The 43,203-nt window shown below is 61.7% G+C and carries 45 protein-coding genes and 1 riboswitch; of the genes, 21 read left to right on the forward strand and 24 right to left on the reverse strand.

Translation table 11 applies throughout. The annotated features are described in order from the left end of the window. The 3 genes from ACZ7GB_RS19330 to ACZ7GB_RS19340 all read right to left on the reverse strand — a co-directional run. The coding region (locus tag ACZ7GB_RS19330) for an aldehyde dehydrogenase family protein (protein WP_472160051.1) at positions 1-389 on the reverse strand (389 nt) is incomplete at its 3' end. Between the two features lie 3 nt (positions 390-392). Then, positions 393-1,310 carry a dihydrodipicolinate synthase family protein gene (locus ACZ7GB_RS19335; protein ID WP_472160052.1) on the reverse strand — a complete coding sequence of 306 codons (918 nt, stop codon included), beginning with the start codon at positions 1,308-1,310 and terminating at the stop codon, positions 393-395. Between the two features lie 7 nt (positions 1,311-1,317). Further along, positions 1,318-2,040: a GntR family transcriptional regulator gene (locus ACZ7GB_RS19340; RefSeq protein WP_472160053.1), complete on the reverse strand. Its 723-nt coding sequence runs from the start codon at positions 2,038-2,040 to the stop codon at positions 1,318-1,320. Positions 2,041-2,155: 115 nt separating this feature from the next. On the opposite strand from ACZ7GB_RS19340, the gene ACZ7GB_RS19345 reads away from it, so the two are divergent. Continuing rightward, a complete protein-coding gene (locus tag ACZ7GB_RS19345; protein WP_472160054.1) occupies positions 2,156-3,106 on the forward strand; it encodes a GlxA family transcriptional regulator in 951 nt (316 codons plus the stop codon). Positions 3,107-3,211: 105 nt separating this feature from the next. Here ACZ7GB_RS19345 and ACZ7GB_RS19350 read toward each other — a convergent pair whose 3' ends face one another. The 6 genes from ACZ7GB_RS19350 to ACZ7GB_RS19375 all read right to left on the reverse strand — a co-directional run bounded on the left by ACZ7GB_RS19350 (position 3,212) and on the right by ACZ7GB_RS19375 (position 11,713). Then, the gene (locus ACZ7GB_RS19350) at positions 3,212-4,303 is read right to left on the reverse strand and encodes an AAA family ATPase (protein WP_472160055.1); all 1,092 of its coding nucleotides are present in this window, start codon (positions 4,301-4,303) and stop codon (positions 3,212-3,214) included. A gap of 512 nt (positions 4,304-4,815) precedes the next feature. After that, complete coding sequence (locus ACZ7GB_RS19355; protein ID WP_472160099.1) at positions 4,816-6,669, reverse strand: TniQ family protein; 1,854 nt, start codon at positions 6,667-6,669, stop codon at positions 4,816-4,818. Positions 6,670-6,674: 5 nt separating this feature from the next. Beyond that, positions 6,675-7,631: a TniB family NTP-binding protein gene (locus ACZ7GB_RS19360; RefSeq protein WP_472160057.1), complete on the reverse strand. Its 957-nt coding sequence runs from the start codon at positions 7,629-7,631 to the stop codon at positions 6,675-6,677. A gap of 12 nt (positions 7,632-7,643) precedes the next feature. Further along, entirely contained in the window at positions 7,644-9,782 is a 2,139-nt protein-coding gene (locus tag ACZ7GB_RS19365) for a transposase (RefSeq protein ID WP_472160058.1), read from the reverse strand. Beyond that, positions 9,779-10,489: a PDDEXK family nuclease gene (locus ACZ7GB_RS19370; RefSeq protein ID WP_472160059.1), complete on the reverse strand. Its 711-nt coding sequence runs from the start codon at positions 10,487-10,489 to the stop codon at positions 9,779-9,781. The genes ACZ7GB_RS19365 and ACZ7GB_RS19370 overlap by 4 nt, the downstream gene beginning before the upstream one ends. 591 nt (positions 10,490-11,080) lie before the next feature. Next, positions 11,081-11,713 carry a hypothetical protein gene (locus ACZ7GB_RS19375; protein WP_472160060.1) on the reverse strand — a complete coding sequence of 211 codons (633 nt, stop codon included), beginning with the start codon at positions 11,711-11,713 and terminating at the stop codon, positions 11,081-11,083. 214 nt (positions 11,714-11,927) lie between these two features. Here ACZ7GB_RS19375 and ACZ7GB_RS19380 point away from each other — a divergent pair, with 214 nt between their 5' ends. Further along, entirely contained in the window at positions 11,928-12,056 is a 129-nt protein-coding gene (locus ACZ7GB_RS19380; protein ID WP_472160061.1) for a hypothetical protein, read from the forward strand. A 5-nt stretch (positions 12,057-12,061) separates the two neighbouring features. On the opposite strand, the gene ACZ7GB_RS19385 is transcribed toward ACZ7GB_RS19380, so the two are convergent. The 3 genes from ACZ7GB_RS19385 to ACZ7GB_RS19395 form a co-directional block, all read right to left on the reverse strand. Next, positions 12,062-12,394, reverse strand: a complete 333-nt coding sequence (locus tag ACZ7GB_RS19385; RefSeq protein ID WP_472160062.1) for a peptidoglycan-binding domain-containing protein — start codon at positions 12,392-12,394, stop codon at positions 12,062-12,064. A 120-nt stretch (positions 12,395-12,514) separates the two neighbouring features. After that, a complete protein-coding gene (locus ACZ7GB_RS19390) occupies positions 12,515-12,781 on the reverse strand; it encodes a hypothetical protein (protein WP_472160063.1) in 267 nt (88 codons plus the stop codon). A gap of 289 nt (positions 12,782-13,070) precedes the next feature. Further along, positions 13,071-14,516 (reverse strand): trypsin-like peptidase domain-containing protein, encoded by a 1,446-nt coding sequence (locus ACZ7GB_RS19395; protein WP_472160064.1) that lies wholly within the window; start codon positions 14,514-14,516, stop codon positions 13,071-13,073. 323 nt (positions 14,517-14,839) lie between these two features. Here ACZ7GB_RS19395 and ACZ7GB_RS19400 point away from each other — a divergent pair, with 323 nt between their 5' ends. Both ACZ7GB_RS19400 and ACZ7GB_RS19405 read left to right on the forward strand, forming a co-directional pair. Then, the gene (locus ACZ7GB_RS19400; protein ID WP_078547948.1) at positions 14,840-15,184 is read left to right on the forward strand and encodes a hypothetical protein; all 345 of its coding nucleotides are present in this window, start codon (positions 14,840-14,842) and stop codon (positions 15,182-15,184) included. Positions 15,185-15,605: 421 nt separating this feature from the next. After that, positions 15,606-17,021, forward strand: a complete 1,416-nt coding sequence (locus ACZ7GB_RS19405; protein ID WP_472160065.1) for a tyrosine-type recombinase/integrase — start codon at positions 15,606-15,608, stop codon at positions 17,019-17,021. 21 nt (positions 17,022-17,042) lie between these two features. Here the strand turns inward: ACZ7GB_RS19405 and ACZ7GB_RS19410 are convergent, their stop codons facing one another. The 3 genes from ACZ7GB_RS19410 to ACZ7GB_RS19420 all read right to left on the reverse strand — a co-directional run bounded on the left by ACZ7GB_RS19410 (position 17,043) and on the right by ACZ7GB_RS19420 (position 19,172). Beyond that, entirely contained in the window at positions 17,043-17,516 is a 474-nt protein-coding gene (locus tag ACZ7GB_RS19410) for a thermonuclease family protein (RefSeq protein ID WP_472160066.1), read from the reverse strand. Next, entirely contained in the window at positions 17,507-18,031 is a 525-nt protein-coding gene (locus ACZ7GB_RS19415) for a hypothetical protein (RefSeq protein WP_472160067.1), read from the reverse strand. Before ACZ7GB_RS19415 ends, ACZ7GB_RS19410 begins: the two co-directional genes overlap by 10 nt. Before the next feature lie 283 nt (positions 18,032-18,314). Further along, positions 18,315-19,172 (reverse strand): MurR/RpiR family transcriptional regulator, encoded by an 858-nt coding sequence (locus ACZ7GB_RS19420; protein ID WP_472160069.1) that lies wholly within the window; start codon positions 19,170-19,172, stop codon positions 18,315-18,317. A 101-nt stretch (positions 19,173-19,273) separates the two neighbouring features. On the opposite strand from ACZ7GB_RS19420, the gene ACZ7GB_RS19425 reads away from it, so the two are divergent. After that, on the forward strand, positions 19,274-20,026 hold the full coding sequence (locus tag ACZ7GB_RS19425; RefSeq protein ID WP_472160070.1) for a COG4280 domain-containing protein: 753 nt from the start codon (positions 19,274-19,276) through the stop codon (positions 20,024-20,026). Then, positions 20,023-20,235, forward strand: coding sequence for a hypothetical protein (locus tag ACZ7GB_RS19430; RefSeq protein WP_472160071.1), 213 nt, complete (start codon positions 20,023-20,025; stop codon positions 20,233-20,235). Before ACZ7GB_RS19425 ends, ACZ7GB_RS19430 begins: the two co-directional genes overlap by 4 nt. A gap of 116 nt (positions 20,236-20,351) precedes the next feature. Here the strand turns inward: ACZ7GB_RS19430 and ACZ7GB_RS19435 are convergent, their stop codons facing one another. Then, entirely contained in the window at positions 20,352-21,245 is an 894-nt protein-coding gene (locus ACZ7GB_RS19435) for a LysR family transcriptional regulator (RefSeq protein WP_078539257.1), read from the reverse strand. Positions 21,246-21,358: 113 nt separating this feature from the next. Here ACZ7GB_RS19435 and ACZ7GB_RS19440 point away from each other — a divergent pair, with 113 nt between their 5' ends. The 4 genes from ACZ7GB_RS19440 (at position 21,359) to ACZ7GB_RS19455 (ending at position 25,489) form a co-directional block, all read left to right on the forward strand. After that, on the forward strand, positions 21,359-22,279 hold the full coding sequence (locus ACZ7GB_RS19440; protein WP_472160072.1) for an alpha/beta hydrolase: 921 nt from the start codon (positions 21,359-21,361) through the stop codon (positions 22,277-22,279). A gap of 97 nt (positions 22,280-22,376) precedes the next feature. Continuing rightward, positions 22,377-23,531: a low temperature requirement protein A gene (locus ACZ7GB_RS19445; protein ID WP_472160073.1), complete on the forward strand. Its 1,155-nt coding sequence runs from the start codon at positions 22,377-22,379 to the stop codon at positions 23,529-23,531. 108 nt (positions 23,532-23,639) lie between these two features. Further along, positions 23,640-24,281, forward strand: coding sequence for a glutathione S-transferase family protein (locus ACZ7GB_RS19450; RefSeq protein ID WP_472160074.1), 642 nt, complete (start codon positions 23,640-23,642; stop codon positions 24,279-24,281). A gap of 209 nt (positions 24,282-24,490) precedes the next feature. After that, positions 24,491-25,489 (forward strand): GFA family protein, encoded by a 999-nt coding sequence (locus ACZ7GB_RS19455; protein WP_472160075.1) that lies wholly within the window; start codon positions 24,491-24,493, stop codon positions 25,487-25,489. A gap of 136 nt (positions 25,490-25,625) precedes the next feature. On the opposite strand, the gene ACZ7GB_RS19460 is transcribed toward ACZ7GB_RS19455, so the two are convergent. Beyond that, a complete protein-coding gene (locus tag ACZ7GB_RS19460; RefSeq protein ID WP_472160076.1) occupies positions 25,626-26,258 on the reverse strand; it encodes a tyrosine-type recombinase/integrase in 633 nt (210 codons plus the stop codon). A gap of 278 nt (positions 26,259-26,536) precedes the next feature. Between ACZ7GB_RS19460 and ACZ7GB_RS19465 the strand changes: the two genes are divergently transcribed. The 8 genes from ACZ7GB_RS19465 (at position 26,537) to ACZ7GB_RS19500 (ending at position 33,756) form a co-directional block, all read left to right on the forward strand. Further along, on the forward strand, positions 26,537-27,361 hold the full coding sequence (locus tag ACZ7GB_RS19465; protein WP_472160077.1) for a sulfurtransferase: 825 nt from the start codon (positions 26,537-26,539) through the stop codon (positions 27,359-27,361). 475 nt (positions 27,362-27,836) lie between these two features. After that, a complete protein-coding gene (gene bioB, locus ACZ7GB_RS19470; RefSeq protein ID WP_472160078.1) occupies positions 27,837-28,784 on the forward strand; it encodes a biotin synthase BioB in 948 nt (315 codons plus the stop codon). Continuing rightward, a complete protein-coding gene (locus ACZ7GB_RS19475) occupies positions 28,781-29,914 on the forward strand; it encodes an 8-amino-7-oxononanoate synthase (RefSeq protein ID WP_472160080.1) in 1,134 nt (377 codons plus the stop codon). The genes bioB and ACZ7GB_RS19475 overlap by 4 nt, the downstream gene beginning before the upstream one ends. Further along, entirely contained in the window at positions 29,911-30,528 is a 618-nt protein-coding gene (gene bioD / locus ACZ7GB_RS19480; RefSeq protein WP_472160081.1) for a dethiobiotin synthase, read from the forward strand. Before ACZ7GB_RS19475 ends, bioD begins: the two co-directional genes overlap by 4 nt. After that, entirely contained in the window at positions 30,528-31,796 is a 1,269-nt protein-coding gene (bioA, locus tag ACZ7GB_RS19485; protein WP_472160083.1) for an adenosylmethionine--8-amino-7-oxononanoate transaminase, read from the forward strand. Before bioD ends, bioA begins: the two co-directional genes overlap by 1 nt. After that, positions 31,796-32,392, forward strand: coding sequence for an alpha/beta fold hydrolase (locus ACZ7GB_RS19490; protein WP_472160084.1), 597 nt, complete (start codon positions 31,796-31,798; stop codon positions 32,390-32,392). The genes bioA and ACZ7GB_RS19490 overlap by 1 nt, the downstream gene beginning before the upstream one ends. Then, positions 32,389-33,117: a methyltransferase domain-containing protein gene (locus ACZ7GB_RS19495; protein WP_472160085.1), complete on the forward strand. Its 729-nt coding sequence runs from the start codon at positions 32,389-32,391 to the stop codon at positions 33,115-33,117. The genes ACZ7GB_RS19490 and ACZ7GB_RS19495 overlap by 4 nt, the downstream gene beginning before the upstream one ends. Before the next feature lie 75 nt (positions 33,118-33,192). Further along, positions 33,193-33,756 (forward strand): GntR family transcriptional regulator, encoded by a 564-nt coding sequence (locus ACZ7GB_RS19500; protein ID WP_472160100.1) that lies wholly within the window; start codon positions 33,193-33,195, stop codon positions 33,754-33,756. 157 nt (positions 33,757-33,913) lie between these two features. On the opposite strand, the gene ACZ7GB_RS19505 is transcribed toward ACZ7GB_RS19500, so the two are convergent. The 7 genes from ACZ7GB_RS19505 to ACZ7GB_RS19535 all read right to left on the reverse strand — a co-directional run bounded on the left by ACZ7GB_RS19505 (position 33,914) and on the right by ACZ7GB_RS19535 (position 41,048). Next, entirely contained in the window at positions 33,914-34,885 is a 972-nt protein-coding gene (locus ACZ7GB_RS19505; protein ID WP_472160087.1) for a ThiF family adenylyltransferase, read from the reverse strand. Continuing rightward, positions 34,882-35,475 carry a thiamine phosphate synthase gene (locus tag ACZ7GB_RS19510; RefSeq protein WP_472160088.1) on the reverse strand — a complete coding sequence of 198 codons (594 nt, stop codon included), beginning with the start codon at positions 35,473-35,475 and terminating at the stop codon, positions 34,882-34,884. The genes ACZ7GB_RS19505 and ACZ7GB_RS19510 overlap by 4 nt, the downstream gene beginning before the upstream one ends. Next, positions 35,475-36,242 carry a thiazole synthase gene (locus ACZ7GB_RS19515; protein WP_472160089.1) on the reverse strand — a complete coding sequence of 256 codons (768 nt, stop codon included), beginning with the start codon at positions 36,240-36,242 and terminating at the stop codon, positions 35,475-35,477. The genes ACZ7GB_RS19510 and ACZ7GB_RS19515 overlap by 1 nt, the downstream gene beginning before the upstream one ends. 1 nt (position 36,243) lies before the next feature. Further along, entirely contained in the window at positions 36,244-36,441 is a 198-nt protein-coding gene (gene thiS, locus ACZ7GB_RS19520; RefSeq protein ID WP_472160091.1) for a sulfur carrier protein ThiS, read from the reverse strand. Beyond that, on the reverse strand, positions 36,410-37,378 hold the full coding sequence (locus ACZ7GB_RS19525) for an FAD-dependent oxidoreductase (protein ID WP_472160092.1): 969 nt from the start codon (positions 37,376-37,378) through the stop codon (positions 36,410-36,412). The genes thiS and ACZ7GB_RS19525 overlap by 32 nt, the downstream gene beginning before the upstream one ends. Next, a complete protein-coding gene (gene thiC, locus ACZ7GB_RS19530) occupies positions 37,375-39,171 on the reverse strand; it encodes a phosphomethylpyrimidine synthase ThiC (RefSeq protein ID WP_472160093.1) in 1,797 nt (598 codons plus the stop codon). The genes ACZ7GB_RS19525 and thiC overlap by 4 nt, the downstream gene beginning before the upstream one ends. 114 nt (positions 39,172-39,285) lie before the next feature. After that, a riboswitch (TPP riboswitch) is annotated at positions 39,286-39,406 on the reverse strand. A 691-nt stretch (positions 39,407-40,097) separates the two neighbouring features. Then, positions 40,098-41,048: a GlxA family transcriptional regulator gene (locus ACZ7GB_RS19535; RefSeq protein ID WP_472160094.1), complete on the reverse strand. Its 951-nt coding sequence runs from the start codon at positions 41,046-41,048 to the stop codon at positions 40,098-40,100. A 115-nt stretch (positions 41,049-41,163) separates the two neighbouring features. Between ACZ7GB_RS19535 and ACZ7GB_RS19540 the strand changes: the two genes are divergently transcribed. From ACZ7GB_RS19540 to ACZ7GB_RS19550, 3 genes are all read left to right on the forward strand, one after another. Further along, positions 41,164-41,886 carry a GntR family transcriptional regulator gene (locus ACZ7GB_RS19540; RefSeq protein ID WP_472160095.1) on the forward strand — a complete coding sequence of 241 codons (723 nt, stop codon included), beginning with the start codon at positions 41,164-41,166 and terminating at the stop codon, positions 41,884-41,886. A gap of 7 nt (positions 41,887-41,893) precedes the next feature. Next, positions 41,894-42,811: a dihydrodipicolinate synthase family protein gene (locus ACZ7GB_RS19545; protein WP_472160052.1), complete on the forward strand. Its 918-nt coding sequence runs from the start codon at positions 41,894-41,896 to the stop codon at positions 42,809-42,811. A 3-nt stretch (positions 42,812-42,814) separates the two neighbouring features. After that, the coding region (locus ACZ7GB_RS19550; protein ID WP_472160097.1) for an aldehyde dehydrogenase family protein at positions 42,815-43,203 on the forward strand (389 nt) is incomplete at its 3' end.

A 43,203-nucleotide genomic window follows, 5' to 3' on the forward strand; every position in this document is an offset into this window, starting at 1 on the left:
CAGCTCAGACAATGGATCGTCTCGGGCAGATCGACCGTCTCGCAATCGAAGATCGTCTTGCCGCTGTCGAGGCTCTCCATCACCGCCAGCTCGCGCGCATTGCGCTTGATCAGTTTGGCGAGCCGGATCAGCACTTCTTTGCGTTCGCTTGGGTGGAGGCGCGACCAACGTCCGTCCTCGAAGGCATCGCGCGCCTTGCCGACGGCGAAATCCACATCCTCGGGACCGCAGGCGGCGACCTGCGTCAGCACCTTGCCGGTGGCCGGGTTCATCGTGTCGAACGTCTTGCCCGAGATCGCCGGTCGATAGCCGCCGTCGATGAAGGCGTTGCCGGGAAGATCCAGCCCCTCCGCGATGGCGCGGTATTCCTGTTGCGTCAGAAGATCCATGTCTCAGCCCTCCGCCTCGATCGTGGCGATCGCGCGTTTGACCACACGCACCACCTGTTCCAATTCGCGCTTGTCGTCCTTGTTGAGCGGGGTGAGCGGCGGGAGCATGCCGCCCGTCTCGATCCCGTTCATTGTCACACCATGCTTGATCGTCTGGATGAACTTGCCGCCTTGTTCGAGCACGCGCATCAGCGGCAGCATCGCCGACATGATCCGGCGCCCTTTGCTGAAATCGCCCTCGATCACACAGGCGTTGTAGAGCGCGACATGCTCCGCTGGCAGGAAGTTCGAGCCGCCACAAACCCAGAACGGTGCGCCCCAGGCAAAGAATTCGAGCGCCTGATCATCCATCCCGCATCCCATCTGGATATGCGGATAGTCACGCGCCAGCAGATGCACGCGATTGATGTCGCCCGAGCTTTCCTTGATGCCGCAGAAGTTCCGGCTGCGGCCGACGCGGTCCAGGAATTCCTCGCCCATCATCGTGCCGGTCCGGTGCGGGTAGTTATAGAGCATGATCGGCAGGTCGGCCGCCTTGTCGATCGCAAGCGCGTTGAGCGCATTCTCGCGGTCGGTGGGCACCGAGTAAGGCGGCGATGCCAGCAGGATCGCATCGACCCCGATCTCGCGCGCGGCTCTGGCCAGGGCGATGGAGTCGGAGGTAAGCATCGCGCCCGTGCCCAGGACCAGGGGAACCCGACCCGCAATATGCGCATGGGTAAAGCGGGCGATCTCGATCCGCTCCGCGACGGTCTGGGCATAGTTCTCGCCCGTCGAGCCGCCGGTGATCAGACCATGCACGCCCTGTGCGATCACGAAGTCGATCACCTCGGCCAGCCTGTCCCAGGCGACCGAGCCATCGGGCAGCAGCGGCGTGACCAGCGGGGTATAGATCCCCTCGAATTTGAATATCGGTGTCATTGCAACCTCATGCGGAGGGGGTGAGCGGAAGGCGCCCGAGCGGCGCATTCAGCGCGGCGGGCAGCACGTAGCGTTCGATCTCGTGTTTCGAAAGAGCCCAATGCGCGTCGGAGAGGTCGGCCGCGGCCTCCTCGTCGCGGGCCGCGATCGCCGCGATGATCGCATCGTGTTGGGCGCAGGCCTCCGACAGATTGTCGGCCATCGCCTGCGTCGTGGGCTGGTAGAAGGTCATGCCGATCCGGGCGTGATCGATCAGCAGCCGGTGGAACGAGGGCAGCAGGTAGGTATTGCCTGCCATCGCGCCGGTGATCTCGTGAAACCGCGTATTTGCGAGCGCGCGCGCGGCGGCATTGCCCGAATGGATCGCCTCGCGAAAGGTTTCTTGCGCAGCGCGCAATTCGGCCAGTTGGATGTCGTTGGTGTTGCGCGCGGCCAGCCGCAGGATCGCTCCGTAGATCATCGGAGCCGCGAGGAAAAAGTCATGCAGCGTGCGCGTCGACAGATCAGACACCCGCGCCCCGCGATTGTCGCGCCAATTCGCATATCCCAGCCCGTCCAACTCGCGCAGGATCTCGCGAACCGGGGTTCGTGACAGGTCGAACCGTTCACACAACTCCGCCTCGTCCAGATCGGCGCCGGGCGCCAGCTCAAGCGTCAGAATTGCGCGTCTGAGATGGTCGAAAAGCGCTGCCTTGCGTGCTTTCGGCGAGAGGGTCTCTTCGGTGGCCATAGTGACGATCCTCCTGTTCCACGCCCTCTCGATATCAAAAATACAAATTGAATACAAAGTGTATTTCGTGCAATGATCCACAAATCGTCGCGCAACAGGGGGCTTCGAGTCGGTCATGTCCCAGCCCCAACACATCGTCTTCGTTCTTGTCGGAGAATTCTCCCATCTGGCCTTCTCTAACGCGCTTGAGCCGCTGCGCATCGCAAACCGGGAAAGCGGTGAGGCACTCTACCGTTGGTCGTTGATGGCAGAGGGGGGAGCTGTGGCGACATCGTCGAGTGGCATTCGCATGATGGTCGATCACGACCTTGATGCTCTGCCGCGCTGCGACGCGGTTTATCTTGTCACCGGCAACGATATGCGCGCCCATATTTCTCGTCCCTTGCTGGCGCTGCTCAGACGCGCACGGGCCGCAGGAGTCACGCTCGGCACCTTTTGCTCGGGCGCCTACGTCTTCGCGAAAGCAGGGTTCTTGGGCGGGCGTCGCTGTGCTCTTCATTGGGAATTCCATGATGCCTTCCGCGAGGAATTCCCGGATGTGCAACTTGAGACCTGCGTCTTCGTCGAAGACAGTCCCTTCGTCACGGCCTCGGGCGGGCAGGCCGCGGGTGACCTGATGGTCGCACGGATCCGGGCCGATCATGGCGAAGCGCTGGCGATGCGGGTATCCGAGCAGATGGTTTGCGGTGCAATACGCCCCAGCGCGACCGAACAGCGGATCTCCTTTCAGGCGCGCACGGGTCTGCGCAACAGAAAAGTCGCGCAGGCGGTGCGTTTCATGTCCGAGCGGCTTGAGGAGTCATTTTCCTCGCAGGAGATCGCTGACGAATTGGGCGTCTCAGTGCGTCAGCTCGAACGGCTCTTCAATGCGCATCTCCACGTGTCGCCCAAGCGCTACCTGATGCAACTGCGGATCGACCGGGCGCGTCAACTTCTGACGCAAACCGAAATGCCGATGATCGACATTTCGACCGCCTGCGGCTTCTCAAGCCCGACGCAATTCGCCCGCGCCTGGCGCGGGATATTCGGAACGAAGCCCGCGCAGTTTCGAAAGCAGGCGGCCTGAGGTCAGTCCGGCAAGCGAGCAGGAATGCCAGCCTAAAGCTGGCATTCGTTTTCCGTGCAGCGAATGGCAGCTATCCGCCCACTCCGACATTTCACTCTTCCGCTTTCACTGCAATGTTGGTCGGTTCTCGTGCGCCACGAGACCATCGATCAGCTTGATCACCGCGCGCAGGTCCCATCCGCGCCCGACGCCTCGCAGCATGTCCGCCAGCGCGTCGACCGTATCCGCCGGCGGGCCTCGTGCCGTCCCTTCGCGGCGCGCGAAATACGCCAGATGCGCGCCAGAGAGCGGCGGGATTTCGACTACACGACAGCGGCTCAGGAGCGGCGCTGGCACGGCCCGACGGTTGTTCGAGGTCAGGATCCAACTGATCCACCGCATATCGAACCGCACCCGGTAGTAAGGACAGTTCCAGGTCCGGGCGCTGAGAGGTTCGAGCAGCGGCAAGAGTGCATGACTGAGCGCGAAACTGACGCCCTTGTTCGACTGCACATCGCCGACCTTGTCCACCTCGTCGATCACGATGACCGGGTTCCCCACGCGCTTCTTTAGGATGAGCTCCACAGGTCGTCCGGCATGGGCGGTCGACCAGCCTTTCTGACTGCCCGCCACCGCGAAGCCCGCCGGCTCGTTCGCAGCATCGATCAGTTCCGAGGGCATACCAACGAGCTCGGCCAATCGACGCGCCCAGTGGCTCTTACCGATACCAGGAGATCCATCGAGGAGGAGCGGCGGCAGGCGCGCGGCAGGCGCACCCTCACGCACGCTGTCGCGCAAGGCGTGCCACGCGATCTCAGTCGCGCGGGCCATCCAGGGCATCTCTTCGTGCAAAGCAGCGGCGATCTCGTCGGCGCGGTGTTCGCTCGCGAGCCGTTCCATGTGCACACCGTGTTTGAGCCCCGCCAGCGTCTCACGTGCCTCACGGCCCAGATGCGCCATTCCAGACGCGCGCAAACGCAGATCGGCGAGCGCGGAGGCACGTCGCCGGATTCTGTCGCCATCATGCGAGCTGAGGCGGCACGCGCGCATCGTATCGTCCCAGCGATCATCATCACGCGCCGCGTCGAATTCTCCCGGGTCGTGCCCCAGTGCGACCCATCGTAGCTTGCGCAGATATCTGGTGAGCTGGGCCTCGATCTTGGCGGGCGAGGTCTCAAGATCGAAGCGAAGATCGCAGATCGGGAAATGGTTGGACATGGCAGGCTCCTTATGGTCACGCGGCACACGCCGCTGACACCCCCTCGCGAGACGGCTGTTCGCGAAACGTTGATGATGAGGAACCCGGGTTTGGGTGAAGATAGGCCAGCTTCTGCGCAAAGGGTCAAGTCAGGCTCGGCGGCGCTTCAGAAGCCGAAAACCTCAAGACCCACCGAAGCGCTCAAACCGCCGCAAGATCGTAAGCCATTGAAAAATAAAAGCCTCTGGCCAGCGCACTGGCCAGAGGCAAATCTTACCGTTTTAAAGGTGAGTCAATTCACCCCAAAAAGGCTAAACTTTGGGGGTCCGGACACAACATTTGTGTGGAATCTCCCATAAAATGTCCACTCCGTCGAAAACGAACACCGTAAGCCATTGATTTTAAATGCATAAGAACGCGACTCAAAGCTGATCGGCGGCCAAATTGTCCATTTTTCTAGCAATTAGTGTCCATCGAAAGATCATAAAAAAATGCCGCCCGAAGGCGGCATTTGGGTCTCGGATTGAGCGGCTTAGGTTCTGCGCTTGGTGATTTCCGGAGGCAGATCAGAACGATGGTAGATCATCGCTCCAAATTCTCGGGGATTGAACAATGGCTTAACGCCATACGCGTCCAAGAAAGATTTCGCGGCAGCCCTCTTGATCCCGTATTCCAATTTAAGCCGATGTCCGAATACGAAGCGCTTCCGGAACCGATCGAGCGCCTCAGGCGATACCCATTTTTCGCGCCGGCCAGGAAGGTCGACTACATCAAGGAGAGCGCCCCCTTCGCGCTCGCGGAACAACGAGTTTGTGGCAACTTGGTTAAGGCCCAACACCAGCATCACCATCTCAGCGGACATTCCTGGCAAGGGTAAATTGCTAGGGGCAGAAAACTCCTTGGGATCAATGACCACCCCTCTGAAACCCGCGACATTCGCCAGGCGGAAGACCCGGTGAACCCGCCCTGCGAGCAAGCGGCGAAGGACGTATTCGTTCGTCATGCGTGACCGCTCCACACATTTCGCGATTGTAGTCATACCCGGGGGAATGCTTTCAACTTGGCGAGGCACAATGCTTTCAAGCCGTCGAAGCAAGCTGAGCATCTCCCGCTCATCGATTGAACGACTGAGCTTCCCTCTGGCCTCGCCATCCAGCCTCACCTGCGACAGAGCACCGATCTGCAGAAGCGTGGACACCATCGGGCGCGATGCGTTGAGAATGTCTCCCGCGCGCGTGAAAGGCACAGCCGAACGGATCGCATCGCTTGTCGCACGCCCCACCGTCGCATCCACAAGCAGCTCCGAGCAGGTTTGTGACACCGCTCCGCGATCAAGAGCCCCACGTGAAATAAGAACGTCGCGCAACGTCAGAGCATGGACACGATACTGCCTCGCCAACGTCGCTACGCTGCAAAGTTTGGGATTGCGAACCACCTTCCCGAGAACCATCGCGCCCGGCGCAACATCCATCGTATTTACGATGTGACTGCGCAGAATATCACTGATTTCCCCGGGATCCTTGCGAAGCTTGTGCGAAGAAAGCCAATGGTAGAGCATGCCGAAGACCGCCCCTCGGCTGAGGCAATTCCGACCGCTTGCTTTGGCATCAACTTGAAGGTGTTCCAGCGCCTCGCGAATACCGGCCTCTCCCTTGCACACGTATGGCCAGCCGTAATCTGCCGCCCGGACCCAGTCGAGCATCCCAAGATCGACCGGCTTCGCCTCGGGACCAAAGGCAAGGACCGCACCAAGCATTTCAGTTGCACGCACGGCCTGCTCGATCGGTTGCCCATCCAACCATTCCGGCCCCTTGCCTCCCTGAAAACGGGTCACGACGTAGTTCTGAAGCAGCGATTGTGTCGCAGACGGGGTAACATCCGCCATGCGCAAGAGTTGCTCTCGCGTCTCAGGCGCAAGGACCGGCAGCTCGTGGAGGAAGTCATCCCAACCGCCTCTTCTGCGCTCGATGAGAGGGAGAGAATGTTGCGGGCAGACACGCGTAGACTGCAGCAACCAATCAAGCCGGTGCGAGCGAACCGTAGCGCTGCGTCCGCCGCGGGCATCATCTGCCCCCAGACATGCCGGGCAAAAGCGCGTGACGGGCCCAGTCGTGAACTCTGCGCTGAAGGTCTCGCGGCGCAGGCGATACTGGCGGGGCCCGATCCGCGTGATGGCGTTGCGACGAAGGCGGGACACATCCTGGCCGGCCTTGGCAGACAGTCTCAGAAGCGCCTCCTCATCCCCCGCGGAGAGGCGATTGGGCGCAATCCCCAAATCATTGAGAAATGGCACCAGCCGCCCTCCCGTATGGAAGGCGGCAAGGCGTGAAGCCCAGGACAGGACGGTTTCTTCGGCTTTGAACGGAAGAAGGGGTCGAAGCTGCATCACGATCACCCCCTGCCCTTCCGGCGCCGACGCGGGGAAGGTGCTTCTACGGGGTCTCCATCCGGTCGCAGGTGCCACCAGTCCTCGACGAGGAACACATTGCGCTCGGACCCCGCGCCCTCGTGCAGCGCATAGGCTTCCGCAAAGTGATCGATATCCAGCTGATCTGCGCCGCCCATCAGCGCGCATTCGATCGCATTCACGATGGCCTCCACGGTCCGCCCGAAGCGATACCGTGCCGCATGGGTCACGCGCTCTACGAGGTCCTTCTCAGCAGGAGGCGCGAGGCCTGCCCTTTGGCAATAGGTTTCGATGAGCCCGGCGATCTGAACCCCGTCCGCCTTGGGATCGACCGGCGGCAAAATGAGACTGGTGAATCTGCGTTGGACTTGGGGGTCGGACCGCACGACATCCGCGAGCGCGGACGTGCCCGACAGGATCACGATGACAGCGGCCTCCCCCTGCATCAGCGACTTCAGGGCGCGCAGGATCAGGTTTCGGTCGGCACAGAACAGGTCGTGCGCCTCGTCGATCCAGATCGCCACGATCCCGAGCATGGAGATACGCTCGTGCAGAAGCTCCATCATCGACCAGACTTCCCGGCGCTTCGAGACATCGGAATAGCCGCTGTCCTTGAGCAGCTCGCGCGTCATGCTCTTGAGGGTCGCCGGACTGGGCACCGCCGCGTCCAGATAGCGCTTCGACGCTCCCGGCTCAGCCTGAAGGGCCGCGCAGCGATCCAGGCCCCGCTGCACGAGCGTGGATTTGCCGCCACCCGGCTCGTCGACGACCATGATGCCTCGCGTTTCGCCCGTGGAGGTGAACCGCAAAGCGGACGGCAAAGGATTGCCGTCCGCGTCATGCGCCAGAAGTCGGTGGAGTTGGGACGCGAATTCCGCGTCCCTAGGGTTGGTCACGTGCAGCCCACGCAGAGCTTCGAGGATCCGCATCACCTTGCCCATATCACTCATGGCTCAGTCCTCCACGTTCCAGTCGGACGATTTCCCCTTGCGTTTGCGCTTGGGTTTCACGGCCGCCTCTTCCTTCTCCGGGGACGGAATGGACATGCCGGGCTTGCCATCGGCGGCAGGCACCACATCGCTCGGCGTGCGGGTCGACTCCCTGAACCCCATGAAGAGGCGCCTTTCAGCCCGTGCGAGTTTCTCCTCGGTCCACTCGTCGACCAGAAGCCCTGCCAATGCCATTGCCTGGGCGTTGCGGTCTTCGATGGCTTTGAGCGCCGCGAAGATCGTGTCGTGATCGAACTCCTTGCGCCTCGGGTAAACGCTCTTGAGATGGCGGGCCGCCGTCAGCCAGGTTTGCGCCGCCACGCCACTGAAACGCTCGTCGAGCGCAGGCACTTCGACCCACTCGCCACCGAGATAAACAAGGATCGCGCCGATATCGCGCGGATGCCATGCCACCTCGAGATCGACCTCACCATTGCGGTTCATCCATTCCGCCAAAGCCAGTGAATGGTAGCGCAGCCCCTGCACCGTGATCCCGCCCTTGTCGAGCTTACGGGTATGGCGGACACCGAAGATCAGCCGGTATTCCCGGTTCGAAGGCGACGGCGCAACGCCATACTCCTTCATCAGACGGCGCCAGCAGGTGAGCGGGGTTTCCCCGTCGAGACCGCGATGCGGCTGATTGTGGTAGATATCCACGATCCAGCGCACCATCGCGAAAGCAAAGTCGTCGAAAGTGAGTGCTGCGCGGGCTTTCGGATCAGCATCCCCCTTTTCCAGAATGCTGGAGAAGGTGTGGCCAGCCAGGCGCCGCAGAAGCTTCACGGCAATCGTGCGGAACAAACGCTCGATGCGCGCGCGCATCTCAGGAGTTGCAGGCGGCGTGAACTCGTGAGCGACGCCCAGATCCGCGCAGCCAGCCCGGAAGGTCTCCGAAATGAAAGCCGTTCCATTATCCGTGACGATCAGCTCCGGTCGGCCATGCATGTCCCAGGAACCCTGCGCCCCCACCGCATCCGCCCACTTGCCCTTGTCCGAAACGATCATCTGAAGGACCTGTTTCGCGGCCGCCCCACCGGCTTCCCGGCTGATCGACATACCGACGATACAGCGCGTCGTGGCACAGATCGCGACCGTGATGACCCATCGCGCTTTCGATCCGTCGAGGCCAAGCGCTTTGCGCTCATCTTTGCTCAAAAATCCGTCCAAACCGGAGGACGCCATCAGGGTGATCGCATCGACGCGGTATTCGTCGATCTCGACGCGCTCCAGAGGCCGCGTGAGCATCAGCCCGTTTCCGACCGGTGCAAATTTCTTGCGCGCATAATCGAGCCCATCGCGTGCTACCGTGACCTGATAGAGGTCCAGAGACTTGATCGCTTTTCGAACCGTCGACCGGCTGGGAGCGCGGAGCTCGAGCTGTCCCTCGGCGCGGAGTGCCGCGTTTCGCTCGTCAAAAGCACGCATGACGTTTTCGACGATCGTCGCTTCCGTAGGGCGCGTCTCGGACATGTATCCACGGACCTCTTGCATCATGAGCGAGATCTCTGCAGGCGTCATCCGATGACCACGGTTTCCTCGAGCGGCGATCCGGTCGGCAAGCCCGGCGGCGCCCGCCTCACGATATTGCTTGACCCAGCGGCGCAGCGTGCGAGCCGAAGGCGTCTCGAAGATATCGTTCGTTTTCGTCCTAATGGGCAGACTGTGGTTGCGCGACTCCTTGGCGAAGTCTTTCACCAATTTCAGCAGCTCGGCTTCGTGTGCCTCAATGGATGCATCCGTGATCTTCATGCCCTTTTTCTGCAGCTCGAAGAACGCCAGCACCCAAACATCGCGCTTGGCAAACGCGACACGCTGGCGCTTCGGCAGTGCCGAAATCAAAAACTCCGCCTGCTTCAGACGCGCACGCGCTTGATGGGGCAGGAAGTAGCCGCGTTGATGGGTGAGCCTTCCCTGCGCTGCATATTGATTCAGCTCTTGATGGGTGAATTGGCGTGCGCGCCGATCGCCGTCGTCGTCCTCGAGAACCCATCCATCCTCATTACCGTGAATGGGCTTCATCGAGATATTGTCGATCGAAACACGATCGGCGGGCTCGAACGCGAGGCGCTGCGAGGAGATGGCTTGGCCGAATTGAAGCGTCATTGGGTCACCTTTTTCGCTTTGAAGACATTGGAATTCAGGGAGATCTGCTCGTGGCGAACGAGTTTCAGATGGCCGGATTGGATGAGGCGGACGAAGGCACGGAACCCATCGCCAGGTTCGTCGAAATACGCGACCAGCTCACCGAGCTTGCACAGGCCGGACATCGCATCATGGATTTCGTGGGCCAGTCGGTCCGCCGCAGGCTCCGGTCGCCGATAGGCGAAGAAGAGCTTGGCGTTGAACAGATCGATCCGATCGAGGTTCTCGTCGGTCAGCAGCCGGACATCGTCCACGAAGCCGCTCTCCCGCGCCTGCTCCGCGATCCGCGACATCTCGTGCAGAAAGCGCTCGGACACGCGGGCCTGCGGCTTGACCGAATAGGCGATCCGCGAGCCGTCGACTTCGGTGACGAGAAAGTCGAACCAGTGACGACGCATCGTGCCCTGCTCGTCTTCCCACCCGAACCCCACCTGCTCGCGCAGGTCCGCCGTGCTTTCGCGCCCGATCAGCGTCAGGCACCAGCACAGCTCGAGGTGGCTTTCGAGATGCACAATCCGACCTCCACCAGGCCCCACCAGGATCTGGCCCGTGCAATGTTCACGGGAGTGTCGATTGATCTTACGGCCTGCCGTCGAGGGCTCGGGGAGCACAGGCGACGGATCGTTCCAGTTGGACAAACCAACCGGGTTCATCATGTCTTCGGACATAGGTCCTCCGTTCCCGGAAATCCGGGTTCTTTCATTTTGAATGGACCGAAGAACGGAGTTGCGCCTGCCCGTATTCGGGTCTATGAACGCAAGTGAATACGCGGCCGTTCTCGGTCGTTACTTTTAGCGCGCCTCTCGGGGCGCGTTTTTTTCATGCTTTTTGGTTGTGGTTGTTTCTCCTTAGATCCCGCCGAGGCGTGAAGTTTCCAGTTGGATGCGGATCGGCGCGCCATAGTTGGCAAACACTTCCTCACACCAAGAGCGAAAGCCTCAGCCAGCTATTCGCAGGACTTCACAGGCCGGAATCTTCGGCGCCTGTCCAGAAGAAAATTTGCGGAAAAACAAAACGATAAGTCCTTTTTCGCAAGCTTGGAAAACTGCAATACGAAAAAATACAAAAGAAGAATAAAAAGAGAACATAAGGTGACATTTCATTATATAAACTCGCCCCTTCGCCACTTCGTTCGGAAAATTTCTTGTGGACAGTTTTAGCTTATTATTCCGAAAGCGTCTTCTGATCGAACTCGGGCAAGCCTATCTCGCCCATTCACTCCAAGAATCGAATCAAGATAAATCGATTACCTTCACCATTCAAACGCCGGAAAGTATCTCCGCGAACTTTCGGAAGACATCTCCGCGAATAATGGTAACTCGCTCCCAATCTGGCTTCTTCTTGGTGAACTGGCCATGCGCCGCATAGTGCAAACGCAAATCTCGGTCCTGATCTTTGAAGACAAACTCGGCAGTCGGACCGACATGGCTTAGGCGCAACTCCAAGTCTCCGGCCTCTCGCCAAGCGAACACGTCTGCAAACAAGCCATCGATCCAAGCGCTAATGAAGGGGCCGAACGTCGGCGTCACTTTCATGTCCTTCAACGGCTTGTCTGCAAGGTTCATAAGAAAATGAAACGTGCCGTCGCGCCGAACGGAAGGTGCTTCCCACTGCTGCAGTTCATCTGCGAACATGTCTCCTCCGACGAGGCGCATCTCTTCGACGCTTTTCACGAAATCAGGTGCGTCGCGCATGCCGACGCCGCTCGCGACAGTAATTGCAACGTTGAAAATGTCGCGACCCGTCATCGCAGTAGCGCCTCGCCCGCGCCCGCCGGAAGCACGCAACCCGTGCTCCATCAAGGTGCGGCTGACCACTTCTGCGCTAACTTGCGGAACGTCAAAAACCTGCGAAATCGCCTGCGCCATCTGTCTCGAGTTCGTCACGGCCAACCTCACCTCGCCTTGTGCCAAGCTGTTGTAAACTGGAGGTGAACGCAGGTCAATTCATTTCTGAAATTTTTTCGCGAAAAAATTTCTCATTAAGCGTTATGCCTGTATCTTCGGCCATTCGAATTGACTGCCTCGGCCAGCGAGCGAAGCGGCTTGGCCGTGCGCCGATCGGTGTCAATAGGCACGCAATCTTGGCCGAAGCGATAAACCGAAGATGGAGCTGCAGGCACGCTGGAAGGCGCCGTTCTCTCTGGATCTCGGCAACATCCGCTCGGAGCTCAAGCTGCGCATGCGCGCCGCCGAGCGGCGCGCAGAGTTGGATACCAGCTCCTCGGGGCCGTGAGGCGCTTACGGAAAGGCATCCGAGTTTAGGAAGAAGACGGTATCGATCACCTGAGCCTTATGAGCCCAGGTCCAGCGCGAGGCGTTGCGCTTGTAGCGATCCGAGGCCATGAGCTGGCGATAGGCGTCCGCCGTGCCCGGCCCCCAGGCGCCGTCGATCTTGCCGTGGTAATAACCCTCGCCCTTGAGCGCCATCTGGGCTTCACGACGGAAATCGATGTCGCGGCTCTTAAAGACCTCGCGAACCTCGTCGATTGTGACGGTCATGGCTTGCGCCGTGGCTGCGGTCGCGGTGAGCGCCAGCGCTGCGGCCGACAGGAAAAAGCTTCTCCGGTTCATATTGTTCGAGCCTTCTTGATTTCGGTGTTCTGGAAGTCACGATCTTTGGGGAGAACCTCCGCAGCGCAGGGTGAGCCACGGACGATTTCCTTATTCGATCGCGATTGGTTCAGGAGGGCTTCAGGCCGTTTTCGGCTGACCGGACTTCGAAGCGGCAGCTGCGATGACACCCCAGATGATTGCCACCGGCCAAGTGATGAGAATACCGAAGCCGAAGGTGACCGCGCCGATGATGAGCGCGAGGATGATCATGATGATGCCCCCTGCCACAGAAGCGTAAAGCAGGCCAAGCGGGCCGAAAAGCAAGGTCAGAAAGAAGGCGGCGACGACGCTTTTCTCCGGCGTAGCGTTGACGATGATCGTAGTGTTGCTTTGAGTGTCGGACATCAATTGTCTCCGTCTTTATAATACTGAATTTTTTCGGTTTAGTCGCGCTTCTGCAGCGACAATTTAGAAGGTAAAACTTACCATTTTGAAAAAATCGATACGCAACGATTCTTGTGTAGCGCTGGCCAGACCGTCCTTCACTTACTTTTGGACGAAGCCGCGAGAAACTCACCAATCAAATTCTTTATTCCCGGCAGACAATGGCATTTTGATGGCACGACGCACTGATATCCAGTTTAATTGAACCACATATCGAGCTGTAGAATGCGTGGCAGGCCAACCGCCCTCCTCACTCGCAGGTAATAAAGTGAGTAACAGAGGTCAGCATCTTGCCGAGCTGCTCCGGCGCAATTTGCTCGCTTGTATCGCTCGTCTGAGGCGCTACCCCATTCTGGTAGAGAAACAGCTTCGCTATCTCACCCCGGATGGCGAAGTTCACGTTCTGCGGGATGTCCCCGATCGCTTCCTGGACAAGATTCGCGTCGAGCTTTGAGACCACGACGCCAACGACAAGGCCGTGTGCATCGACTACCGGACCACCCGAGTTCCCGGGCTGCACCGGCGCGGAGATCTGCATACGGCTTCCGTCACCGCCAAGCCCTTTGATGCTCGTAACTGAGCCGCGCGTGACATTCAGGCCGCTCAGCAAGCCGGCTAGCGGATATCCTGCGATCGTGACATCTGCGTTCAAGCTCGCAGGTTTGGCTGCGAAGGTGACACTCTTGAGGCCGGTGACATTCTCGACCTGCACCAATGCGAGGTCGAAGTCTTCGTCCCTTCCAATCAGCTTTGCCGGCGCGCCGTCCACAGTGATCTTGCGACAATCCCCTGCGACGTGATTGTTGGTTAGAATCTTTCCGTCGGCAGCGACTGCAAAGCCCGTGCCAGTCCCGCCCTCGTCTTCTCCAGGGGGAGCGGGAGGCTTTTCACCAACAGTGCCCTCGCCAACTCGCGGCTTGGGGCTGATATCCTTGGCCTCATCGAGAAACGCCATAACCCCAGTGTAAAGCTCGCCATACTCCGGAAGATCCAGTTCGGTGCCTTGATGGGGTAGAATTGACGCCGTAACCAACGCCAAACGACCAGCATCGCGATCTTGAGCGGACACAAGGATCGTCGACCATTCTCCAACGCGTATGCGATCAGAGCGCACGTAAAGTGTCTTCCCTCCAGATACACGGGCTGACGTAATCAGCAGATGATCCTTGCGCACCGTGTAGAGGTTAGAAACTGAGGTATCGAGCGCGTAGCGGTGCATAGCAACTGCACGGCCGATATCGCCTGAAGTCAAAGAGATCGACAACGTCGAAGCGCTGTCGTCGAAATCGAGATTGAGACCGTTCGCGCTGACATGCGAAGACATAGTCTTCTGTGGCGACAAGAAGGATAAATCGGCAAAATCGAAGTAGTAGCGTGACCAGCCACCATCCGAGATCGCCTTAATCTCATCGACCACCAAAGCCACCGGCGCGAGGTTGGGCAGTTCGCCTGCGCTAAAGTCGATGCCGCTCTTCCGAGCGTAGGCCTGTAAAGCGCTCGCGCTTCCGGCTCCCCATTTGCCATCGATCATACCCAAGTATGAACCGTCTAGTGCGAGAGCCGCTTGAAGAAACCGGACTTCCTGGGAGGTCAGATCGCTGGCGCGGAAAGGCTCGACGAGTTCGCTTCTTGTCCAAGCACTCGCCGAACAGACCCACAAGAATATCAGAAGACCAGCACTTAAAAGTGCACGCATCGAATAACTCCACCAATCCTGAATAAGAATGGCTCAGCGCCTGTGTTCGGTCAAGAACACCGATCGTCCATGTTTCCAAAGGCGAATATAACGTTTCCTCTTCGGCATTCCCCCGTCGCTCAGCAAGAAAGATGGCTCTTTTGATGCTCTTCACTTCGTGGGCGTGAAGCTTGTATCAAGGTCGCCACAACCCGATTGATGGACCCCGAGCTCAAGTGGGCGAAAATGCCACAAACTCGCCCACAATTTCAACGAGTTGTGACAAGATCCGAGGTCACACGGTAGACATCGACTACGTATTATCACGAATAGGGGACAAAAACGTGAAGTCTATTTTCAATCTTGGGATTCTCGCTGTGGCCGCGGTTGCGATTAGCGCGTGCGCAAAGCAACCTGATGAGATTGCAGCTATTCCCATGGAGTCCAGCATGTATGCTGGCCAAAGCTGCAGCTCACTTAGCCAAACGAAGCTGAAGCTCTCGCAGGACCTCGCGAGCCTTTCAGCACAACAGAAGAGTGCTGCGAGCGGTGACGCGTTCGGCGTCTTTATGCTCGGCCTGCCGTTGTCCAGTATGTCTGGTGGTGACAAAGAGGCTGCGATTTCTGTTACCAAAGGGAAGATCGACGCCATCAATCAAGAGATGGCGCGTAAGCGCTGCCAAATGTAAATTACCTCTCCGCTACACACAGACAAAGCCCCGCATATTGCGGGGCTTTTTTGTTGAAACTTTATATTTTGGCAGGCCAGCTGGCTGACACCCGTCGCAATGCGCTCAAGCGATGCTGATCGTGGATAGATGCGCAGGTTCTGAAAAGAAGATTTTCGAAATTAAATGTGGCTCAATCCAGAACCAATGGCAGCAGACGTGTTGCGATGCTCGATTGTTTGGCGCGACTGATCTCCTTAACCATTTATTTACTTACGACGCTGTAGCCTAGCCTCAAATCGCAGAGAGAAGCAGGAGAACATGAAAGAATTCACCGAAGCCGACACGGCAGAAGCTGTTCTGCTCGACTACGTCGAGCGATATGGCTTAACCGAGAGAGCGCGAAGATACTTCCTCAACCTTGGCCAAGAGGAAGCAACCCATGGATCACGCTCCGAATCTCGACACCCTCAAGACGATAAAAGCTCTACCTGAAAGAGCACATCCCTATTGGAACATTCTTGAGTATTGCCGCCATATCGGCCTCGAGAAGAGACCGGCCAAGCCCCCTCATTGGGTCGCTCGAATCCGCAAGAAGGATGGCCGCTATAAGCAGCGGCGGCTCGGACCCGCAGTTTCGCACAACTCACAAGGCCTTTCCTATGAGGCAGCCATCACGCTCGCGCGTGCCTGGTTTACGGAACAGGAATTGCAGGGCATCGCCTCTGCGAGCTATCCGGTGGGAACCACACAACATCTGCGATATTCGAAGAGTGACGCTGGCTTCACTGTGGGCGATGCCCTGATCGACTACGTGGAATGGAAGCGCATCGCTGCCACGAAGACGACCTTTGAGACGCTTGTCGCGCTGATCAACTTTCATATCATACCGCGCCTCGGATCAGTTCAGCTCGATGTCCTCACCGGAAAGACCATCACCAATTTCTGTCGTGCCGTCCTTGAGACGCCACCCAAGCGCGGGAAACAGGCGCTCAAAGCAAGGGTAAAGATTGAGAGCCTCGACCCCGATGCGTTGCGCCGCAGGAAAGCAACACTGAATACACTGCTGGGGATAGTGCGAATAGCGACTCAGATGGCCTGGGAGAACGGGCATACCAACTCGGAACGGTCTTGGCGCTGCATCCACCGCGTCCCGAATTTGGAAGTGCCTCGCCAGATCTTCCTTACCCGCGCACAGTGTCGCGAGCTGATCGCCGCATGCCGCCCGGATCTCGCGGACTTGGTGCGCGCAGCCCTCTACACGGGCTGTCGCGTGTCCGAGCTTTCAGCGCTTCGCGTGTGCGATGTCGGCAAAGACATCTTTGGTATTTACGTCTCCTCCCCCAAGGGCTGGCGACCACGCTATGTGTATCTGCCCAAGGAAGGGATGCGATTTTTCTTGGCCAAATGCGCAGGGAAAGCAGACGATGACATCGTCTTTCGCACTGGCGCAGGCCAGATCTGGAAAACCCGTCACAAGCATCTCTTCAAAGCAGCTGTCGAGAAGGCCGGGCTGCCGCATGAATTCGTGTTCCACGGATTGCGACACACCTATGCCAGTCAGCTTGTGCAGGCCGGCGCGCCGCTTGCCATCGTCGCGCGTCAACTCGGCCACGCGAACACGGACACGGTGAGCCGGACTTACGGCCATCTGTCTTGCGAAAGCATCGAGCGTGAACTCGCTCTACGATTTGCCGCGTTGGAAGATCAGCCTCGGGAATATGACGAGCGAATGCGCTCGTTACGGAAATCGCTGCAAGCTCCGCCTCCGTCGATCCCCGTCGCGTCTTGGCCGCGGAGCAACTTCGCCTTGTGCCGAGGCGACGAGCTCCAGTTCGTCAGCAGACGCGGCGGATAATTTCAAAATGTCTTCTCCACGCTAATTTTTTCGCCGCCAATCCCACGGCATCAAAAACTCGCTCGCCCAGATCCCTGCGCGCAGTTTTCGCGCGACGTCTTCATCTTGCACGTAGTCACGCCCGTAGCGGCGATACGCGACCGCCCACCCGTTGCGGACGAGCCAACTGTTCAGGTCTTCGCCGTGCTGGCTGCATACCGCGACGTAGCGTCCGTATCGGTCAATCCCGCTAACTTTGCACGCCACCGGGGCACGTCCAATCTTATCAGCAAGTGCGAAGGCTGCATCCTTGCCGCAGTTCCACAGCTTCCCGCTCGGCAGCCTACAACGCTGTCGGCTTTCGATGGCGTCAATGGCCTGAAGTCGGATCCGCTCGCCATGAATATCGATTGTATCGCCATCAATGACCGAAGCCGTGCCACTTATGGTCTGCGCTTGCAGCGGCCCACAGAGAGCCGCCGCAATTATCAGGCTGAGAGCAAATCTCAGTGGCAATGGACCCGGCCCACGCTGTTGTCCATGTGACAACACTGGCCCGGGGGCGAACTTTTCCGGCAACCTCCGCCATGGGCGATTTCTACTTGGCTTAGTCCCGCCGCGGTTGGCATGGCATGCAACGGCATCGATAGCGTGAACACAGCCATCAGAAAACTAAAAAGAACCTTCACTTGAATTCCTCCCATACAAGTCAATGTTTTAAATCCTATTCGGCCTGCAATTAAGAGCAAGATAATAATCGCTTTTTCGTGAGCTTGTAGAAAGGTCTTGGGTGAGCTGCGCAGCGAAGGTGGCCTGTTGGCTTCCCGCTCTTCCAATGCGAGGTAGCGCCCGGACCTTAGCGTCTGTCCGCAGAGAGCGCAGCGGATGAACGATGCGCCGTGGAGGTCGAAAATGGGCGGAGAGCCGACCTTCGCTGCACTCGTCTCGAAAGTCTGGTGTGGTGAAACCGCCAACCGAAACGATGCGAGTTCAACAGAGGTGTCCTGCCCGGCGAAAGCGAGACCGAGCACTACCGCATCCGCTCAGGGCATCGTCTTTTCCAACTTGTCGCGATAACGGGAAATCGCATCCGCGTCGCCCTAAGAGCACGCGGGTCATCGGCCCGAGGCTTGCGTAGTGACTTCGGAAAGCATGTCTCCTGATGTGCCACTTGGGCGTCGGAGAGCCAAAGCAGGTCGTTCATGTCACCGCACCATTTCCCGAGCCATAAATTTCACAGAGCTGCAGTCGCCGATGGCGTCTGACGTTGAGGATCAAGATTGCTTGCCGAAAGAAGCGTCCGAAACGCAGGGCTCACAATCCCATACCTGCCCCCGACAGGGTCTCGCGGGCGGCGTTGAGGTCCTCAAGCGCTGCCTTTGTCCTGTCTGGTTCGGCAGCCGAAAGCGCAACGAGGAGGCCCTCGAGCAGAGCGAGGGTGCCCGCGTGCAGACCAAAACCGTCCGTGCGGCCGCGAGGCACGCGCAGGACGAGGCGCGCGCGCGGGTCGGGCATGCGCGGCCCGTTGGAGGTGATCAGAAAGGTGGGCAGGTTCAGGCGCGTTGCTCGATCAAAGAGTGCCCGCACCTCGGGATAGGGCCGATCATAGGCCAGTGCGATAACGGTATCCTCCGACTCGATTCCGACAAGGTCATCGGCAAACTGCAGGCCCGCGCGTGACAAGGCCCGAGCGTCGAAGCCGAGGCGTTGAAGCTGCACCGCGAAATAGCCGGCGATGAAGCCCGACGGCCCGATGCCGAAGACATGGATGCGGCGTGCCGCGACGATCGAGGTGACAATCTCCGAAACCACCGCGTCTTCCAGCGCCTCGATGACATCAAGCGCGGCGCGCAGGGCCTGGGTCGATGTCTCTAAACCCGGGGCAGCGCCGGACTGCGACAGTTCGCGCGTCATTCGGTCCGCGAGCGTCAGATCGCGGCGCAGGTCTTCGGCCAAGGCGCGGCGCAGCTCTGCCAGCCCCGCGTAGCCGAGCTTGCGTGCCGTGCGGATCACGGTGGCGTCGCTGGTTCCTGCGGCCGCGGCGATCTCTGCGGCTGAGGCGTGAAGCGCGGTCTCGCGATTCCGGGCAAGCCAGTCGAGGAGGCGCTGCTCAACGGAGGACACGGCCGCGTTGTAGCTGGAAATACGATCGGAAAACGTGCTCGTGTTCATATTTGCTACATAGCACGTTGCATTCGCGACATACAAGCTGTAGTAGTTACGACATTAGAGTCGCATCGTCGTCGCAATCGCGCCAAAACCGGAGGATGCCCATGCCACCTGATTTCTGGACCGTGGTATTCCCTGCTGTCACGGCGGCCTTCCTCGCGTCGATCGTCGAGGTGGTCGAGGCCTTCACCATCGTGCTGGCTGTCGGCACCACGCGCGGCTGGCGGCCCGCCATCGCCGGGACTGCCGCGGCACTCGCAGTCCTTGCCCTGATCGTTCTCATTCTCGGCCCGGCGCTGCGCATCATCCCGATCCAGGCCTTGCAACTCGTCGTCGGCATTCTGCTTCTCCTGTTCGGCATGGGCTGGCTCAGAAAGGCCGTCCTTCGCTCGGCTGGCGTGATCGCATTGCATGACGAGACGCTGGCCTATGACGCTGAAACCGCAGAGTTGCGCGCCCAAACCGGCGCGCCACGGACATTGCAGTGGATTGCTGGCATCGCCGCTTTCAAGGCGGTGCTGCTGGAGGGACTCGAGGTCGCCTTCATCGTGGTCGCCATAGGAGCCGGCAAGGGCCTGTTGTGGGAGGCTTCGCTTGGCGCGACGGCGGCCTGCGCTCTCGTGTTGATCGTGGGCGCGGCGATGCACAGGCCGCTTTCGCAGGTGCCTGAGAATACGCTGAAATTCGGCGTCGGCGTGATGCTGTCGGCCTTCGGTGTCTTTTGGACCGGCGAAGGGCTTGGCGCAGAGTGGCCTGGCGCCGATCTCGCGCTGCTTCCGCTGGCGGCGCTGTTTCTGTTGGCTGGCATCGGCCTTGCGCGTGTCGCGCGCATCACGCCTGAGGGGAGCAACGCATGACAATCATTGGCGATGTCTTAAAAGAACTCTTCAAGATGTTCGTGGCCGACTTGCGGCTAACACTGGCGGTGGTCGGCGGTGTAACATTGGTGGCAATATTCATGGGCAAGGGAGGTCTCGGGCCGATTGGCGCGGGCCTTGCGCTTGCCTTCGGCTGCATTCTGATACTCAGTGAAGCGGTCCTGCGTGAGGCGCGCAAACGCAAATAGCGCATTGGAATCGGTTAACTGTCTGACAGCTGAAAAGCCAAATTCGAGGCGCCGTGCTCCACTGGCCGGTGCCGGTTGCGCTAATCGAACACAGAACGTGGGCCCCGATCATATCCCTACGCACGATACCGCAGTGCATCCACGAGCAGGCGAAAAGCCGGCGAAGCGTGGCGACGATTGGGATAGTAAAGGTGATACCCGGGCAACGGTGCCGTCGCATCGCTCAGCACCTGTTCCAGCCGGCCCGCTTGCAGATCTTCCGCAACCATATCTGCGGGAAGCATGGCAAAGCCGAGCCCCTCGCGCGCCGCCTTGTGCATCAGCTCTGCGGTGTTGGAGATAACCGGGCCGGATACGCGCACCTGGGTCTCGCGATCTGCCGCCACGAAACGCCACGAATAGAGCGTCTCAGAACTCGGGAGGCGCAGACAGATGCAGCGATGCTCGACGAGGCTTTCGGGCCGTTCGGGACGTCCATGCGCCGAGATGTGCTCGGGCGTCGCGACAACGGCCATTGGGATGTCGGGCGAGATGCGCACCGCTATCATGTCCTTCTCGACCTGCGCGCCAAGCCTCACGCCGGCGTCAAACCTGTCAGCGACCACATCGACCAGGCCGTAATCGACAATCACTTCGACTGTGATCTCGGGATAGTCAGAGAGCAGGCGCGCCAAAGCAGGGAGCACATACGCGCGCGCTGCATGTTCGACGCTGGTGATACGGATATGGCCGCCGGGCCGGTCCCGGGTCTCGATGAGCTCGGTCAATCCCGTTTCAAGGTCCCGCAACATCGGTGCCATTCGCGCGACGAGACGCTCTCCGGCAGCAGTGGGTGCGACCGAGCGCGTGGTGCGGGCCAACAGGCGCACGTCCAGCCGTTCCTCCAGCCGTCGCACGATCTGGCTCAGGGCGGATTGAGTAATCCCCAATTGTCGGGCGGCTTTGGTAAAGCTGCCAGCCTCGGCCACCATCACGAAGGCAGAGATATCCGCGATATCCTCTCGCCGCATTCATCACCTAATTTATAAGTCCATTAAGATTTTGCCATCTAATCACTTTGGGCGCCAGCCCGCATATTGTCTCCATCGAAAGGGCAAATGGCCCACCCCAAGGAGATTGAGACATGACCAAGATCAGCTTTGCGAACTCCAACAATCCCGACATCGAGATGTCGGCCATCCTCAACCTGCCCGAAGGGTTCGACGAGACCCGGAAGTATCCCGCAATCGTCGTGACCCATCCCGGCGGCGGTGTGAAGGAACAGACCGCGGGCACCTATGCGGCGGAACTCGCTCGTGCGGGCTTCGTCACCATCGCCTATGACGCCTCCTATCAGGGCGAGAGCGGCGGCGCGCTGCGCCAGCTCGAGAACCCCTATATCCGCACCGAGGATGTGAGTGCGGTGATAGATCACCTGACCACGTTGCCCTTCATCGACACCGACCGGATCGGCGCTGCCGGTGTCTGTGCCGGAGCTGGCTACACCGCCAATGCCGCGATCAACGATCGCCGGATCAAGGCGGTCGGCACGGTCAGCGCCGTGAATATCGGCTCCATGCTGCGCAACGGCTGGGAAGGCGAGCAGCCCTCGGAGGCCGCGATGCCCTACATTGAGGCGGGCTCGGCGGCGCGCAGCTCGGACGCAGCTGGTAACCCGGTCGCGCAAATGCCCATGGCGCCGCTGAAAGAAGAAGACGCCCCGAACGAGGAACTGCGTCAGGCCTGGGAATATTACCACACGCAACGTGCGCAATGTCCGACCGCACCAGGCTGGGGCACAGCACGCAGCCTGACCCAGCTGATCACCTATGATGCTTTCAACATGGCGGAGACCTTCCTGACCCAGCCCCTGCAGATCGTGGCTGGCTCCGAGGCGGGCAGCAAATGGATGAGCGACGATCTCTTCGAGCGCGCCGCCAGCAGCGACAAGGCCTTCCACGTCGTCGAGGGAGCGAACCACATGATGCTCTATGATGGTCAGCAATATGTGGCCGAGGCGGTCTCGGTTCTCGCGCCTTTCTTCAAGGAGCATTTGGCAGCGTAACGCAGTCACCGACCCCGTCCGGAAGCCCGGGCGGGGTTTTTCTTTGGCATCAGAGGGATCCGTGCCAACCTGACGACAAAAAGGACAGGAGACGCCGATGCCCACAGGAATTCGCCCCCTCATCGCCCGCGATCCGCGCGAGGGCCACCGCGCGGCCACGCAGCTCGAACTGTTTTTCGATCTGGTCAGTGTGGTCGCCATTGCTTCGGTCACGGTGACGCTACACCACGCGATTTCCGAAGGGCACGGGCCGGAGATGCTGCTCAACTTCATCGCCATCTTCGCGGTGATTTGGTGGGCCTGGATGAACTTCACATGGTTCGCCTCAGCCTTCGACAATGGCGATGCGCTGTTCATCCTGCTGACGATGGTGGTGATGAGTGGAGCCGCGGTCTTTGCCGGCGGGGTCGAGTCCATCACCACCTCTCTTGATTTCAGCTATGCGCTGGTCGGCTGGATCATCATGCGCATCGGCATGATCGCGCTGTGGCTGCGTGCCGCGCGATCGAACCCCGACTATCGGCGCTCGGCGCTGCGCTATGCCATCGGCATCGCGGTGGCTCAGGCGCTCTGGATCGCGCTTTATTTCGCGATGCCGCCCAACCACGCCGCCTTCCTTGCCGTGTTCGCCGCGATCTTTGTGGTGGAGCTGGCTGTTCCGGTCTGGGCCGAGCGCGCCCGCGAGACGCCTTGGCATCGCCACCACCTTATCGAACGTTACGGACTGTTGAACATTATCGTTCTCGGCGAGGTCGTGGTCTCGATCTCGCTGATGTTCGGTCATCTCTATGAGGGCCAAGCCGAGGCGCCGCTGATCCTCGCCGCCGTCTCGGGGCTGGTAATCGTCTTCGCGCTGTGGTGGCTCTATTTCCTTGAAAGCGAAGACCATCTGGAAACGTCGGAATTTCGTCGCGCCATCGTCTGGGGCTACGGCCACGTGATCGTCTTTGCCGCCGGCGCGCTGGTCGCGGCAGGCTTGGGCGCGGTGATGGATGTCGTGACCCATCATTCCGAGATCGACGCATCCGCCGCTTCAGGCTGGGTCGCAGGTCCCGTTGCACTTTATCTGTTCGGATTATGGTTCATCCGGGACAGGTTCCGCGAAGGTCTGCTGCGCCAGCACCTGCTCTTGGCCGGGACCGCTGTGGTCGCGATCCTCGCTTTCGCTGGCGCTCCGGTCTCGGTCACCGCCGTAGCGCTGGTCCTGTTGACCGCGATGCGAGCCGTAGGCACCGCTCGCGCAAACGGGTAAGCTTGCTTTCTATCGCGCATTCCATCGCAGGCAGGAACACATGACGGACAGTCTACGATACATCGCATCATCCACGGCACAACGGCCGCGCTTGGGAGGAACCGGTTGATGATCACCGTCTACGGAGAAGGACGGGGGCTCAGAGTGGTGTGGATGCTTGAAGAAATGGGGCTTCCCCACCGTCTCGTAGATGTCGATCTGCTTTCCGACGATCCTCGCGATCCCGACTTTCTGGCGATCAACCCTTCGGGTTTTATTCCGGCCCTGCGCGATGACGAGGTCACGATGGTCGAATCGATTGCTATCCTGGACTATCTGGCCGCCCGATACGGGCCGACGCCACTCGCCCCGGCGTCCGATGACCCGACCTTCCCGACCTACAGGCAGTTCATGCTTCTTGGCGAGGCGGGCCTCGCAACTGCGGCTTATTACCTGTCGAACCTGCGCCACCTGTCGCAGGATGCGTCCGATGACGCGCCCCAGGTCCGTTTCGCAAGTTACCAGGTCGACAGCCGCCTCGCACTGGTGGCTCGGCAGCTCAACTCGTCACCCTACATGGCGGGGGCGGCCTTTACCGCAGCGGATATTTCGGTCGCCTATGGTCTGAACCTGATCGACTACGGGTGCGGCCTATCCTTCGAGGACACCATCCAAGACTACCTTGTCCGGGTGAGATCGCGGCTCGCCTATCTACGAGCACTCGACACCTGCCATGCGACCAAGCGCTTCTATGAGGGGAGCCGCCGCTGAGCCCCCAGCGCATGCCTCGACCGCACTGGAAGCAGCACTTGAAAAATGGTTTTTGTCGGCCTGTGTGGCTCAGAGTGGACTTTGAAGAGACACCGCGAAAAGAAAGTTGGCCGCTCCGCAGCTACGGCCAACTTGATGAAGGTCCGCAAACAGCCCCAAGCGGCCTCTTAGGTTGATTTGCGTTGGATCGTCCGGCAGGTTTCTAACCCATGAAGGATTTCGAAAACGGTCACACCGGCGGGTGCAAATGTGGGGCGATCCGGTATCGAACAGCGCCGCATACCGGCAATGCCTACATCTGCAACTGTCGCTTTTGCCAACGCATGACCGGGGGTCCGTTTCTTGTGGAGCATTGCTTCACCAAAGACGAGATCGAGGTTCTGAAAGGCGTGCCCTTGGTCTACACCCATGTTTCAGAGGGCAGCGGGAAGGAAGTTTACCTTCATTTCTGTCAGGACTGCGGTTCGCATCTCTTCCTCACGCTTCAGCGCTGGGACGACGCAATGAACGTCTTCACGACCAGTTTCGACACCCCGCAGGACGTCGGATTTGATGCCGAAACCTTGCGCTACCTTTTCTTGGAGGCCGCGCAGTCGGGGACAATCACACCTAAATGTTTCCATGCTTATGAGGGCCATTGTGACCCTGCGGACGGTTCGCCCGCGATTGAACATGTGTTCGACGAGCATGTCTTGAACAGTGAAACGGACCAAGGTGCCGGACCACATACCGGTGGATGCCTTTGCGGCAACATCCGCTATGAAGCGGATGATCAACCCGTTGCGGTGGTTATCTGTCATTGCCGATCCTGTCAGAAGTCGTTGGGCTCGGGCGTGAATTTCGAGTTGCTCTGGGATCCGGACAAGTTCCGGATCACCAACGGCACGCCAGTCGTTCATCGTCACCGTGGCGGCAGCGGAAAGGCACTTGAAAGACGGTTCTGCGGCAACTGTGGGACTGCCTTATGGCTTACCGGCGAGCGATTTGACGAGGTTGGTGTCTTCCGGGGAACCCTCGACCGCCCCAACCGGATCGACGTCTCGCCCAAAACCGCTCTTCAGATATTTCTGAGCGAGGCCCTTCCAAGCGGCACGGTGATGGCCGGCATAGAAGCGTTCGACGCACATCGACGCTCAGCTGACGGCTCGATCAACACGGGCCGAACCTACGATCAACATTGGCGCATCGGTGACGGAAGCGGGTTGTAGGATCAAGACCTCCGATCAAGATCGTGCCAAATGCCTGAGGCCGCATGTCCCCACTGCCGACGTTCGGCGCTCAAAAAATGCTGCGCCGGGTCCCGAATGACCGCTTAGGGCCGCCTTTGAGCGGCGGCCCTAACAATTAGATCTCTACAGCCTCAGAAATCGCAAGCGCGTCCTCGAGTTCAACACCGAGATATCGAACAGTGCTGTCCATCTTGGTGTGGCCGAGCAGAAGTTGGACCGCGCGCAAGTTGCCTGTCTTCCGGTAGATCTGCGCAACTTTTGTCCGACGCATGGAATGCGTGCCGAATGAACTCGGCTCAAGGTCAATGGATATTACCCAGTCGCGCACGAGACGGGCGTATTGGCGCGTCGAAATGTGCAACCGATCGTGGAAACGACCAGGCCAGAGGTATTCAGAGCCAGTCATCGCCGGATCATCGAGCCACACGGAAATTGACTTGCGGGTGCCCTCAGTGATTTCGAAACGCACCGGCTTCTTAGTCTTGCTCTGGGTGATCGATGTTCGCTCCTTTACCTGACCGGCGGCAAAGACGTCCGCGACCTTCAGTTTTACGAGGTCACAGCCGCGGAGCTTGCTGTCGATGGCGAGATTGAACAAGGCAAGGTCACGTAAACGCTCGGAAATTTCCAGCCTCACACGAATTGCCCAAACGTGCTTTGGCAGAAGCGGTCGCTTCTGCCCGACGATGCGCCCCTTGTTCCATGCGGGACGCCGGAGGCGGATGGCGGGTAGATTGGCAGTGGACATGTCAGTTTCTCCGATCCGCCCGCGCCCACCACGTCGCTGACCCGGTGCCAGCGTCTGAGGATAGCATTTTGCGGTCGTGAATTCTCGCTCCGACACCAAATCGGGTGCTCCGAAAGGAGCTCTAAGCCAGCTTCTCTGGCACCGATCGTGCTTTCGCTTGCCGCAAATAGTCGAGGGTGGCACCATTACTGAGGATAACACTCTTGGTTGCCGCTCCCACATGGAGGAGATGAAACGCAGCCAGATGAGTCGCCTGTCTCAGAACGGAGACTACCGCCATGAGCTCTCTCGTCGACACGATTTGGCTGGCCGAGCACCTTTCCGATCCCGACCTTCGCATTGTCGAGGTCGATTGGGACGGGCGCGCAGATTACCAACAAGGCCATCTCCCCGGCGCGGCGGGATGGAACTGGAAAACCGCGCTGTGGGACCCTTTCGAACGCCAGTTCCCCACTGACATTGAGTTCGCCGCGCGACTTGGTGCTGCGGGCATTGCCCGCAATACAACTGTGGTGATCTACGGTGTGCCTGTCCAATTCGGAACCTACGCATGGTGGGTGCTGAAGTTATTTGGGCACCCGGACGTCCGAATTATCGATGGGGGCAAGGAGAAATGGCGCAGGGAAGGACGACCGCTCGAAATAGACGAGCCCGAATTTCCCGTCGCCGAATACGGCACGCCTGAGCGAAAACACAATCTCAGGGCCGGTCGCGCCGATGTTCTGGCCAGCATCGATGACCCGGACACGGTCATCTTGGACCACCGTTCGCACGAAGAATATTCCGGCCAGAGGGTGGGCCTTCCGGGCAAACCGGACGTTGGCGCTGAACGCTACGGGCGCATCCCCAGCGCGGCGCATCTTCCCTTCGATGCCCTCCTCAACGATGATACCACCTTCAAATCGGCGGAGGCTATCCAGGCTATCTTGGCCGAACATGTCGACGGCCCGGACGTGTCGATCATATCTTACTGTCGGCTCGCACACCGCGCGACGCTCGCAAGCTTCGCAATGACTGAACTGCTCGGATACAACGACGTTCGCGTCTATGACGGATCTTGGACGGAATGGGGCAGTATGGTGGGGATGCCGATAGAGCGTTGACCTCTTTTTTTCACGCGAGCTTCGTCAGCATATCGATGTGGCGTTGATCGGAAGGAACAACTGACTTTCCCTGCGCAGGGGCTGAACGGCCGCTTAGGGCCGACCACGACGCTCTAATAGAGAGGGCGGAAAGCGTGTTTCGGTTTCTCCGGGCTCGAACTTGAAGCGCGGGCTCCGTTGACCGCCTGTCCGCGCGGCGAGGGGCCGCTTTTTCCCTGCGAAAGCAAAAGGCGCCGCGCACCAGAGGTCGCGAAGTGGTGCCCCTCCGCGCATCGCCACGCCGCCGTTCAGTTAATATATAATAGTTAAGATCTGCGACTCCTCGCATCCCGACCGCTCAGACGTTTTTCATATTTTTATTTATATTCAGAAACTTGCTAGATACCCTAAGCGCGCCAACAATAGATTTCTTTGCAAATTGCGATATGCCGCGCCGCGTCATCTTCTGACGACCACAGTCAGAGAACGGGTCGGCATGAAAAATCGAGCACATAAAATCTATAATTTACCCCTGATGGATCTACTCTCCCGTGCCCATGGGGTGCACAGGACGAATTTCGATCCGAACAGGATCCAATGCGCCAAGCTGCTTTCCATCAAGACCGGAGGCTGCCCCGAGGATTGCGCCTATTGCGCACAGTCCGCGCGCAACGGCTCCGAGCTCAGCGCATCGAAACTGATGGAAGTGGAGAAAGTGCTTGCTGAAGCGCGCAAGGCCAAGGCGGCAGGCGCGACGCGCTACTGCATGGGGGCGGCGTGGCGCTCGCCCAAGCCCCGCGACATGCCTGCGGTCATCGCCATGGTCGAGGGGGTCAAGGAGATGGGGCTGGAGACCTGCATGACCCTCGGGATGCTTGATGATGAACAGGTGGCGCGGCTCAAGCAAGCGGGGCTCGATTACTACAACCACAACATCGACACGTCTGAGAATTTCTATTCCTCAATCGTGTCGACCCGCAGCTTCGCTGACAGGCTAGAGACGCTAGAGCGCGTGCGACAGGCCGGGATCAATGTCTGCTCGGGCGGCATCCTGGGCATGGGCGAGACTGCGGAAGATCGCATCAGCATGATCCAGGCCCTCACCGATCTGCCGGAGCCGCCGAAATCCATCCCGATCAACCTGCTGATCCCGATGCCCGGCACCCCGATGGCCGACACGCCGCCACTCGACCCGTTCGAGCTCGTGCGGGTCATCGCGACGGCTCGGATACTCGCGCCGACCTCTTATGTTCGCCTCTCCGCAGGGCGTAGCGCGATGTCCGACGAGTTGCAGGCGATGTGCTTCTTCGCGGGGGCGAACTCGATCTTCGTGGGCGACACGTTGCTGACGGCCGACAACCCCGAGGACAGTAAGGATGCCCTGCTCTTTTCCCGTCTCGGACTGGCGCCAGAGGCGCTGCCAGAGACCGCGGATCAGCCATGAGCACCTATCCTCGTCACGCCTCGCGTCTCGAGCAGCTCGCGGCCCGAGGGCGGCTTAGGGAGCTGATCCCCGGCAAAGGGCTCGATTTCGCATCGAATGACTATCTGGGACTGCGCAACTCCGCGGAGTTGGCCCAGAGCATCACGGACGCACTCGCACGCGGTGTCCCGGTGGGCTCGGGCGGCTCGCGCCTGCTGCGGGGCAATGACGCGGAATTCGAGCGGCTCGAAGCCGAGGCCGCCACGTTCTTCGGATCAGAAGCCTGTCTCTACATGGGCGGTGGCTTTCAGGCCAATCAGGCGATCCTCACCTGCCTGCCGATGAGCGGCGATCTGGTGCTGCACGATGCGCTGGTTCACGCCAGCATGCATGAGGGGATGCGGCTCGGGACGGCGGATCTGCGCAGCTTTCGGCACAACGACGCGCAAGACGCCGCCGCCCAGATCCGAAGCTGGCGTGAGCGTGGCGGCAAGGGCCGGGTCTGGCTGGCGCTAGAGACGCTCTATTCGATGGATGGCGACTTCGCGCCGCTGGCGGATTTCGTCGCGATCGCACGGGACCATGACGCCACCCTGATCCTCGACGAAGCCCATGCGACGGGTCTCTACGGCGCCGATGGCCGGGGCCTCGCGCCGAGCGGCTGCGACGTGCCGATGATCGTGATCCATACCTGCGGCAAGGCGCTCGGGGCGAGCGGGGCACTGATCTGCGCCGAAAGCGTGGTCATCCGAACCCTGATCAACCGGGCTTGGCCCTTCATCTATGCCACGGCGCCCTCGCCGCTGATGGCGGCGGCCGTCCGGCACTCGCTGCATCTACTGCAAACCCAGCCGCAATGGCGAAACCATGCCGCAGCGCTCCGCCAGCACGCCCATCATGCGGCGCAAAGCATCGGCCTGCGCCATCACGGCAGCCAGATTTTGCCGCTGATCGTCGGTGAAGATCACGCCGCTGTCCGTCTCGCGCAGAGGCTGCAGGCGGCGGGGCTCGACCTGCGGGCCGTGCGCCCGCCGACAGTGCCCCGAGGCACCGCACGGCTGCGCATCTCGCTGACCGGTGGATTGCGGCGTCGCGACATCGACACCCTGTTCAGCACCCTGTCCACCCATGCTCCGGAGTCTACCCCATGACCTCACCCATTATCGTCACCGGCACCGATACAGGAATCGGCAAGACTGTCTTCAGCGCGGCGCTGACACTGGCGCTTCAGGCAGACTACTGGAAGCCTGTGCAGGCCGGGCTGGACGAGGAAACCGACAGCGAAACCGTCGCGCGCCTGACCGGACGACCCACCCTGCCCGAGGCATGGCGCCTGCGCACCCCGGCCTCCCCCCATCTCGCCGCCCGACTGGACGGGGTCGAGATCGGCCCCTTGCAGCTGCCCGACGTTGACGGCCCTCTCGTCATCGAAGGCGCGGGCGGGGCGCTGGTGCCCCTGAACGGCAACCGCCTCTATGCCGACCAGATGGCGGAATGGGGTGCGCCCGTCATCGTCGTCGCGCGGACCACGCTCGGCACAATCAATCACAGCCTGCTGACGATCGAGGCCCTGCGCGCCCGAGGCGTGCCGCTCGTTGGCATCGCCTTCGTCGGCGACGAGGTGGCCGACAGTCAGGACACCATCTGCCGCATCGCCGACCTGCCGTCGCTGGGCCGCCTGCCCTTCATGTTCGACCTGACGACACAAGGATTGCGCGATGCGGCCCGGCGGCTCGACCTCGATCGCATCCGGGGAGCACTGTGATGAAGGATATGGCTTTTGAACAGGCGCATGTCTGGCACCCCTATACCGAGCGCGCCCTCCCACAGCGCCTGCACAGGGTCGTCGCGGCGGAGGGGATTTGGCTGACCCGGGACGACGGGGGACGGATGATCGACGCCATGTCCTCGTGGTGGGCCGCGGCCTTCGGCCATGCGCCGGCGCCCCTCGTGCAGGCTCTGAAGGATCAGGCGGACGCTCTGCCGCATGTGATGTTTGCAGGCCTCACGCATCAGCCCGTGATCGATCTCACCAGACAGCTCGTCGCGGCGATGCCCGACGGGCTCGATCAGATCTTCTATTCCGACAGCGGGTCGGTCGCGGTCGAAGTGGCGGTGAAAATGGCCGCCCAGTCGCAGGTGAACCGAGGCCATCCCCACCGCACGGATCTCGCCACCGCGCGGGGCGGCTATCATGGCGACACATGGAAGGCGATGAGCCTGAGCGATCCCGAGACCGGGATGCATGCCCAGTTCGGCCGTGCCCTCTCGGCGCAGCACTTCGTATCGCGCCCGCCGATCCCCTTCGACGCGCCATGGACCGAGGACCCCGCGCGCAACGGGCTGGCGGAAGTGGAGACGCTGTTCCGGACCCACGGCGACCGCATCGCGGCCTTCATCATCGAACCCGTCGTGCAGGGGGCTGGCGGCATGCACTTCCATCACCCCGGATACCTGCGCGGCTTGCGCGCCCTGTGCGACCATTTCGCCATCCACCTGATCTTCGACGAGATCGCCACTGGGTTCAGCCGCACCGGGACCGATTTCGCGATGGAGACGGCAGGCGTCACCCCCGACATCCTGTGCCTCGGCAAGGCGCTCACCGGCGGCATGATGACCCTCGCCGCGACAATCACGACCAAGGAACTTGCCGCGACTGTCGGCCCCCTTATGCATGGGCCGACCTTCATGGCCAATCCGCTGGCCTGCGCCGTGGCCTCGGCCGCGATGGATCTGTGGAAAGGCCACGACTGGTCGGCCCGCGCCCGCGCGATCGAGACACAGCTTACCGCCGAACTGGCCCCGGCCCGAGCCATGACGGGCGTCCGAGACCTGCGCACGCTCGGCGCGATCGGCGTCATCGAGATGGAGGCCCCCCTGCCCGTCGGCCGCGTGCATCAGTTCTGTGTGGAAAGCGGTGTCTGGCTGCGCCCCTTGGGGCGGCTCCTTTATGCCATGCCGCCGCTGAGCATCGAACCCGACGAGCTGAGCCACGTCACCCATGCCATGCTCACCATCGCGAAGGGGCTTTGATGCGGGCGCGTTGGATCAGGCAGCAGGGGCATCGCCGTCTGGTGATGTTCTATTCGGGCTGGGCCACCGAAACCGCCGGGATCGAACGCCTGGCAGGCGACACTGACCTGTTGATCCTGAGCGATTACCGCGACGAGACTTTCGATCCCGCATGGATAGAGAGGCATGACCGGATCACACTCGTCGCCTATTCGATGGGTGTGGCGGTGGCGACGCGGCATCTGGGCGGTCTGCGCCCCGATCGCGCCATCGCGATCTGCGGCGCGACCGATCCGCGCCGCACGATCGGTGCGGACATCTATGACGGCACCCTCGCCGGGCTCGACCGCCAAAGGCTTGCCCGCTTCGCGCGCCGCGCGGGGCTGCCGCAGCCTCAGACGCCCGACATTGCCGCATTGGGCGACGAGCTGTGCGCGCTCAGGGCCCGCCCCACGGCGCCGCCCCGCGCGTTCGATCGCATCATCGCCGCGCGCAAGGATCGCATCTTCCCCGCCGACGCGATGACAGCCGCATGGCAAGGCCAACCAATCGACTGGGTCGAGACGGGCCATTTCCCGTTCGATCACTGGCAGGACTGGCGGGAGATCACCGGATGAAAGAGCGCATCGCCGCAGCCTTCTCGCGCCATCTGGCAAGCTATGACGGGGCAGCCTCAGTTCAGGCCCGGATCGCGGCACGGCTGAGTGCGCGCCTCACCCCCATGATACCGCGCGGGACCCGGGTGATCGAGCTTGGCCATGGCACCGGCCTTCTGACGCGCCACCTTTTGCAGCTGGAGCCACGCGAAATCTGGCTCAACGACCTCGCAGCACCGTTGCCCGATCTGCACTGGCCAGAGCGGACGCGTGTCCACGCCCTCGGAGGCGATGCAACAGAGATCCGCTGGCCGGATCGGCTCGATCTGGTCGCGTCGACGTCGATGCTGCAATGGCTGGCGGCACCGCGTGAGCTGCTTCGCAGGGCGTCCGACACCCTCGTCCCCGGCGGGCTTCTCGCCTTCACCAGCTTTGGTCCCGGGAATTTCCCGGAACTCGCGCAACTGGGACTCGCCGCCGGCGCTCCCTCCTATCGTGACGCCGACGGGCTGTGTAACGATCTGCCTCAAAGAATGGAGGTGATTGCCGCTTGGGATGCAACCATCCGCCTCGAATTCCCCGATGCGCGGACCCTGTTCGGGCATCTGCGCGCGACCGGGGTCAACGGGCTGATGGGCGGGCAGCTGTCGGCCCCGCGCCTACGCCACCTGATGAAACGGATGGACCGAGACGGCCCTCTGACTTTGACCTACCATCCGTCCTGCTGTATTGCCCGCAAGCCCTGACCTTCGGCCAGCATGCCCCCTTGAAAGTCTGAAACCATTCCTGCCGCGCCCACCCCCGAACTGATCGCCGACGAACTGGCCCGCCGCATCATTCGCGGCGAATTGATCGCGGGCGAGCGGCTACGGCAGGACTATGTCGCCGCCGAATTCAACGTGAGTCATGTCCCCGTCCGCGAAGCCCTGCTCAAGCTTTCCGCGCGCGGGTTGGTGGTTTCGCAGCCCAACAAGGGGGTTCACGTCGCGCCGCTGGATCCCCTTGCGCAGCGTGAGCTGAAACTCATGCGACTGGCGCTCGAGCCGCTCACGCTCCTGCATTCGGTGCCCAACCTGACGGCCGCTCAGGTGCGACAGGCCGACGAGTTGCGCCAGGCCTGCGATCAGGCCTCAAACATCTACGACTGGGAAGAGCAGAACCGCGCGTTCCACATCAAGATCTACGAGGCCTGCGAAATGCCGCGCCTGCTTGAATCGGTCGAGAACATGCAGAACCTCGCGGCCCGCTATATCCTCGTCCACTACCGCGCACGCTGGCGCCCGCGCATCGACAAGGATCACCACGGCATCATGAGCGCAATCCGGCGCCAAGACGCCAAGTCCGCGGCCGCAATTTTGACGCGCCATCTGCAGCGGCTGAACTGAACCGGGATACCCCAAAACAGCCAATCTACGTTTTGTCGGCAGCGAGAAACTTTTCAGCGGCGAACTGCAACGCAACGAGATTTTCCTAAAGCGGACGCGGACGAGCGAGACTCCGGCGGGCAGCTAAAGGCCGTTCACTGCGCCGGGCCTTTTGTCGTCACCAGCCTGTTTTGGTTGCGAGCAACGCAAACTCAGCACCAACGCAACGAATTTGCAGATTGCGCGCGGCCTGCCATGCCCTTAGGCCCGACGCGCAGCACAGAACGACCCGCTGACCGGAGACGGGCTCCAGCTTGGCCAGTTCTGGCGCGGACAATCTGACGGCCTCGGTGGAAATAGGCTTGGGCGCTTCGTCCTCACCACGCAGGTCGACCACAAGATCGCCATCATCCAGCATTTCGGCCGACACAAACCGCAGCGAGGTTTCCGGCTCGGGCGTGCCGAGAAAGCTGAACGCGCCGAAACGAAGCTCTGCCAGATCGGCGGTGAGCATCCGCCCCATGGCGGGCGGGTCGGCCCCGAGAAGCACGCGCAGCGCGATCTGCGCCTGCAGCGAGCCGATCACACCGACCGCCGGGCCGAGCACGCCCGCGGTGGCACAGTTCGCACCGGAGGCGGGCAGGTCCGGGAAGACCGCGCGCAGCGAGGGCGCCTCCCCGCAAAAGCCGCCGACATAGCCGGTCTGGCCCAGAACGCTGGCGGATATCATCGGCGTCTGAGCGCTCAGACACGCATCGGAGAGGATATAGGACACCGCGAAACTGTCCGCCGCATCAATCACCAGATCCGCCTCCGCCGCGATCTTCTCCGCCCGTCGCGGCCCGAGTGCCTCGACATGCGCCTCGACCGTGATCTGCGGGTTGAGAGCGCGCAGCGCATCGCGCGCGGCTTCGGCCTTGGGGCGCCCGAGATCGGCCATCCGGTAGAGCGGCTGTCGGTGCAGGTTGCTTTCCTCGACCCAATCGGGATCGAAGATCGTCAGCCGTCCCACGCCCGCCCCGGCGAGATATTGCAGCACCGGACAGCCCAAGCCCCCGGCCCCGATCACGACGACATGCGCGGCGGCCAGCTTCGCCTGACCCGCCGCGCCGATCTCGGGCAGGATCATCTGGCGTGCGTAGCGGGTCATGGCGCGCAGACCTTCAGCCATTCGGATACACGCGCCTCGGGGTCGGGCGCCTGCTGGATGTCGGTCACGACGGCAAGACTGTCGGCCCCAGCCGCAAGCACACCGGGCGCGCGCTCTGGCGTGAGCCCTCCGATCGCGACCAGCGGCACGGGCCCCGCATGGGCCTTCCAGCGGGTCACGCGCTCCAGCCCCTGCGGCGCCCATTTCATCTTCTTCAGCTTCGTCGGATAGACCGGGCCGAGCGCCACATAGGCCGGGTCCTGCGCAAGCGCCCGGTCCAGCTCCGCCTCGTCATGGGTCGACAGGCCGAAGCGTATCCCGGCGCGGCGCAGCGCGGGGAAATCGGCCGTATCCATGTCCTCCTGCCCCAGATGGACGAAGCTGCAGCGCAGGTCGAGCGCCTCCTGCCAGTAGTCGTTCACCACCAGCTGCGCACCATGCACGGCGCAGATATCCCGCGCCCGCGCAATCTGGCGGCGGGTCTCGGCGGACGAGGCATCCTTGAGCCGCAGCTGCACCAGCCGGACGCCCTGCGGCACCAGAAGCTCGAGCTGCGCGACATTCGAGGTAATCAGGTAGAACCGCTCCATCACATCAACTCCGCCAGCCCCAGAACCGGCGTCGATGGCACGGCCATGTCGCGCCGCTCCATCGGATCGGCAAGATGCCCCGCGCGGCCCGCCTGCACCGCCAGCGCCATCGCGCGGGCCATGCCGACCGGGTCGCCGGCCTTCGCCACGGCGGTGTTCAACAGCACCCCGTCCATCCCCAGCTCCATCGCCTGCGCGGCGTCCGAGGGCCGCCCGACCCCCGCGTCGACGATCAGCGGCACGGTCGGAAAATGCGCCCGCATCGCGCGCAGCGCGTCGGGGTTGCGCAGCCCCTGCCCCGAGCCGATCGGCGCACCCCACGGCATCAGAACCTCGCAGCCAGCCTCCAGCAGCCGCTCGCCGACGATCAGGTCATCGGTGGTGTAGGGAAAGACCTTGAAGCCATCGCGCGCGAGGGTCCGCGCCGCCTCGACGAGCGCGAAGACATCGGGTTGCAGCGTGTCGGCATGGCCGATCACCTCCAGCTTGATCCAATCGGTGCCGAAGACCTCACGCGCCATCCGCGCGGTGGTGACGGCCTCCTGCGCCGAATGGCAGCCCGCGGTGTTGGGAAGCACCCGCATCCCGGTTTCGCGCAGCATGTCCCAGAATTGCGTGCCCGCGCCATCCGTGGCCTCGCGACGCAGGCTGACGGTGATAACCTCACAGCCGCTGACGCGGATCGCCTCGCACAGGATCGCGGGCGAGGGATATTGCGCCGTGCCCAGCAGCAGCGCCGAGCCGAGTTCGGTATCGTAGAGTTTCATCTCAGCCCCCCTGCATCGGTGCCAGCACTTCGAGCCGGTCGCCCTCGGCAAGCCGCGTGTCGGCGCGGTTGGCTCGGGGCACGAACTCTCCGTTCAGCGCGGTGGCGATGGCGGGATTGGCAAAGCCCAGCTCTGCCAGTGCCGCCGCGAGGTCTTGCGCGGCGATCTCATGCGGTTTGGCGTTGACGGTGATCTGCATCGGAGCCCTCCGGAAAGAAATGTTGCGTGACACGCGCCGCCATCGCCGGCGCGAGCAGGAAGCCGTGGCGATAGAGCCCGTTGAGATGAAGCGTCCCGCCGTGCCTCTCGAGGCGGGGCAGGTTGTCGCGATAGGCCGGGCGCAGCCCTGCCCCGGTCTCGATCACGCTCGCCTCGGCAAAGCCGGGATGCAGCGTGAAGGCGGCGCTGAGCATTTCGGTCAGCGAGCGCAGCGTGATCGGGCGCGTCGCGGCGCTTTCGATCATCGTGGCGCCGATCATGTAGACGCCCTGCCCGCGCGGCACGAGGTAAAGCGGAATGCGCGGGTGAAGCAGGCGCAGGGTGCGCGTGATCTCGACCTCCGGACAATGCAGGATCGCCATCTCGCCACGCACCGGGCGCAGCTCGGGCAGATCGGCGGCGAAGCCGGTGCAATCGAGATCCACTTGCGCGGGGGCCTTGGTTCCCAGCACGATCTCGACCCCGGCCTCACGCGCGGCCTGCGCCAAATCGCGCAGCGCGCGGCGCGGATCGAGATGCGCCTCCTCCGCGAAATGCAGCCCGCGTGCGAACCGCCCCGAAAGGGACGGCTCCAACTCGGTGATCGCCGCCTGATCGAGCGTGCGATGGCCGGAGGTGCGGCGGGCGAAGCGCGTCAGCTCCGCACTGTCGCGCGGCGGCGCAAGGACCAGCGTGCCGCGCCGCGTGACCGGCGTGATCTCGGCCCACCAGTCAGCCGCCCGCGCGCCCAGCGTGACCACCGCGTCCTCGGCGCTTTCGCCCTCGCACCAGGGTGCCAGCATCCCGCCCGCATAGCGCGAAACGCTGCCCGCCCCGATCTCGTTCGCCGCCTCGAAGACCCGCACCGCAGCCCCGGCGCGCGCCAGTTCGAGCGCCGAGGACAGCCCCGCGAGGCCGCCGCCTGCGATAGTGATCATTCGCCCGTCCCCTTGAGGGGGACGTAAAGCTCGCCGCCTTCGCGGAACTTGGCGGCCATGCTCTCCATCCCCTCTTTCTGCGCCTCGGCGCGGATGTCGTGCGAAATCCGCATCGAGCAGAATTTCGGCCCGCACATGGAGCAGAAATGCGCGACCTTATGCGCCTCTTTCGGCATCGTCTCGTCGTGGAATTCGCGGGCGGTGTCGGGGTCGAGCGAGAGATTGAACTGATCTTCCCATCGGAACTCGAAACGCGCACGACTGAGCGCATCGTCGCGCCGCTGCGCGCCGGGCAGCCCCTTGGCCAGATCGGCGGCATGGGCGGCGATCTTGTAGGTGATCACGCCGGTCTTCACGTCGTCGCGGTCGGGCAGGCCCAGATGTTCCTTCGGCGTGACGTAGCACAGCATGGCGCAGCCGAACCAACCGATCATCGCCGCCCCGATACCCGAGGTGATGTGATCGTAGCCCGGCGCGATATCGGTGGTCAGCGGACCGAGCGTGTAGAACGGCGCCTCGTGGCAGCACTCCAGCTGCTTGTCCATGTTCTCCTTGATCTTGTGCATCGCGACGTGGCCGGGCCCCTCGATCATCACCTGACAGTCCTTGGCCCAGGCGATCTTCGTCAGCTCCCCCAGCGTCTCCAGCTCGGCAAATTGCGCGGCGTCATTGGCATCCGCGATCGAGCCCGGCCGCAGCCCGTCGCCCAGGCTGAACGAGACGTCGTAGCGGCGGCAGATGTCGCAGATCTCTTCGAAATGCTCGTAGAGGAAGCTCTCCTTGTGGTGATGCAGGCACCATTTCGCCATGATCGAACCGCCCCGGCTGACGATCCCGGTCACGCGCTCCACCGTCATCGGCACCATGTGCAGCCGCACGCCGGCATGGATCGTGAAATAGTCGACGCCCTGCTCGGCCTGTTCGATCAGCGTGTCGCGGAAGACCTCCCATGTCAGGTCCTCGGCGATCCCGTTCACCTTCTCCAGCGCCTGATAGATCGGCACGGTCCCGATCGGCACGGGGCTGTTGCGGATGATCCATTCGCGGGTGTTGTGGATGTTGCGCCCCGTCGAGAGGTCCATCACCGTATCGGCGCCCCAGCGGATCGCCCAGACCAGCTTGTCGACCTCTTCCTCCATCGAGGAGGTGACGGCGGAAGTGCCCATATTGGCGTTGATCTTCACGAGGAAATTGCGCCCGATGATCATCGGCTCGGCTTCCGGGTGATTGATATTGGCCGGGATGATCGCGCGGCCCGCGGCGATCTCGTCGCGCACGAAATCCGGCGTCACGTAATCGGGCAGGTTCGCGCCCCAGTCCTGCCCGTCGCGCGGCCCCACGGCCTCGCGCAGCTGGTTCTCGCGGATCGCAACGAACTCCATCTCGGGCGTGATGATCCCGGCGCGGGCGTAGGCCAGCTGCGTCACCGCCTTGTCGCCCTTGGCCCGCATCGGTTGCGGCTTGACCGGGAATTCCGGCGTCAGCCGCGCTCCTTCGGCAAAGCCGTTATCCTCGGGCTGGACATCGCGCCCGGTATAGCTCTCGACATCGCCGCGCGCCTCGATCCATGCCCGGCGCAGCGGCGCGAGACCGGCATTGATATCGGTCGTGATCTCGGGGTCGGTATAGGCACCCGAACTGTCATAGACCGGCAGCGGCGCTTCTCCGGCAGTGGGGTGCACGGCGATCTCACGCATCGGCACGCGCAGCCCTTCATGCAGGGCGCCCTCGACGTAAATCTTGCGCGATGCCGGCAGCGCACCGGTGGTGATCTTGGGGGTGAGAATGTTCATCGTTTCGGTGCTCCTCAAGCGTTCGTTCTCAAAGGACACCAATTGAGAGACGCTTGGGAAACCAAAGGCCGGGCGGCCTTTTATCATGGCACGCAACGAGAGAAAGACTCTGCCCGGTCTGCGCGCCTTGCTTCCTACGCCAGTATCAACTGGGTCAGGTTCAAAGGGTCGCGTCACCGGGTTTTCACCCTGTCAGCCTCTCAGTCCCCTAAGCGGGACTCCCCTGCGTGATCCTGTTGTAGGAGCGAAGTGCGAACCTGGCAAGGCGCGTCCGCGTGACATCCGGCGGTCGTGATCGGCGCGCCCGGCGTCAGCGGTTCAAAAGCGCGCCGTCCATCCCAGCGCCCCCCACATCGCGGAACGCTTCCCGGGTTCGTAGACGAGCCCGGCGCCGAGACGACCGATCCCGGCCATGCGCGACTGCTGAATTGAAGGCCGGACTGGGGTGCTGCGCTTTCGATATTCACCGAGGTGGTCGTCATCACCACTTTGTCGGAGCGCGCGTTTCCGGCGGCGGCCCCGACGGCGGTCCGCACGCTCATCGTCATCTTGCCCGAGGCCAGCGAGATCGGCGTCGAAACTCAGGCCGAGACACGATCGTCGCCGCTCAGGAACCCTCTCTTGCTCAAGCACACGGCATAGGCGTTCGCGTGCAGCACGCTGCCGGATCGAAGCAAACCGTTTCCTGAGAAGCTCGAACTGCCATTGGCCGCGATGAACGCGAGAGAAGCGCCGAGGCGGATTTTGGAAATACGGAATTACTTACAGCTCGTAGAGGAATGCTGACCTTCGCTGCGGTCGGGACGAAGGACCGCTTAGGGCCGACCTCGACGCTCTAATAGAGAGGGCGGGAATCGTTCATTCGCTGTGCTCACTACAGATGTCTGGTTCGGACTGGTGTCCCCGTAGTTTCGTCACAACCCACCTCAGGCCGCCTGCTTTCGAAACTGCGCGGGCTTCGTTCCGAATATACCGCGCCAGGCTCGGGCGAACTGCGTCGGGCTCGAGAACCCGCAGGCGGTCGAAATGTCGATCATCGGCATTTCGGTTTGCGTCAGAAGTTGACGCGCCCGGTCGATCCGCAATTGCATCAGGTAGCGCTTGGGTGACATGTGGAGATGCGCATTGAAGAGCCGTTCGAGCTGACGCACCGACACGCCCAATTCGTCAGCGATCTCCTGCGAGGAAAATGACTCCTCAAGTCGCTCGGACATGAAGCGAACGGCGTGCGCGACTTTTCTGTTGCGCAGGCCCGTGCGCGCCTGAAAGGAGATCCGCTGCTCGGTCGCGCTTGGGCGTATTGCACCGCAAACCATCTGCTCGGAGACCCGCATCGCCAGCGTCTCGCCATGATCGGCCCGGATGCGTGCGATCATCAAGTCCCCCGCGGCTTGCCCGCCAGACGCCGTCACGAAGGGACCGTCTTCGACGAAGACGCAGGTCTCAAGTTGCACATCCGGGAATTCCTCGCGGAAGGCATCATGGAATTCCCAATGAAGAGCACAGCGTCGGCCGTCCAAGAACCCTGCTTTCGCGAAGACGTAGGCGCCCGAGCAAAAGGTGCCGAGCGTGACTCCTGCGGCCCGTGCGCGTCTGAGCAGCGCCAGCAAGGGACGAGAAATATGGGCGCGCATATCGTTGCCGGTCACCAGATAAACCGCGTCGCAGCGCGGCAGAGCATCAAGGTCGTAATCGACCATCATGCGAATGTCACTCGACGATGTCGCCACAGCTCCCCCCTCCGCCATCAACGACCAACGGTAGAGTGCCTCACCGCTTTCCCGGTTTGCGATGCGCAGCGGCTCAAGCGCGTTAGAGAAGGCCAGATGGGAGAATTCTCCGACAAGAACGAAGACGATGTGTTGGGGCTGGGACATGACCGACTCGAAACCTCCTGTTGCGCGACGATTTGGGGATCATTGCATGAAATACATTTTGTATTCAATTTGTATTTTTGATATCGAGAGGGCGTGAAACAGGAGAATCGTCACTATGGCCACCGAAGAGACCCTCTCGCCGAAAGCACGCAAGGCAGCGCTTTTCGACCATCTCAGACGCGCAATTCTGACGCTTGAGCTGGCGCCCGGCGCTGATCTGGACGAGGCGGAGCTGTGTGAACGGTTCGACCTGTCACGAACACCGGTCCGCGAGATCCTGCGCGAGTTGGACGGGCTGGGATATGCGAATTGGCGCGACAATCGCGGGGCGCGGGTGTCTGATCTGTCGACGCGCACGCTGCATGACTTTTTCCTCGCGGCTCCGATGATCTACGGAGCGATCCTGCGGCTGGCCGCGCGCAACACCAACGACATCCAACTGGCCGAACTGCGCGCCGCCCAAGAGACCTTCCGCGAGGCGATCCATTCGGGCAGTGCCGCCGCGCGCGCGCTCGCAAATACGAGGTTCCACGAGATCACCGGCGCGATGGCGGGCAATACCTACCTGCTGCCCTCGTTCCACCGGCTGCTGATCGATCACGCCCGGATCGGCATGACCTTCTACCAGCCCACGACGCAGGCGATGGCCGACAACCTGTCGGAGGCCTGCGCCCAACACGATGCGATCATCGCGGCGATCGCGGCCCGCGACGAGGAGGCCGCGGCCGACCTCTCCGACGCGCATTGGGCTCTCTCGAAACATGAGATCGAACGCTACGTGCTGCCCGCCGCTCTGAACGCGCCGCTCGGGCGCCTTCCGCTCACCCCCTCCGCATGAGGTTGCAATGACACCGATATTCAAGTTCGAGGGGATCTATACCCCGCTGGTCACGCCGCTGCTGCCCGATGGCTCGGTCGCCTGGGACAGGCTGGCCGAGGTGATCGACTTCGTGATCGCACAGGGCGTGCATGGCCTGATCACCGGCGGCTCGACGGGCGAGAACTATGCCCAGACCGTCGCAGAGCGGATCGAGATCGCCCGCTTTACCCATGCGCATATTGCGGGTCGGGTCCCGTTGGTGCTGGGCACGGGCGCGATGCTTACCTCCGACTCCATCGCCCTGGCCAGAGCCGCGCGCGAGATCGGGGTCGATGCGATCCTGCTGGCGTCGCCGCCTTACTCGGTGCCCACCGACCGCGAGAATGCGCTCAACGCGCTTGCGATCGACAAGGCAGCCGACCTGCCGATCATGCTCTATAACTACCCGCACCGGACCGGCACGATGATGGGCGAGGAATTCCTGGACCGCGTCGGCCGCAGCCGGAACTTCTGCGGCATCAAGGAAAGCTCGGGCGACATCAATCGCGTGCATCTGCTGGCTCGTGACTATCCGCATATCCAGATGGGATGCGGGATGGATGACCAGGCGCTCGAATTTTTTGCTTGGGGCGCACCGTTCTGGGTTTGTGGCGGCTCGAACTTCCTGCCAGCGGAGCATGTCGCGCTCTACAACGCCTGTGTGATCGAGGGCGATTTCAGCAAGGGGCGCCGGATCATGTCGGCGATGCTGCCGCTGATGCGCGTGCTCGAACAAGGCGGCAAGTTCATCCAGACGATCAAGCATGGTGTGACGATGAACGGGATCGAGACGGGCGGCATGCTCCCGCCGCTCACCCCGCTCAACAAGGACGACAAGCGCGAATTGGAACAGGTGGTGCGTGTGGTCAAACGCGCGATCGCCACGATCGAGGCGGAGGGCTGAGACATGGATCTTCTGACGCAACAGGAATACCGCGCCATCGCGGAGGGGCTGGATCATCCCGGCAACGCCTTCATCGACGGCGGCTATCGACCGGCGATCTCGGGCAAGACGTTCGACACGATGAACCCGGCCACCGGCAAGGTGCTGACGCAGGTCGCCGCCTGCGGTCCCGAGGATGTGGATTTCGCCGTCGGCAAGGCGCGCGATGCCTTCGAGGACGGACGTTGGTCGCGCCTCCACCCAAGCGAACGCAAAGAAGTGCTGATCCGGCTCGCCAAGCTGATCAAGCGCAATGCACGCGAGCTGGCGGTGATGGAGAGCCTCGACAGCGGCAAGACGATCTTCGATTGCGAGACGGTCGATCTGCCCGAGACGATCCATTGTCTGAGCTG

This window comes from Thioclava sp. PTB-PU3-1 (assembly GCF_055666785.1).

Bases quoted from the DNA above. Each gene is read 5' to 3' on its own strand.
- ACZ7GB_RS19335 (WP_472160052.1), bottom strand. From the start codon at position 1,310: ATGACACCGATATTCAAATTCGAGGGGATCTATACCCCGCTGGTCACG.
- ACZ7GB_RS19340 (WP_472160053.1), bottom strand. From the start codon at position 2,040: ATGGCCACCGAAGAGACCCTCTCGCCGAAAGCACGCAAGGCAGCGCTT.
- ACZ7GB_RS19345 (WP_472160054.1), top strand. From the start codon at position 2,156: ATGTCCCAGCCCCAACACATCGTCTTCGTTCTTGTCGGAGAATTCTCC.
- ACZ7GB_RS19350 (WP_472160055.1), bottom strand. From the start codon at position 4,303: ATGTCCAACCATTTCCCGATCTGCGATCTTCGCTTCGATCTTGAGACC.
- ACZ7GB_RS19355 (WP_472160099.1), bottom strand. From the start codon at position 6,669: ATGCAGCTTCGACCCCTTCTTCCGTTCAAAGCCGAAGAAACCGTCCTG.
- ACZ7GB_RS19360 (WP_472160057.1), bottom strand. From the start codon at position 7,631: ATGGGCAAGGTGATGCGGATCCTCGAAGCTCTGCGTGGGCTGCACGTG.
- ACZ7GB_RS19365 (WP_472160058.1), bottom strand. From the start codon at position 9,782: ATGACGCTTCAATTCGGCCAAGCCATCTCCTCGCAGCGCCTCGCGTTC.
- ACZ7GB_RS19370 (WP_472160059.1), bottom strand. From the start codon at position 10,489: ATGTCCGAAGACATGATGAACCCGGTTGGTTTGTCCAACTGGAACGAT.
- ACZ7GB_RS19380 (WP_472160061.1), top strand. From the start codon at position 11,928: ATGGAGCTGCAGGCACGCTGGAAGGCGCCGTTCTCTCTGGATCTCGGC.
- ACZ7GB_RS19385 (WP_472160062.1), bottom strand. From the start codon at position 12,394: ATGAACCGGAGAAGCTTTTTCCTGTCGGCCGCAGCGCTGGCGCTCACC.
- ACZ7GB_RS19390 (WP_472160063.1), bottom strand. From the start codon at position 12,781: ATGTCCGACACTCAAAGCAACACTACGATCATCGTCAACGCTACGCCG.
- ACZ7GB_RS19395 (WP_472160064.1), bottom strand. From the start codon at position 14,516: ATGCGTGCACTTTTAAGTGCTGGTCTTCTGATATTCTTGTGGGTCTGT.
- ACZ7GB_RS19405 (WP_472160065.1), top strand. From the start codon at position 15,606: ATGGATCACGCTCCGAATCTCGACACCCTCAAGACGATAAAAGCTCTA.
- ACZ7GB_RS19420 (WP_472160069.1), bottom strand. From the start codon at position 19,172: ATGAACACGAGCACGTTTTCCGATCGTATTTCCAGCTACAACGCGGCC.
- ACZ7GB_RS19425 (WP_472160070.1), top strand. From the start codon at position 19,274: ATGCCACCTGATTTCTGGACCGTGGTATTCCCTGCTGTCACGGCGGCC.
- ACZ7GB_RS19430 (WP_472160071.1), top strand. From the start codon at position 20,023: ATGACAATCATTGGCGATGTCTTAAAAGAACTCTTCAAGATGTTCGTG.
- ACZ7GB_RS19435 (WP_078539257.1), bottom strand. From the start codon at position 21,245: ATGCGGCGAGAGGATATCGCGGATATCTCTGCCTTCGTGATGGTGGCC.
- ACZ7GB_RS19440 (WP_472160072.1), top strand. From the start codon at position 21,359: ATGACCAAGATCAGCTTTGCGAACTCCAACAATCCCGACATCGAGATG.
- ACZ7GB_RS19445 (WP_472160073.1), top strand. From the start codon at position 22,377: ATGCCCACAGGAATTCGCCCCCTCATCGCCCGCGATCCGCGCGAGGGC.
- ACZ7GB_RS19450 (WP_472160074.1), top strand. From the start codon at position 23,640: ATGATCACCGTCTACGGAGAAGGACGGGGGCTCAGAGTGGTGTGGATG.
- ACZ7GB_RS19455 (WP_472160075.1), top strand. From the start codon at position 24,491: ATGAAGGATTTCGAAAACGGTCACACCGGCGGGTGCAAATGTGGGGCG.
- ACZ7GB_RS19460 (WP_472160076.1), bottom strand. From the start codon at position 26,258: ATGTCCACTGCCAATCTACCCGCCATCCGCCTCCGGCGTCCCGCATGG.
- ACZ7GB_RS19465 (WP_472160077.1), top strand. From the start codon at position 26,537: ATGAGCTCTCTCGTCGACACGATTTGGCTGGCCGAGCACCTTTCCGAT.
- bioB (WP_472160078.1), top strand. From the start codon at position 27,837: ATGAAAAATCGAGCACATAAAATCTATAATTTACCCCTGATGGATCTA.
- ACZ7GB_RS19475 (WP_472160080.1), top strand. From the start codon at position 28,781: ATGAGCACCTATCCTCGTCACGCCTCGCGTCTCGAGCAGCTCGCGGCC.
- bioD (WP_472160081.1), top strand. From the start codon at position 29,911: ATGACCTCACCCATTATCGTCACCGGCACCGATACAGGAATCGGCAAG.
- bioA (WP_472160083.1), top strand. From the start codon at position 30,528: ATGAAGGATATGGCTTTTGAACAGGCGCATGTCTGGCACCCCTATACC.
- ACZ7GB_RS19490 (WP_472160084.1), top strand. From the start codon at position 31,796: ATGCGGGCGCGTTGGATCAGGCAGCAGGGGCATCGCCGTCTGGTGATG.
- ACZ7GB_RS19495 (WP_472160085.1), top strand. From the start codon at position 32,389: ATGAAAGAGCGCATCGCCGCAGCCTTCTCGCGCCATCTGGCAAGCTAT.
- ACZ7GB_RS19505 (WP_472160087.1), bottom strand. From the start codon at position 34,885: ATGACCCGCTACGCACGCCAGATGATCCTGCCCGAGATCGGCGCGGCG.
- ACZ7GB_RS19510 (WP_472160088.1), bottom strand. From the start codon at position 35,475: ATGGAGCGGTTCTACCTGATTACCTCGAATGTCGCGCAGCTCGAGCTT.
- ACZ7GB_RS19515 (WP_472160089.1), bottom strand. From the start codon at position 36,242: ATGAAACTCTACGATACCGAACTCGGCTCGGCGCTGCTGCTGGGCACG.
- thiS (WP_472160091.1), bottom strand. From the start codon at position 36,441: ATGCAGATCACCGTCAACGCCAAACCGCATGAGATCGCCGCGCAAGAC.
- ACZ7GB_RS19525 (WP_472160092.1), bottom strand. From the start codon at position 37,378: ATGATCACTATCGCAGGCGGCGGCCTCGCGGGGCTGTCCTCGGCGCTC.
- thiC (WP_472160093.1), bottom strand. From the start codon at position 39,171: ATGAACATTCTCACCCCCAAGATCACCACCGGTGCGCTGCCGGCATCG.
- ACZ7GB_RS19535 (WP_472160094.1), bottom strand. From the start codon at position 41,048: ATGTCCCAGCCCCAACACATCGTCTTCGTTCTTGTCGGAGAATTCTCC.
- ACZ7GB_RS19540 (WP_472160095.1), top strand. From the start codon at position 41,164: ATGGCCACCGAAGAGACCCTCTCGCCGAAAGCACGCAAGGCAGCGCTT.
- ACZ7GB_RS19545 (WP_472160052.1), top strand. From the start codon at position 41,894: ATGACACCGATATTCAAGTTCGAGGGGATCTATACCCCGCTGGTCACG.